This is a genomic window from Flavobacterium frigidum (assembly GCF_048286735.1).
Classification (GTDB): domain Bacteria; phylum Bacteroidota; class Bacteroidia; order Flavobacteriales; family Flavobacteriaceae; genus Flavobacterium.
This window is the reverse complement of sequence record NZ_JBLVPU010000003.1, coordinates 115344-173014: the sequence shown is the minus strand read 5'-3', so window position 1 is coordinate 173014 and position 57671 is coordinate 115344. Positions and strand designations below refer to the sequence as shown.

46 protein-coding genes (2 of these 46 cut by a window edge) are annotated in these 57671 nt (G+C 33.2%); 12 read left to right on the top strand and 34 right to left on the bottom strand.

Going from position 1 to position 57671, the window contains the following annotated elements; all coding sequences use genetic code 11:
* The 6 genes from ACNQGO_RS03320 to ACNQGO_RS03295 all read right to left on the bottom strand — a co-directional run.
* A protein-coding gene (locus tag ACNQGO_RS03320; protein ID WP_417984157.1) for a hypothetical protein crosses the window boundary here: on the bottom strand, positions 1-150 show its beginning. 225 nt of this gene lie to the left of the window's left edge; 150 of the gene's 375 nt are visible here — the first part of the coding sequence; the start codon lies at positions 148-150; its stop codon lies off the left edge, out of view.
* A 222-nt stretch (positions 151-372) separates the two neighbouring features.
* Positions 373-1233, bottom strand: a complete 861-nt coding sequence (ypfJ, locus tag ACNQGO_RS03315) for a KPN_02809 family neutral zinc metallopeptidase (protein WP_417984155.1) — start codon at positions 1231-1233, stop codon at positions 373-375.
* A gap of 204 nt (positions 1234-1437) precedes the next feature.
* On the bottom strand, positions 1438-4842 hold the full coding sequence (locus ACNQGO_RS03310) for a PAS domain S-box protein (protein ID WP_417984153.1): 3405 nt from the start codon (positions 4840-4842) through the stop codon (positions 1438-1440).
* 741 nt (positions 4843-5583) lie between these two features.
* The gene (locus ACNQGO_RS03305) at positions 5584-6360 is read right to left on the bottom strand and encodes a hypothetical protein (RefSeq protein ID WP_417984151.1); all 777 of its coding nucleotides are present in this window, start codon (positions 6358-6360) and stop codon (positions 5584-5586) included.
* 32 nt (positions 6361-6392) lie between these two features.
* Positions 6393-7130, bottom strand: coding sequence for a nitroreductase family protein (locus tag ACNQGO_RS03300; protein WP_417984149.1), 738 nt, complete (start codon positions 7128-7130; stop codon positions 6393-6395).
* On the bottom strand, positions 7121-8449 hold the full coding sequence (locus tag ACNQGO_RS03295; protein ID WP_417984147.1) for an aldehyde dehydrogenase: 1329 nt from the start codon (positions 8447-8449) through the stop codon (positions 7121-7123). The genes ACNQGO_RS03300 and ACNQGO_RS03295 overlap by 10 nt, the downstream gene beginning before the upstream one ends.
* 440 nt (positions 8450-8889) lie before the next feature.
* Here ACNQGO_RS03295 and ACNQGO_RS03290 point away from each other — a divergent pair, with 440 nt between their 5' ends.
* Positions 8890-9306 (top strand): YybH family protein, encoded by a 417-nt coding sequence (locus ACNQGO_RS03290; protein WP_417984145.1) that lies wholly within the window; start codon positions 8890-8892, stop codon positions 9304-9306.
* Between the two features lie 51 nt (positions 9307-9357).
* On the opposite strand, the gene ACNQGO_RS03285 is transcribed toward ACNQGO_RS03290, so the two are convergent.
* Positions 9358-10047, bottom strand: coding sequence for an RluA family pseudouridine synthase (locus ACNQGO_RS03285; protein WP_417984143.1), 690 nt, complete (start codon positions 10045-10047; stop codon positions 9358-9360).
* Positions 10048-10235: 188 nt separating this feature from the next.
* Positions 10236-11054 carry a 3-methyl-2-oxobutanoate hydroxymethyltransferase gene (gene panB, locus ACNQGO_RS03275; RefSeq protein ID WP_417946132.1) on the bottom strand — a complete coding sequence of 273 codons (819 nt, stop codon included), beginning with the start codon at positions 11052-11054 and terminating at the stop codon, positions 10236-10238.
* 102 nt (positions 11055-11156) lie between these two features.
* On the opposite strand from panB, the gene ACNQGO_RS03270 reads away from it, so the two are divergent.
* Positions 11157-11588 carry a Cif family virulence factor gene (locus ACNQGO_RS03270; protein WP_417984141.1) on the top strand — a complete coding sequence of 144 codons (432 nt, stop codon included), beginning with the start codon at positions 11157-11159 and terminating at the stop codon, positions 11586-11588.
* Positions 11589-11799: 211 nt separating this feature from the next.
* The gene (locus ACNQGO_RS03265) at positions 11800-12882 is read left to right on the top strand and encodes a porin (protein WP_417984139.1); all 1083 of its coding nucleotides are present in this window, start codon (positions 11800-11802) and stop codon (positions 12880-12882) included.
* Between the two features lie 124 nt (positions 12883-13006).
* Here ACNQGO_RS03265 and ACNQGO_RS03260 read toward each other — a convergent pair whose 3' ends face one another.
* Positions 13007-13177 carry a hypothetical protein gene (locus ACNQGO_RS03260; RefSeq protein WP_417946137.1) on the bottom strand — a complete coding sequence of 57 codons (171 nt, stop codon included), beginning with the start codon at positions 13175-13177 and terminating at the stop codon, positions 13007-13009.
* Positions 13178-13279: 102 nt separating this feature from the next.
* The gene (locus ACNQGO_RS03255; protein ID WP_417978450.1) at positions 13280-14707 is read right to left on the bottom strand and encodes an L-serine ammonia-lyase; all 1428 of its coding nucleotides are present in this window, start codon (positions 14705-14707) and stop codon (positions 13280-13282) included.
* A 238-nt stretch (positions 14708-14945) separates the two neighbouring features.
* On the opposite strand from ACNQGO_RS03255, the gene ACNQGO_RS03250 reads away from it, so the two are divergent.
* From ACNQGO_RS03250 to ACNQGO_RS03240, 3 genes are all read left to right on the top strand, one after another.
* The gene (locus ACNQGO_RS03250) at positions 14946-15554 is read left to right on the top strand and encodes a M14 family zinc carboxypeptidase (RefSeq protein ID WP_417984137.1); all 609 of its coding nucleotides are present in this window, start codon (positions 14946-14948) and stop codon (positions 15552-15554) included.
* Positions 15506-16216, top strand: coding sequence for a M14 family metallopeptidase (locus tag ACNQGO_RS03245; protein ID WP_417984135.1), 711 nt, complete (start codon positions 15506-15508; stop codon positions 16214-16216). Before ACNQGO_RS03250 ends, ACNQGO_RS03245 begins: the two co-directional genes overlap by 49 nt.
* A gap of 114 nt (positions 16217-16330) precedes the next feature.
* The gene (locus ACNQGO_RS03240; RefSeq protein ID WP_417984134.1) at positions 16331-17479 is read left to right on the top strand and encodes a motility-associated ABC transporter substrate-binding family protein; all 1149 of its coding nucleotides are present in this window, start codon (positions 16331-16333) and stop codon (positions 17477-17479) included.
* A gap of 252 nt (positions 17480-17731) precedes the next feature.
* Here ACNQGO_RS03240 and tamL read toward each other — a convergent pair whose 3' ends face one another.
* The 3 genes from tamL to ACNQGO_RS03225 all read right to left on the bottom strand — a co-directional run bounded on the left by tamL (position 17732) and on the right by ACNQGO_RS03225 (position 25712).
* Complete coding sequence (gene tamL, locus ACNQGO_RS03235; RefSeq protein ID WP_417984133.1) at positions 17732-20026, bottom strand: translocation and assembly module lipoprotein TamL; 2295 nt, start codon at positions 20024-20026, stop codon at positions 17732-17734.
* Between the two features lie 13 nt (positions 20027-20039).
* On the bottom strand, positions 20040-24998 hold the full coding sequence (locus tag ACNQGO_RS03230; protein ID WP_417984132.1) for a translocation/assembly module TamB domain-containing protein: 4959 nt from the start codon (positions 24996-24998) through the stop codon (positions 20040-20042).
* Between the two features lie 276 nt (positions 24999-25274).
* Entirely contained in the window at positions 25275-25712 is a 438-nt protein-coding gene (locus ACNQGO_RS03225) for an acyl-CoA thioesterase (RefSeq protein ID WP_417978460.1), read from the bottom strand.
* 255 nt (positions 25713-25967) lie between these two features.
* Here ACNQGO_RS03225 and ACNQGO_RS03220 point away from each other — a divergent pair, with 255 nt between their 5' ends.
* The 3 genes from ACNQGO_RS03220 to ACNQGO_RS03210 all read left to right on the top strand — a co-directional run bounded on the left by ACNQGO_RS03220 (position 25968) and on the right by ACNQGO_RS03210 (position 31801).
* Positions 25968-26348, top strand: coding sequence for a hypothetical protein (locus tag ACNQGO_RS03220; protein WP_417984131.1), 381 nt, complete (start codon positions 25968-25970; stop codon positions 26346-26348).
* Positions 26349-26643: 295 nt separating this feature from the next.
* Complete coding sequence (locus ACNQGO_RS03215; protein WP_417984130.1) at positions 26644-29112, top strand: zinc-dependent metalloprotease; 2469 nt, start codon at positions 26644-26646, stop codon at positions 29110-29112.
* A 364-nt stretch (positions 29113-29476) separates the two neighbouring features.
* A complete protein-coding gene (locus ACNQGO_RS03210) occupies positions 29477-31801 on the top strand; it encodes a GAF domain-containing sensor histidine kinase (protein ID WP_417947423.1) in 2325 nt (774 codons plus the stop codon).
* 41 nt (positions 31802-31842) lie between these two features.
* On the opposite strand, the gene ACNQGO_RS03205 is transcribed toward ACNQGO_RS03210, so the two are convergent.
* From ACNQGO_RS03205 to ACNQGO_RS03195, 3 genes are all read right to left on the bottom strand, one after another.
* Positions 31843-33261: an adenosine deaminase gene (locus ACNQGO_RS03205; protein ID WP_417984129.1), complete on the bottom strand. Its 1419-nt coding sequence runs from the start codon at positions 33259-33261 to the stop codon at positions 31843-31845.
* A 290-nt stretch (positions 33262-33551) separates the two neighbouring features.
* Positions 33552-34799 carry an NAD(P)/FAD-dependent oxidoreductase gene (locus tag ACNQGO_RS03200; protein ID WP_417984183.1) on the bottom strand — a complete coding sequence of 416 codons (1248 nt, stop codon included), beginning with the start codon at positions 34797-34799 and terminating at the stop codon, positions 33552-33554.
* A gap of 308 nt (positions 34800-35107) precedes the next feature.
* The gene (locus tag ACNQGO_RS03195) at positions 35108-35626 is read right to left on the bottom strand and encodes a GNAT family N-acetyltransferase (protein ID WP_417984128.1); all 519 of its coding nucleotides are present in this window, start codon (positions 35624-35626) and stop codon (positions 35108-35110) included.
* 171 nt (positions 35627-35797) lie between these two features.
* Here ACNQGO_RS03195 and yaaA point away from each other — a divergent pair, with 171 nt between their 5' ends.
* A complete protein-coding gene (gene yaaA / locus ACNQGO_RS03190; RefSeq protein ID WP_417947933.1) occupies positions 35798-36556 on the top strand; it encodes a peroxide stress protein YaaA in 759 nt (252 codons plus the stop codon).
* 65 nt (positions 36557-36621) lie between these two features.
* Here the strand turns inward: yaaA and ACNQGO_RS03185 are convergent, their stop codons facing one another.
* The 4 genes from ACNQGO_RS03185 to ACNQGO_RS03170 all read right to left on the bottom strand — a co-directional run bounded on the left by ACNQGO_RS03185 (position 36622) and on the right by ACNQGO_RS03170 (position 41326).
* Positions 36622-38205: an MDR family MFS transporter gene (locus ACNQGO_RS03185; RefSeq protein ID WP_417984127.1), complete on the bottom strand. Its 1584-nt coding sequence runs from the start codon at positions 38203-38205 to the stop codon at positions 36622-36624.
* 82 nt (positions 38206-38287) lie between these two features.
* Complete coding sequence (locus tag ACNQGO_RS03180; RefSeq protein ID WP_417984126.1) at positions 38288-39367, bottom strand: HlyD family secretion protein; 1080 nt, start codon at positions 39365-39367, stop codon at positions 38288-38290.
* An 11-nt stretch (positions 39368-39378) separates the two neighbouring features.
* Positions 39379-40710, bottom strand: coding sequence for a TolC family protein (locus tag ACNQGO_RS03175; RefSeq protein ID WP_417984125.1), 1332 nt, complete (start codon positions 40708-40710; stop codon positions 39379-39381).
* Positions 40700-41326, bottom strand: coding sequence for a TetR/AcrR family transcriptional regulator (locus tag ACNQGO_RS03170; protein WP_309758311.1), 627 nt, complete (start codon positions 41324-41326; stop codon positions 40700-40702). The genes ACNQGO_RS03175 and ACNQGO_RS03170 overlap by 11 nt, the downstream gene beginning before the upstream one ends.
* Positions 41327-41538: 212 nt before the next feature.
* Between ACNQGO_RS03170 and ACNQGO_RS03165 the strand changes: the two genes are divergently transcribed.
* A complete protein-coding gene (locus tag ACNQGO_RS03165; RefSeq protein WP_417984124.1) occupies positions 41539-42096 on the top strand; it encodes a DUF4494 domain-containing protein in 558 nt (185 codons plus the stop codon).
* 92 nt (positions 42097-42188) lie between these two features.
* Here the strand turns inward: ACNQGO_RS03165 and ACNQGO_RS03160 are convergent, their stop codons facing one another.
* From ACNQGO_RS03160 to ACNQGO_RS03095, 14 genes are all read right to left on the bottom strand, one after another.
* On the bottom strand, positions 42189-42704 hold the full coding sequence (locus tag ACNQGO_RS03160; RefSeq protein WP_417948212.1) for a GNAT family N-acetyltransferase: 516 nt from the start codon (positions 42702-42704) through the stop codon (positions 42189-42191).
* Positions 42705-42712: 8 nt separating this feature from the next.
* Positions 42713-45145 carry a PAS domain-containing hybrid sensor histidine kinase/response regulator gene (locus tag ACNQGO_RS03155; protein ID WP_417984123.1) on the bottom strand — a complete coding sequence of 811 codons (2433 nt, stop codon included), beginning with the start codon at positions 45143-45145 and terminating at the stop codon, positions 42713-42715.
* A gap of 1010 nt (positions 45146-46155) precedes the next feature.
* Positions 46156-46917, bottom strand: a complete 762-nt coding sequence (gene trpA / locus ACNQGO_RS03150; protein ID WP_417978486.1) for a tryptophan synthase subunit alpha — start codon at positions 46915-46917, stop codon at positions 46156-46158.
* Positions 46918-47038: 121 nt separating this feature from the next.
* Positions 47039-47356, bottom strand: coding sequence for a gamma-glutamylcyclotransferase family protein (locus ACNQGO_RS03145; RefSeq protein ID WP_417948038.1), 318 nt, complete (start codon positions 47354-47356; stop codon positions 47039-47041).
* Between the two features lie 129 nt (positions 47357-47485).
* Positions 47486-48667: a tryptophan synthase subunit beta gene (gene trpB / locus ACNQGO_RS03140; RefSeq protein WP_417971560.1), complete on the bottom strand. Its 1182-nt coding sequence runs from the start codon at positions 48665-48667 to the stop codon at positions 47486-47488.
* Between the two features lie 21 nt (positions 48668-48688).
* Positions 48689-49312 (bottom strand): phosphoribosylanthranilate isomerase, encoded by a 624-nt coding sequence (locus ACNQGO_RS03135; RefSeq protein ID WP_417984122.1) that lies wholly within the window; start codon positions 49310-49312, stop codon positions 48689-48691.
* Between the two features lie 2 nt (positions 49313-49314).
* Positions 49315-50094 (bottom strand): indole-3-glycerol phosphate synthase TrpC, encoded by a 780-nt coding sequence (gene trpC / locus ACNQGO_RS03130; protein WP_417984121.1) that lies wholly within the window; start codon positions 50092-50094, stop codon positions 49315-49317.
* An 86-nt stretch (positions 50095-50180) separates the two neighbouring features.
* Complete coding sequence (gene trpD, locus ACNQGO_RS03125) at positions 50181-51173, bottom strand: anthranilate phosphoribosyltransferase (RefSeq protein WP_417971554.1); 993 nt, start codon at positions 51171-51173, stop codon at positions 50181-50183.
* A gap of 72 nt (positions 51174-51245) precedes the next feature.
* Positions 51246-51812, bottom strand: a complete 567-nt coding sequence (locus ACNQGO_RS03120; protein ID WP_417971552.1) for an anthranilate synthase component II — start codon at positions 51810-51812, stop codon at positions 51246-51248.
* A gap of 156 nt (positions 51813-51968) precedes the next feature.
* Positions 51969-53369, bottom strand: coding sequence for an anthranilate synthase component I family protein (locus tag ACNQGO_RS03115; RefSeq protein WP_417971550.1), 1401 nt, complete (start codon positions 53367-53369; stop codon positions 51969-51971).
* 305 nt (positions 53370-53674) lie between these two features.
* The gene (locus ACNQGO_RS03110) at positions 53675-54943 is read right to left on the bottom strand and encodes a hypothetical protein (RefSeq protein ID WP_417971548.1); all 1269 of its coding nucleotides are present in this window, start codon (positions 54941-54943) and stop codon (positions 53675-53677) included.
* 320 nt (positions 54944-55263) lie between these two features.
* Positions 55264-55833, bottom strand: coding sequence for a YceI family protein (locus ACNQGO_RS03105; RefSeq protein WP_417971546.1), 570 nt, complete (start codon positions 55831-55833; stop codon positions 55264-55266).
* A 29-nt stretch (positions 55834-55862) separates the two neighbouring features.
* Positions 55863-56495: an NAD(P)H-dependent oxidoreductase gene (locus tag ACNQGO_RS03100; protein WP_417971544.1), complete on the bottom strand. Its 633-nt coding sequence runs from the start codon at positions 56493-56495 to the stop codon at positions 55863-55865.
* A gap of 13 nt (positions 56496-56508) precedes the next feature.
* Complete coding sequence (locus tag ACNQGO_RS03095; protein WP_417984120.1) at positions 56509-56964, bottom strand: MarR family winged helix-turn-helix transcriptional regulator; 456 nt, start codon at positions 56962-56964, stop codon at positions 56509-56511.
* Between the two features lie 406 nt (positions 56965-57370).
* Between ACNQGO_RS03095 and ACNQGO_RS03090 the strand changes: the two genes are divergently transcribed.
* On the top strand, positions 57371-57671 hold the start of the coding sequence (locus ACNQGO_RS03090; protein ID WP_417984119.1) for a PAS domain S-box protein. It continues 4949 nt past the right edge of the window; 301 of the gene's 5250 nt are visible here — the first part of the coding sequence; its start codon is at positions 57371-57373; the stop codon falls past the right edge of the window.

The following is a 57671-nucleotide window of genomic DNA, read 5'->3' as shown; positions in this document are numbered from 1 at the left end:
TTTTGTTTTTTTTCTATATGGATTACTTTTTTTTTCGTCCACTGTTAAGTCACATTCTATTATTTGAATTTCAAATGGCATAGTATTAAATTCCATTAAATAAGCAATAGAGTGGTCCATCCATATTCCTATTTGATTCGTGTTTTCCATTTTTTATTTGATTATTTTATATAAACGTACTTATAAAAAAGTGGGCTACTAATCATTTTAGACAGATGGAATTTTAATTAAGTTAAATGTTAAAACTGTATCGATGAATGGAATTTTAGTTGGATATATTTTAGGATTAAAACAATAAAAATTTAAATAAGTAAATTTTAAAATAAAAAATCGGGAGACTATCTCGATTTTAAATTCTAATTGACTTTTAATTTATCTTATTTCTGCAAAAGTATCGCCTTGATTGATGTCTCCGGATTTATAGCCTTTCATAAACCATGCTTTACGTTGCGCCGAAGTTCCGTGTGTAAAGGATTCTGGAACAATATGTCCTTGAATTTTGGCCTGAATTGCATCATCACCAACTGCATGTGCTGCACTTAAAGCTTCATCAATATCGCCTTCCTCCAAGAAATTGTTCATTTTTTGGTTGTAATGCGTCCAAACTCCTGCATAAAAATCAGCTTGCAGTTCTAAAGCCACTGATAATTTATTGGCTTCGGCTGTGCTTTTCCCTTCTTGCATTTGTCTCATTTTAGCGGAAGTGCCAAGCAACGTTTGTACATGGTGTCCTATCTCATGTGCAATTACATACGCTGTTGCAAAATCGCCTCCTTGAGCTCCGAATCTTGTTTTTAGCTCTTCAAAAAATTTTAAGTCCATGTACACTTTTTGATCAGCAGGACAATAAAAAGGTCCTGAAGCAGATGTGGCATTTCCACAGGCAGTTTCGACAGCTCCAGTAAATAATACCAGTTTTGGATTTTTAAACTGCATGTTGTTTTCTTGGAATATTTTTGCCCAAATATCTTCATTATCAGCTAAAAGGGTTTTGATAAATTTGCCTTCTTCAATTTCGGCTGCAGTTAAGTCTCTTTGTTCAGTAGGAGCACTTTGTCCTTGGTTGAATTGTTCTAATATTGGAGTTAGCATTTGTGCATTTTCTCCACCAAAAGTATTCAATAATAGAATTACAATTCCGATGATTCCACCGCCTACTATTGTTTTTCCTCCAGAGGACATTCCTCTTCGGTCTTCCATATTGTCACTTTGTCTTCTACCGCTCCATTTCATGTTTAATAAATTTAAGATTAATAATTAGCTATTCGACCGAAAGGTATAAAATTTTAATAGCAAGAAATTTTGTATTGATTATTAGTATTTATATAATTTACAGTTTGTGTTTTTATTTATTTTTAATAGTTATTATTCTTGATCTAAATAGTAATACTAAGGTAAAATAGGTTTAATAAACTGCTTTCTATTTTTTTTGCAATATTAATGTGTCCACTTTGTAATAATATCTTCAATAATTCCTTTAATTATGGGCTTCGGGATGTAATCATTCATTCCGGCCGCAATGCATTTTGCTTTTTCTTCTTTTTCAGTACCAGCCGTTATTGCTATGATGGGCACATTTTGACCTGATGGTAAAGTTCTAATAATTTGAGTAGCTTCGTATCCGTTCATGATGGGCATTTGTATGTCCATGAAAATTAAATCTGGTTGAATAGTATCGAATTGATCTACAGCCTCTTCTCCATTAGAAACCTCAAAAATTGTGGGATGAATTTCTAAATTTCTTAGGATCGTTTTCAGCAATAACATATTCACTTTGTTATCTTCAACAATCATAATTTTTAATTTTTTATTGTTCAGGCTTTTTTCAACAACCTTGTTTTTGCTGGCATCAAAATCGGTTTCAAATACGCTATTTTTTTTTGTAGGCTCATTGCTTGTTTGTACCTCTAGATCAAAATAGAAAGTACTACCCACATCAATTTGACTTTCGAGTTGTAAGCGACTATTCATTAACCCTAATAATTGATTAGAAATGGTTAAACCTAAGCCAGTACCACCAAATTTTCTAGTGGTCGAACTGTCTTCTTGCGTAAAAGCCTTAAATATTTTCTTTTTATTTTTTTCTAAAATTCCGATTCCAGTATCTGTTACTGCAAAACGAATTACTGCATGGGTATCGTCTGTTTTATTCAAAACAGTAACTTTTAAAAGTATAGATCCTTTTTCAGTAAATTTTACTGCATTTGCCAATAGGTTGATCAATATTTGTTTCAAGCGCATACTGTCTACCCAAAAATATGCCGGTACATCAGGCGATAAATTGAGGTTTAGATTTAATTTTTTTTGATTGGATTCATACAGTATCAAATCAATAATTTGATTTAACATTTCACCAATATTATATTGCTCAATAAACAAATCTAATTTACCTGATTCTATTTTGGAGAAATCTAGGATATCATTGATAATATCCAATAAAGAGAGTGCTGATTGATTTACGGTTTTAATATATTTTTCTTGCGTAGCTCCTAAATTTGTTTTCATTAATAAATCAGTAAATCCGATAATTCCATTTAGCGGTGTTCGAATTTCGTGACTCATATTTGCTAAAAATTCAGATTTTGCTTTATTGGCCGCCTCTGCTAATTCTTTTTGTTGCAATACTGTTTCATTCTTTTTTCGTTCCGTAATATCTATGAAAATACCTTCGATAAAGGCAATTTTTCCATCTTTATAAATAGCATCTCCAAACTCCTCTACCCAAACAATATGCTTTTTTTTATGCACAATTCTGTAGGTTAAGTGAATGGCTTTTTTATTTTCAATTGCATTTTTTTGTCCTTCAATAGTACTTATTTTGTCGTCTGGATGGATCAAGTCAATGAATGACAACTCATTATTCAGAAAACTAGATTTAGGATATCCGGTTAGTTTTTCTATTTCATCATTAATATAAATCTTAGTATTGTATTCATCGTAGTGAGACAAATAAACTGTACCTGGAATGTTGTTGGCAAGTAAGCGGAATTTTTCTTCACTTTCGTTAATCGCTGTTTCGTTTGCAATACGTTCAATTGAGGATGCAATATTTCTAGCCAAAGTTTTCAAAATATTAACTTCGTCATCAGACCATATTCTTTCGTTTTGAGTGTCATCAAATCCTAAAAAGCCATGAAATTTATTTCTGACAAAAATTGGAAAGAGAATTACAGACACGACATCTACATCTATTAATTTTTTTCTTAGAGAATCGTTTTCAATCTTCGTTATGATTGCTCTGTATATTTTATTATCAAGAAGCGGTGTTATTAGCTCTTCGAAATATTCATGGGGCAGATTTTGAAGTTTTACATTGTTTTCAGTCAATTTTATATTATGTATGATCCACCGGTATTTTTGACTTATGAATCCATTTGTTTTATCATTTTCATAGTAATATGCTCTATGAGAATTAGTCGCTTTTCCCATAATAACAAGTACGTCAGAGAAAATAGCGTTGATGTCATTACTATTTAAAAATTTCTCTGTGCACAAGGTCATCGCTGATAAAAGATCACTCTTGTATTCAAGCTTTTTCTCCGTTTCATATCTACTATGTGAGATTATTGTCAATGAGATTATATCAGAAATTGTTCTAGTAAAATTAATATCATCATTATCCCAATTTATTTTGTTTTTAGTAGTTTCAAAACAAATTAGTCCCGTTAGTTTTCCATTTACTGAAATTGGCAAATCAAGCAGTGATTGAATATTATATTTTACAAAATAGTCGTCTTTAAACTCTGAAAGCTCCTGAGCAATAGTAACGTTTGAAGCACAAATTAACTTGTTATTTTTAATGGCTTCAAAATAAATAGGGTATTTATTTTTTTCTAAAATTTTGCCTTTAGTAAAGCTATTAGTTTCTAAAATATATAAATTTTCACAAGTAAAAGTGTCTTGGGAGTATCTCCAGTAACTTACGCGATTGCATTTTGTAGCTTTAGCAGCAGATTCAATTATTAGTTTGATACTAAAATCTAGATTATTATACTCACTAAAGTTGGTTGATGCTAAATTTTTGATGGTTTGATTATACAACTCTATTTTTTTGTGTCGGATTTCATTTTCAAGTTCAACATCTTTAATTTTTGTTATATCTCTGGCAATTCCTGAATATCCTATAATTTGTCCTTTTTCATTTCGATTTACAATTACTTTTTGTGAAACCCAAAGTTCTTTTCCGTCTTTCCTGAGGAGGGGAAATTCAATTGTTGGAAAATTTTGTCCGTGTTCAGATAAGTTTCGATAAAAAACTTTGATGCTATCTCGGAAATCTTCGCGTATGAATTCTAAATAATGTTTGTTTATTAATTCTCGTTTCTTAAATCCTAACGATTTTAATGTAAAATCATTTACAAATTTGAAATTACCAATTTCATTTACTTCAAAAATAATATCAATTGCATTTTGAATTAAATTTTTATATTGGTTTTGTAAGTGAATTTCATGAGTTACATCCTGACCAATTCCGATAATTAAGTCTTCAGAAAATTTTTTATCGTTCCACTGTATGAGTTTATAGGTGCCATTTTTACATTTAATTTTTCTAATAAACATTCTATCCGCTAGGAACTTTGTATGATATTCTTCTCCATAAAATTCGGTATCTTCGGTTAATTTCCAGTACCCCAAACCCATAACTTGGTCAACAGTGTAGCCTAAAATAGTTTCTACATTCTCACTGCAAAAAACAACTTCCCCTTTTCGATTGGTAGCCAAAACAAGTGAATTACCTTTATTGATAATTTGATTGTTGAATCTAAATTGATCGCTACTGCTAAGCAAAAGTATGTCTTGAATATAATTTATAAGTACAATTATTATAGAATTAGTAAACAATACGAGTACAGTTTTAAAAGGTAAAAATTTAAAAATCGTAACAATTACAAAATACAGGAACAGTAGAGCGATGAAACTGCAATAAAGTTTTTTTGACTTAAGGACACGATATGAAAAAAATAATGCAACTACAAATGCTACAATGGGCATAAGATCTGTAGGTGATACAATTACATTTCTTGAAATAGATGCAAAATAAAGAAAAAAACAGGCTGTAAAAATTTGTTGTATATGGGCAAAAATCCATTTACTCTTTGTACTTAAGAAGTATAAAAACAGTAATATAAATCCAATGCTTAGGTTTATAATCAGTATGCTTTTTGGTCGTATTTTTAAAAATTCAAAGGTAATTTCAATTATGGGCAATATTATACCTAGGAACAAGAGGTAAATTTGATATTCCTTTTTTAAGGTTATCGCTTTGGCTGTTTGCTCCAAGACATTTGTTTTTAATCCTGTTTTTATTTGACTAATTTTAAAAATTAGAAAAAGAATTAAAAGAGGAATAAAAATATAAAAAAGTACATTAACTCCCAATAGATTAATCGCCCAAAATAAAACTAAATTTGAGTTGCATAGAGAAAATAAGCTAAAGCATAAAGCCATAGGTTTTTTTTAAATAGGTTGAATGAAGAGATTTGGAACGTTTCTATTTGTATTAACCAAAATAAGCATTTATTTTTAATTAAAAAGCCAAAATTTAATTTTTATAAATTTTGGCTTTTTCGTCTACAATGAAATTTAGATGGTAATTTCATCCTCAGGATCAAATCCTATAATCTCGCTGTAAATTGCAAAATATAGGGAATAGATAAAAGGCAATGTAAAAAAGATACCAATGCAGCATCCTATAAAACCTACCATTGTTGCTATTGAACCTACCACAAGTAGCCTTAGTAACACTAAAGGTTGTTTAGAAACAATTAAAATACTCGCCTGAATGGCTTCAAGAGCTTTTAAATTTCCAAAAATAATTAGCGGAATCATCATAATGGTAAATAATCCTATAGTAACTGAAACGACCACATCCAGAATTGGTATTTGGATGTAATTAAGTGTGCGACTTATTACGGTATTCGTCAGAGTAATTAAAAATGTTGCAACAAAAAGTTCTGTGAAATAAGGGGCTTTGTAATATTCAAACATAGTTGATACATGAAATTCCTCGTCTCTTTCGGCACAATAGGCCATTTTGATTAATCCACCAGAAAACGGACTCAATAAGCACCTGATTAAAAGGGAAAATGCCGAAAAAATTAATATAGTATTTACATCCATATTTTCGGGTTTAAAACGATCTGGCTTTAAATTTTCTAAAATAGTTTCAGTACCAAAAATAGAAAAAAGTACAGCAATCCCTATGAGGCTAAACAATACTGCAAAAACAAAAAATACGAGGCCGCCATAGAGTGCGATTTTTTTATAGTTTTCGAAAGCAAGGTTAAAAACATTTCCAAAATCTATGGTGTACCCATTTTTTTTGATGTCTTCAATTCGGTTTTGTGCAGTTTTGTTCATTTGGTTTTTGTTATTAATTGGTTTATAAATAGTTATCTCTTAAAATAGACTTCGTCAAAAGGAATTCTAAATCGTTCTCCGTAAATGCCTTGTGCATCTCGTATTCCGCAACTCAAAATCATATTTATTTCTGTATTTGCAGGCAAATGTAATATTTTTTTAATTCTAAGTGAATCAAATCCTTCCATTGGGCAAGTATCATAATTAATAGCAGCCATACTAATCATAAAATTTTGTGCAGCCAGTCCAGCGCTTTTATGTGCGACTATGCGCATATCGCTTTGTCTCGCCTGTCTGTAGATGGGTTTTATAAGGCCGATAATTTGAAATGCTAGAAATTTTATCATTCCGACAATACCCAAAAAATCGAAATATAGTGTAGGAATTATTTTTTGGTAATAATTCAAGGCAAATTTTTCTCTTTTAGAATAGTCAGCAGTTGGTTTGTGGCCGTACAGTGTTTTTAAATAATCAATATTCGATTGAGCTCTTTGTCGCCATAAATCTTTTCGCACTACAACTATAACCATTTGTTGTGCAGTTTTGGCAGCATTTTGATCAAAACTAGCGGTGGCTATTTCTTGAATTAGGGCTGGTCTAACAATATGATAAAATTCCCAAAGTTGCATGTTGCTGCTCGTTGGCGCAAGAGAAGCAAGTACAATGCATTCTTTTACTTTTTGTTCATCAATCGGTTCCGATTTAAAAACGCGAACAGACCGACGGTATTTAATAGCTTCGCTAATGGACTTTTCATTATTTACAACCATTTTAGTACTTTTTGAATGGTTGTCAATTTATCTTTGTATGGAGCATAACGCAACGGCAAATCCAGCCAAGTTCCTCTTTTTACAATTGCTTTTTTATGTGAAAAAATATCAAAACTCAATTTTCCATGATAAGCGCCCATACCCGAATTGCCAACGCCTCCAAAAGGAAGTCGATTATTGACTAAATGAATAACCGTATCATTTATACAACCACCGCCAAAGGAATATTTTTGCAAGACTTCATCAATAAAAGACTTATTTTGGGAAAATAAATATAATGATAGCGGTTTCTCAAAACTGGAAACTATTTTTTCAATATCCACTTTCGTTTTAAACGAAATAATAGGGAGAATTGGTCCAAAAATTTCTTCTTTCATAACCAAACTATCCATTTTGGGTTCATTCAGTAAAGTAGGGGCAATGTAAAAAGTTTCTTGATTGGATTTCCCTCCATAAAGTATTTCTTGATTCTCCAATAAATTGATCTGACGCTGCCAGTTTTTTAAATTGACAATTCGAGCAAAATCGGCAGATTCCTCTGGATTTGTACCAAGTGCTTTCTCAATTTCTTCAATTGTATGTTTTATGAATTTATCTTTGATGGTATGGTGAACCAATATGTAATCTGGAGCAACACAGGTTTGTCCCGCATTAATAATTTTTCCCCAAACTATTCGACGTGCACTTAATGCTATATCTGCTGTTTCATCAATAATACAGGGGCTTTTCCCTCCTAATTCAAGTGTAACGGGTGTTAGGTATTCGGCTGCTGCTTTGGCCACTATTTTACCAACTGCCACACTTCCTGTAAAAAAGATATAATCCCAACGTTGATTTAACAATGCTGCAGCGACAGTCGCATCACCCGTTTTGACTGTAACGTCATCAGTTGAGAAGGTTTCACTTACTATTTTCGATATGATTAAAGAGGTATTTGGAGTTAGTTCAGATGGTTTCAAGGTTACTCTGTTTCCAGCAGCAACAGCGGCAACAAGCGGACATAAAGCCAATTGAAACGGATAATTCCACGGAGCAATAATTAAAACATGGCCGTAAGGTTCACTATAGATATAATCCGAAGAAGGAAAATTTAGAAGTGAAGCTGAAACTTTTTTTGGCTTTGCCCAAGAATCAATATTCTTAATAGTTTCTTTTAAATCAGAGATAACATAATTAGTCTCTGTTAAAACGGCTTCAAAAGCAGGTTTTTTAAAATCATTATACAAAGCTTTGATGATCTCCTCTTCATATTTTGTAATGACATGCAATAATTTTTTAAGCGATTCTTTGCGGTATTTTATATCGGTATAGAGATTCATAAGCTGATTTTAATTTAAAATTACATAATTATTAACTGATAGCAACTTTCTTTGGGTACTAAAATAAAAAAACAGGATTTTATTCATTTTTTTAGCTGTGCGTTGGTTATCTTTTTTTTTCTTTGATACTTATAGGACGTTCTAGATTACATCATAAGGTGTTGGTGCCAAGATTTTCATATTTCGTTTGAGAGCAATATGAATCAAAACTATTTTTTATAGTTAATGTGAATTCATGCAGTGTATAGGTTTAAATAGTTAATGCTGTATTTAATATGAAGTTAAATTATACAAACATTAAATAGCAGTTCAAGTATTTTTATGTTACACTGTTTCATAAAATTAAATGGGAATGAACATGATATTTTGAATATATTTGGTTCCTGAAAAGGGATAAAGGTTGTCCAAATAAAGTTAAATTCAATGCAAATCTTAAAAAAATGAAGAAAATCATATTATCAATACTGTTCTTATTTTGTAGTTATTTATCAATTGCGCAAAAGAAAGAAATTAAAGCAGCCTTAGAAAAGCAACGTTTAGATTGGAATAATGGCGATATGATTGGATATATGCAAGGGTATATAAAATCCGATTCTTTGGTATTTGTTGGAAAAACAGGACCATTTTACGGCTGGCAAAAAAACTTAGAGATTTATCAGCAAGTCTATCCTGACAAAGCCGCCATGGGTACTTTAACTTTTGATATTAAACAAATTAAAATGATAGATAACAAACATGCCTTTGTTTTAGGTGCTTGGAATTTGCAAATGGAAAAAGGGGAACAAAAAGGATTTTTTACTTTACTAGTAGAAAAATTTAAAGAAGGTTGGAAAATCGTTGTTGACCATTCTAGTTAGATTTTGCTGTAGTGAGACACAATGACAACAGTTGTTGAGGAATTGAGTTTTCTAGATTGCATTCCAAATTACGTCATCTGGAGTTGGGGCTAAAATTTCTAAATTTTCTTTGGTAACAGGATGTACAAAAACTAATTTACAGGCATGTAAATGAATGCCTCCATCGGGATTGCTTCGGTCAAAACCGTATTTTAAATCGCCTTTTATAGGAGAACCAATAGCCGAAAGTTGTGCTCTAATTTGATGGTGTCTTCCAGTATGCAGATTGATTTCAAGCGCAAAATAATTATTGAGCTCTTTGATGATTTTATAATCTAAACTGGCTATTTTACTTTCAGGAACTTCTTTTAGATGGGCTTTTGAAGTATTGTTTTTTTCGTTTCTTTTTAAATAATGAACCAATTTATCTTCTGATGCAACCGGTTTGTTTTTGACAATACACCAATACGTTTTTTGAGTTTCCCTGTTACTGAATAATTCATTCATTCGTGTCAACGCTTTGCTGGTTCGCGCAAAAACGACTATTCCAGTTGTAGGGCGGTCCAAGCGATGCACTACACCCAGAAAAACTTCGCCAGGTTTGCTATACTTATCTTTGATGTATTCTTTCACCACATCAGATAAGGGTTTGTCACCCGTTTTATCACCTTGCACAATATCGCCTACACGCTTGTTGACCACAATAAGATGGTTGTCTTCGTGAAGAATTTGAAGGTTATTTTTATTCGAAACTATTTTCATTTGGATTTTAGATTTTTAGACTTCTTAGATATTTAGATAAGTTAGACTTTCTTCGTTTGGAAAAGACAAAGTAACTTTATAAATTTCAGAACAAAAAAATCTACTTTTTTTCCAAATCTCTAAATCCTTAAATCGATGCATTTCTACTTTTTCTAGTCTAACAATCCAATAATCTAAGAAGTCTAATTTTAATATTGTTCGCTGGAATTTGGGAAATCACTTGATTTTACATCGGCAACATATTGTCCAATGGCTTTTGTCATTCCGTCATATAAATCCATATACCTTCTCAAAAATCGTGGACTAAATTCATTATTCATTCCTAACATATCGTGAATTACCAAAACCTGACCATCTACACCACCACCAGCTCCAATACCAATTACTGGAATTGCAATACTTTGCGCCACTTTTTCAGCTAAATGCGCAGGAATTTTTTCTAATACTAATGCAAAACAACCCAAACGTTCTAATAATTTGGCATCTTCAATAAGTTTATCCGCTTCTTCATCCTCTTTGGCTCGAACAGTGTAGGTTCCAAATTTATAGATCGATTGTGGGGTTAAACCCAAATGTCCCATCACTGGAATTCCGGCGTTTAATATTTTTTTAATGGACTCTTTAATTTCTTTTCCACCCTCTAGTTTTACGGCATGACCTCCGCTTTCCTTCATGATTCTAATAGAGGAACGCAGGGCTTCTTTTGGATCAGATTGATAGCTTCCAAAAGGCAAATCTACAACAACCAATGCCCTTTCGATTGCTCTTACCACTGAGGATGCGTGATAAATCATCTGGTCTAGAGTTATGGGTAGGGTAGTCTCGTGACCAGCCATTACATTTGATGCCGAGTCGCCTACTAAAATCACATCAATTCCTGCCGTATCGACTATCTTTGCCATCGTAAAGTCATAGGCGGTAAGCATAGATATTTTCTCGCCATTGGCTTTCATTTCTATCAATGATTTTGTAGTAATCCTTTTGTAATCTTTTTTAGCGACTGACATATTTGTTGTTTTGAGATTGTAAAGGTACTAAAATGTATATTTTTAACTCAAAAATGTATAGTAATGTTTCTTTGGTGGTCAAATTAATTAAATAAAATAGTTATGCGTAAAGTTTTAATAATGCTTGCCTTGTTTCTATCGGTAAGTTTGCAGGCTCAAAATCAAGAAATTAAAAAAGTAGTAGAGACTTTTTTTGAGGCTTTTCATGCCAAAGATACAATCCAATTAAAAGGACTTTGTGACGAAACTTTGATTTTACAATCCATAAGTGAGAATGCTAAAGGAATTAAATTATCCAATGAAAGCGCGCAAGCGTTTTTTAAATCGATCGGTTCTATTTCTAAAGAAGTGAAGTTTCAGGAAAAAATTCTAAGTTATGCTATTCAGATAGATGGGAGTATGGCCCATGCCTGGACACCTTATGAGTTTTATGTGAACGGAAAATTAAGTCACAAAGGCGTGAATGCTTTTACGCTTTTTAGAAAAAATAACAATTGGAAAATCATTCATTTGATTGATACACGAAGGAATTAATCACCAATTGTTGATTATGGGTAAGTATAAATACTCGACTTGTATTTTAAAATTATATCGTTATTCTCTTTTTTCTTTTTCTTAGTAATGCATCAATTATTTATACTGTTCACTGGAGTATGATTTTTTTATAAAAAAAAATCAATTTAACGGATTTCAATGATTTAACTTTAAGTAATACCGTGTATATTTCAAATATCAAATAATAAAAATGAAAATAATAATAATTACCGCTTTAATTTTTTTCGGATTAGTAACAGTGAATGCACAGGAAATCGAAAAAGAACCAAATTCATTCACTTTTTCTGGATATTTAGAAATGTATTACAGCTATGATTTTGGTAAACCTAGCAATCATGAAAGACCGGGATTTATTTACAGTCATAACAAACACAACGAAGTCAATTTAAATTTAGGATTGATAAAAGTGAATTATGAAAAGAATAATGTTCGAGGGAATTTTGCTTTAATGGTGGGGACATATCCTCAGTATAATTTGGGCTCGGAACAGCCTTTATTGCAAAATATATACGAAGCCAACATAGGTGTAAAGATTTCTAAAAAGCATAATTTATGGATTGATATGGGGATTATGCCATCACATATTGGTTTCGAAAGTACTATTGGAAAAGATTGTATGGCATTGACTAGGAGTATTTTAGCGGATAATTCACCTTATTATGAAGCAGGATTGAAAATTAGCTATACTTCAAAAAATGAAAAATGGTATTTGGCTGCGATGTATTTAAACGGCTGGCAACGAATCCAGAAAATTGAAGGTAATCAAACACCCGCTTTTGCAACGCAGGTAACTTTTAAACCATCGTCTTTAATTACCTTAAATTGGAGTACTTATTTAGGGAATGAGAAACCTGATATTGATAGAAAATGGCGCTATTTTAATAACTTTTATGCACTGCTCAATGTTTCTGAAAAAGTAACTATCCATGCCGGTTTTGATATTGGAGCGCAACAAAACGCATATAAAAGTGATAAAAATGATGTTTGGTTTTCACCGGTAGTAATTGCTCAAATTAAGCCTACAGCTAAAATACAGTTGGCTGCCAGAGCTGAATATTATAGTGATGAAAAAGGAGTTATTATTGCATCAACAACTCCAAACGGATTTAAAACGTATGGTTTTTCCGCAAATTTTGATTATTTACCAACTGATAATCTAATCTTCAGAATAGAAGCTAGATCCTTAAGCAGTAAAGAAGACATCTTTGTGAAAAATAATTTACCTAACAATCAAAATGTATTTTTAACTACATCATTAGCTATTTCATTTTAATATTTTTTCAAACAAAAAAATTATGTGGAATGATGAATTGAATTAGAATTCGATTTAAATTTTTCAAAATTATTTTCATTTTCAATCAATCGTATACATAGGAAGTAATTTAAAAAAGAACAAATTAATAGATGTCGTCATTCAAATCTGTTTCTACTTCTTCTGCTTTTTTGAAATCAGAATTTAAAAAATGGGTGTACTTTTTTTTGGCTTTTTGATTTTCTTTGATTAAAAAAATAATAAATACAACTACAAAGAAAGCCAAAACACTGACAATAATCCAATTGATTTCCATGGCTTTTGATTTAAAATTTAAAATCAAATTTAATGTAAATACTTGAATTTCAATGGATAATACATTTAAATTTTTGAAATTTGAATTTTGGTGTTTTTTTGGTTAGCAATCTGCCATATTTACGGCAATTGCCAATCCACCCTCGGATGTTTCTTTGTACTTGTTGTTCATGTCCTTTGCGGTTTGCCACATCGTGTCTACCACTTTATCCAAAGGTACTTTAGCATTTTTCGGATCGGTTTGTAGCGCAAGTTCAGCTGCATTGATGGCTTTTATTGCGCCCATTGTGTTTCTTTCAATACAAGGAATCTGAACTAAACCACCAATAGGATCACAAGTCAATCCTAAGTGATGTTCCATCGCGATTTCGGCAGCCATTAAAACTTGTTCGGGAGTTCCGCCCATCAATTCGCACAAAGCCGCCGCTGCCATGGCAGATGATACACCTATTTCGGCTTGACAGCCACCCATTGCTGCAGATATGGTTGAACCTTTTTTGAAAATACTACCTATCTCACCAGCAACCATAAGGAACTGTTTGATTTCTTTTTCACCAGCATTGTGGTTTTCAATGACTAAATAATACATTAAAACGGCAGGAATAACTCCTGCGCTACCATTAGTTGGTGCTGTAACCACGCGACCTAAAGCTGCATTGACTTCATTTACAGCTAAGGCAAAACAACTTACCCATTGTAAGATTTGGCGAAACTTCACCTCGGTTTTACGAATTTCTTCGAGCCAGCTTTGAGGCGAATCATAATTGGCTAAACCGATGAGGTTTTGGTGCATATCAAAAGCTCTGCGGCGTACGTTTAAACCTCCGGGAAGAATCCCTTCTGAATGGCAACCAATGTACATACATTCGAGCATTGTTTTCCAAATGCGTATCAATTCATGATCGATAACTGCTTCGGTGCGCATCGATTTTTCATTTTCATAAACGATTTCTGAAATGGATTTATATTCTATTTTACAGATCGTCAATAGTTCGGCTGCTTTCTCAATCGGATAAGGAAAAGCACATTTTATTTCTATTTTCTTCTTGGCGTTAATGCGTTCTTCTTTGACTACAAATCCGCCACCAATTGAATAAAAGGTAGAAACGAACTCACTATCATCTGTCATATACGCCGTAAAAGTCATTCCATTGGCATGAAAAGGAAGGAAGTTTTTATTGAAAACGATGTCTTGGAGGAAATAAAAAGGAACTAGTTTTTCGTTACCTAAATTGATTTCGTTTTTTGTTTCAATTGATTTGATTATCGCATCAATATTTTCCACTGGAATGTATTCTGGATCCTGTCCGCTTAACCCTAGCATTACTGCCAAATCAGTGGCATGTCCTTTTCCGGTTAAGGAAAGGGAACCGTACAAGTCTATTTTTACGCGCTCGACTTTAGGAAATAAATTTTCGCTTCGCAATTCGCCAAGAAACCGCTCTGCAGCTCTCCAAGGCCCTAATGTGTGCGAGCTTGAAGGCCCAACACCAATTTTTAGCATGTCAAAAACTGAGATACATTCTTCCATCTGTAGTGTGAATTTTGTTGTTTGCAAATATAATAGAATGTAGCAAGGATACTAATCCAAAACTTACTATTATTGTTTATTTAATAACGAAAGGTGCTCTATTTTTAGTATTCTTCAACAAAAAATGAATTAATAAAAACTTGAGGTTTAAGATAATCAATATGTAACTAATCCGAAATTTAGCTTGTGGAATAGTTCGTAAATGGCTATTTTTGAAACATAACTAACCCAAAATAATATGAAAAAGACTGTTTTTTCTTTTTATCTAATGTTAACTTTTGTATTAATTGCCCATTCGCAAGTGCAAAGTCCATCCCAGTTTTTACCCAATTACGGAAAACAAATTACCTATTACCATCAAGCTGAAAATTATTTCAAACATCTTACGGAAAAGTCCAATTTAATCAAACATCAGAAGTATGGTGTAACGCCAGAGCAACGGGATTTGAGTGTGTATTTTATTTCTAGTCCGGAGAATTTGGCCAATTTAGAACAAATACGAAATAACAATTTAGCAGCCATTGGTTTGTCCCAAAATAAATCGCAAATGATTGGCGATAAACTAATTGTATGGTTGAGTTTTAATGTACATGGAAACGAATTTGCAGGAACTGAAAGCGCTATGACGGTAGCATACGAATTAGTAAATCCTTCGAATGCTGAGACTAAAAAGTGGTTAGAAAATACAATTGTGATCCTAGACCCGTGCATCAATCCCGATGGATATCCAGATACGGAAATTGGTTACGATAAATTTCAGGCAAGAAAACGCATCCAGAATTGTCAGATAGAGAACACATGGAAGAGTGGCCGGGCGGCAGGTACAACCACTATATTTTCGATTTAAATAGAGACTGGGCTTGGCAAACGCAAGCGGAGTCACAGCAGCGAATTGCTTTGTATAACCAATGGATGCCACAAGTTCATACAGATGTACATGAAATGGGGTACGATTCTCCGTATTTCTTTCCACCATCAGCAGAGCCTTTGCACGAATACATTGAAAAGTATCAAAAAGATTTTCATTACACTCTTGGTAAAAATATTTCTAAAAAATTTGATGCTCAAAACTGGATGTACAACACAGGAGAGCGATTTGATTTGTTTTATCCCAGTTATGGCGATACCTATCCTACTTACAACGGAGCCGTAGGAATGACATTGGAACAAGGCGGAATAGGAGCGGGAAGAGAGGTTGTGATGAGTAACGGCATCAATTTAACGATCAAAGATCGACTGACACATCATGCAACGGCAGTATTAACTGTCGTAGAATCGGCAGCAGCCCAAGCAGATGTTTTGCTGAAAGGATTCAGAGGTTTTATGAATAATTCCCGAAAAACAGTGAAGGGAAATTATAAAATGTATGTAATGAAAAACAATCCGAAGTTAGTTCAAATGGCGGATTTGTTGAAAAAGAATAATGTGGAATTCAGTTATGCTGATGCCAGTCAAAAAACTTCGGGATTTAGTTATTATACCAAAGCAGAGAAAGATTTCACGATTTAACCTAATGATTTAATTGTAAAAGTAGACCAACAAAAAGCTGTTTTTGCGCAAGTACTTTTTGAACCGAATCAAAAGTTAAATGACAGCTTATCCTATGATATTACCGCTTGGGCGTTGCCCTTAGCGTATGGAGTTGAAGGCTATGCGTTGAAAAAAAGTATTGCTTTCAAAACAAAAGCGGCTATAGCAATACAAGAAAAAACGATACCTCAAAATGTATATGCGTTTCATATTCCTTGGAATAATAGAGTATCAGCTCAGGTTTTGTCCTTGTTGCACCAAAATAATATCAAAGTACGATCTGCCATGAAAAAAGCAGTTTTCGGTGATCAAACCGTGGAACCAGGTGTTTTGCTAATCACAAAAACTGATAATCCCAAAGTATCTGATTTTGAAAAAACGATAACTGAATTGGTAAAAATAAAAACAGATTTTAATTACATTTTAACTGGTTTTTCATCTAATTCAAAAGATGTAGGAGGCGAGAATTTTAATTTACTAAAAGCGCCTAAAATTGTATTATTATCAGGAAAAGGAGTCGGGTCTACTGAATTTGGTGCTGTTTGGTACTACTTAGAAGAAACATTGGGGTATCCCGTAAGTGTAGTTGATGCTGATAATTTGAAAAGAATTAAATTATACGATTACAATACCTTGATTTTACCTGATGGCTATTATGATTTCTCCGAAGAGCAACAAAAACAAATTGGAGCGTGGGTAAATAACGGCGGAAAATTGATTGCAATGAATAGTGCACTTAGCTTATTTGAAGGTAAAGAAGGATATGCTCTGAGTCCTTTTGCTTCGGAGGAAGAAAAATTGAGTTCTGAAAAAGAAGCTGAAGAAGAGGCGTTAAAAGAGCGCTTTTTAGATTTCCAAGAAACAGAACCAAGGTACATATCGAAATCAATTCCTGGTGCCATCATCGAGAATTTGTTGAATAAAACACATCCAATGTCTTTTGGTTTGGGAGATAAATATTTTAGTCTAAAAACAGATGACAGGCATTATTCATTATTGAAAAAGGCAATAAATGTTGTTTATGTACCAAAAGAGTATAAAAGTTATGGATTTGTCGGTAATGAAATTAAAAAGAAACTAAACAATACGGTGAGTTTTGCTGTAGATAAAAAGGAAAATGGAGCAGTTATTTACATGGTAGATAATCCGTTATTTAGAGGTTTCTGGGAAAACGGAATTTTATTATTTAGCAATGCCTTATTCTTGGTAAACTTAAACTGGATAATTTATTATGGGAATTAATAGTTAAATTGTGCCGTTAGGTACTAAATATTGGTAAAAAAAACACAACATTTGAAGCGAATTTAGCGTGCCGTAGGTACGCAACAAAAACATAAATGTAGCGTACCTTCGGCACGCTAACGAATTTCAAACCCAATTACTACCAATATTTAGTGCCTAACGGCACAAAAAAAGATTTTACGCCTTGATTAGTTATTATACAAAAAGAGCACGGTATTTTCGTGCTCTTTTTTTTATCCAGATTGTATTGTTTTAAAATGGATAGCCAATAGCCAAATTGAAAATTAAATTTTCTTTGCGCCATGAACCATTTCCAAAACTGATTTGGTCTAAAACCCAACGATTGCCATTAGGCAAATATGGTTTTCGAATAGGGAAGGCAAGATCTGTTCTCAGTATCAGAAATGAGAAATCAAAACGCAATCCAGCACCAGCTCCTACGGCTATTTCACTCAGAAATTTTTTCGAAAATGTAGCTCCCGGTTTATCTGGATTCTCATTCAATAGCCATATGTTCCCAGCATCTATAAATAGCGCTCCTTTCACTAATCCGTAAATTTTAGCTCGGTATTCGGTATTGAATTCCAATTTTAAATCACCAGATTGATCGGGTAAAAACGTATTGGTATTTGTTGAAGCACCGTCAAAACTTCCCGGTCCGATAGAACGTGCTCTAAAAGCGCGTAAACTATTGGTTCCACCAATGAAGAATTGTTTGATAAAGGGCATTTCACGAGAGTTTCCATATGCAAATCCAGCACCTGCAATAATTCGACTAGCTATTTGAGAATCGGGACCTAATTTATAATAATGCCTGAAATCATTCTCTATTTTGATAAATTGACTAAACGGTACATCGAATAATTTAATAGTATCACCTTTTCGAATATTTGCACCCGAAACTAAACCTGCAACATTTCCTGCTAAGTCGATTGTTCCTTTGTAATAAAAGGTGTTTTTCTTTCTTTTTTGTAGCGTGTTGGTGTAAGTATAGGAGTAGGTTGGTCCAAAAATCAATTGTTTTTCAATTACTTTTCCAAGGGATTCATTTGCGGCAATTTGCTCCTGATATAGGGGAGTTACATTTCTTGGACTGGCGTATGTTATCTCAGTAACATTCAAAACATGTTCCTTTCGTTCATTTTCTTTCCATAAATATCCAAAGGAACCTTTAAAAGTTTGAAGGGAATATAATTTAGTCCTGTTTTGAAACTCATAGCCTATAGTTGCTTTTGTTTTGGGTACAAAACCACTGGGCGAATTGAGTTTAAAAGGGGCAACTAATCGTGGCCAAACTAAATCAGCTTGGGTTCCAATTCGGTATACATTAAATCCATTGTTTTGTCCAGATACTTGTACTTCAATTCCTCCAAAAGCTGAAATGGTAAGTAATTCTGCTCCTCTAAACGTATTTCGGTTGCTCCAATTTAAATTGAGTTCGGTTCCGGTGTAATTAGCAGAATTCGTTTTGGCCAACAGTTCTAATCGGATTGATTTTTTAGGTAAAGGAGTTAAAAAATAGTACGCATCGAGATAATTGCCTGTGGTGTCAGAAACCTTAAATTGGTTTTTTACAAATTTAAAAGTACCCAGATTTACTAACCGATTCAAGGATAAATTATGATTGCTACGATTGTATAAATCATTTTTTTTGAAATATAATGCTCGATCAAAAATGCGCGATTTAAATAAATTCTCCTTATCTATTATGGATAAATCATTGTATTTTTTAATAGAATCCATATTGGTTTTCACACTGTCAGAACCTATGGAATAGTTGGGATAAACGATGATTTTATTGATTTTGTATGGTGTCTCAGCCAGTTTTGGAGCTTCGTCTTTTACCTTTACAATAAGATCCACCTGATGATCAGCCACAGTTGTATCTACTTGTACTTTAAGATAATCAGGATTAAAATAAAAGAATCCTTTTTCTTTTAGTCTGGCGTCAATACGAATTCTTTCTTCTTTAATAACTGCAAGACTGTAACCTTCTTCTTCTTTGAGCAGACTTCTTCTTCTGGTATTGCGAACAGCAGTTGAAATTATGGAGGAATCTGTAGGGAACTTTACTTCTTTAATTTTATATTGTTTCCCTGGTTTTACGATATATTCTGCGGTTGCTTTTTTACCATTTCGAGTTGAATCTGCGGATGTTCTTGTGTTGAAATAGCCACTGTTTTCTGCAACGTTTTGTAAAACACTTTTGTTGTATTCTAAATCTACTTGACTGTATAAAACGGGAGCTTCGCCTACCTTGGTTCTCAACCAGTAGCGCCATCCTTTTTCTTTCTTTGGCGTCCCAGCCAAATTATAGATATATAATTTAGGTCGTAATCCTAAAATCGAGGAATTTGGCTTTGGTCTAAGAACTTCTTTTAATGCTGTTTTTAACGCTTTTTTTTCTTTTTTAGACACGTCTTTTCCTTCAACGGTAACTTTTGCGCCAATATACAATAGTTCTCCCTCGGGCAGAAATCTGGTATTGCTGCAGGAGGAAATAATTAACCCTAAAAAAAGAAAATATAATAAATGGTTTTTGTTCATCGAATTTCTTTTTTTAATTCTTTTTCTGTTTTTGTTTTGTTTTTTTCGCTTCATTTTTGCGAAACAACTCACTGAATTTATTGTAATCCAAGGTGATTATAAAAGCAATTCCAGTTTCTACAACTTCTCCTTGCAAGGCTACTTGGTATTTATTAACGCGGTAGGCTCGCATTTTATATCTTCCATCTTTAGAAAGTTGGTAGTCAATAGAAACATCACCAGCAATATTATTAGCGTTTTGATTCACTTGCTGTGGACCTTCTATCCCAAAACTACTTCCCAAAGTGACTTTTAATCGATCATTCAATAATTTCTTTGAAATTCCTATGCTTAAATCAGTTTTGTTTTCGCGTTGACCAGTGGTGTAATCATCTGAGGTATTCAAATCAAAATTCAATTCTACGCCTTCAATTAAATCACCCGCTAAGTTATTCAATTGCTGCGATAAAATTTTACTGGCGCTTTCTCTTGCAATCGAGGACACGCTAGCAATACCAGTTTCACTAGCAAAAGGATTTTCTCCTATAAATCGATTCAATAACAGTAAGGAAAAAACTTGCTTGTTTAACTCGTCTGGTTGTTGACGCAATTGTGTCAATTTGGCTTGCGTAGCATTGATGATTTCTGTAGAAACACTATTATTGCCCTCAGGTAAAATAATGTCAAATGAAATGTTTGGCTTCATCAAATCACCAGTCATTTTTAATTCGGTTTCAAAAGGAATTTTTTGTTTGTACGTATTTCTTATTTCAGCGGTAACATCACCTAATTGATCATTTATTAAATCAAGGGGAGCGGCTTCTGTTTTGTAGACTGCAGTAATATTGATATCCGCCGTGGTAGGTTCTCCAGTCCAGAGAATATAACTGCCTTTTTTGATGTCGAATTTTCTTTTGATTGCATTAAAATTCATTTCATAACTACCCTCAGATAATTCATATCTTCCGGTCAATGTCGTTTTTCCTGATGGATCAATACCGCCGTTTAATTGCGCTTCTCCTTTTAATTTTAGGAAATCCCCATTTGCTTTATCAATAACCAGTGATAGTTCGGCATCTTTATCGATTTCAATATTTACTGATGCATTGATACCTTTGATGTCCATTTCACTCTTTAACTCGTCTAAAGTGATAGTGCTTGCTAATTTAGGATTGTCTTGATCGATAAATTCTACAATTCCCTCTCTATCCGCAATTGAAGGGTCAGACTGCGGTATAACAATAGTAAATTTTGTGTCTTTATTAATTTTGATATTTCCTTCTACAATAGGATTGTCTAAATTCCCAGATAGTTTCAAATGATTGTCCAAATACAATTCGCCGTAATAGGAAGCATTGTCTTTTTCTTTCGAATTAATTGCTTTAAAATTATCAGCATCGATGGCTAAGTCAAAGCCAAAATTACTGAAATTAGCACTATCAATTTTTCCGTTTATGGCGAGATCATTGTTTTTTTCATCCTTGATTATAAAATTATCAAAAAGAATAGCATCGTTTGTAAATAAAATTTTATCATTCAAAGAATTGAATGTTGCATTGAGCTGCTTCACTTTGAAACCAATTTCATTGAACTTTAATTCTCCAATTACTTTAGGCTGATTTGTATTGCCCGTAATTTTAAAATTCCCAGTCAAGAATCCTGTGCTTTCCGTAATATTATCGAGTGTAAAACCTTGAATGCTTTTTAAATTCAATTTATCAATATCTAGATTCATATCAAAACTGCTGTCTTTAGTTTTGTAATTCCCTTCTAGATTAACTTGATTTCCCTGACCAGTAATGGCAATTACAGCGTCATATTGATTTGCAATTGCATTATTTAATTTGATACTAATGTTTCCGACAGTGTCTTTTTTGAAAGTAAAATTTTCAATGTTTAAGTCCGAAGTAAAAAGAGGTGTAGTGCTTATATTTTTGACCAACGCATTTCCATTGATTTTACCGCTCATCTGTAAATCCCCTTTTTCTACAAAACTGGTAATGGTTTTTATATCAAAATCTGTAAAATCAATTGCTAGCGGAGCGTTTCTTTGCTGCGATTGTGATTGTAGACTAATTTGACTACCTTCTTTACTCAATTTGAAGTCATCAGCATAAATACCGTTTTTACCAAAGCGAATTAAATTATCTTGTGTTATTTTCCAAGATTCATAGTTCAGCAGTAAATTATTTGGATTAAGATTGATATCGTTGTTTCCGTTGGTAGCTTTTAATGTTCCTGCAATTAAGTATCTTTCTTTATCCTTTGCATCTTTTAATTGCACCGTATAATCCACAATATTTTTTTGTACTTTACCGGTAATGCTTGTGTGAGGCAATTGTATTTGTTTGTTTTGAATGTCATCAACTACAAAGCTGTACACTAATGCATTGTCTTTTGTGTCAACTTTAAGGACAGCATTTGTGATGGTGTTTTCTCCATAAATTAATTTTGGAATTGTACCATTCAAAACAATAGAGTCGTTAACAGAATTATATCTTCCTTGAATATTTATTGGTTCCAGACTTTTCAATTCAGGAATAAGTTTAAGTAGAATTGGACTGTCCTTTACACCAATTTTAAAAACAAATTCTTGTTTCTCAACTGCTGTTTTTCTAAAATTTGACGCGCTAGTATAATATGTAGCAATAGAATTTGACAAAGCAGTCGCTATTTTTGACAACTTGTATTTTCCATCAGCCTCAACATCCAAAAACGGTGATTTCAATACCAATGTGTTCTTTTCAGAGCTCGATGTTGCCACCGCGCTAATAGAATCAATTACAAATTCTTCTTTAGCATTTACGATGGTAATGTTGTGTGCATAAACCGTTCCGTTAAGGTAATCTAGATTTGCCGATTGGATATCAGCATCTACAACACCTCTCAATTTTAATGGGCCAGCATGCAGATTCAGTTTTTCTAAATCAGCAATATCCACATTCAGTTTTAGTTTTCCAGTAGGATATTTGTCCTTGAAACTTCCGCTACTTACCAAATCAAATGTTAGATTGGGATCTTTTGCAACTGCAGTTGCATTAAAGTTTCCGTTGCGTATGGCTCCTTTTACAGCAAGATTTCTGTAGGTGTATTTGTTGTAATACGCTTTTAAAATAGTTCCGTTTAATGATGCTGTGGCCGTTTTTGGATTAAATCCTGTTCCTTTTATGTTGGCTTTTAAAGTTACTTTTCCAATCGAGTCATTTTTTATAAATTTCCCTAAATCAAAGTTGTTGAGTTCCGTTCGGGCATCATATTTTTCGTAATTTTTTCTACTTTGGTCGAATGTAGCTTTGATTTTTGCATTTCCAAAACTACTTGCGATATTCATATTAGTGTTGAAATTAGCAATGGTTCCTTTAAAAAAACCTTTGGCATTAAATTTTGAAGGCAACCGAATTGAATTTGGAATGGTACCTTTTGGCAAAAAGTCAACAAAATCTTTCGAACCAGATTGTAAGTTTTTAACATCTAAGTCAAAATAGGCTTTATTTACATCTGGTAAACCAATGATTCTCCCGCTTGCTGCTACCGTAGTTGTTGCTATTCCACTAATTTCGATATTTGGAAACTCAATATTTTTTAATTTTCCTTTTACAGTTCCATTAATCAACAATATTGCATTGGGATTACTCATAAAGGGATTCACAGTATTCAGGGTAGGAGCAAAAAGTAAAATATCTTTAATTCCCAGTTTGCTTTTTTTCAAATTAGCAATAAGTCCTAATTCTCCTGGGTTTTTGGCTAGTGACTCAATAGAAGGATATCCAATTCTAATTTCATCTTTTAGTTCCGTTTGAGGAGTTTTTAAGTATAATTTTTTAACAAAAGCATTTTTTTTGCCGTAGAAAAATTCCGCATTAAAGGACTGAATGTTCAAGCCGCTTTTGTCTTTAACGGTTAATGAATTGGCAATTCCGGAAATATTTTCGGCATTGTAATTTAATTCCTCAACTTGTAAATTTACATTGGTTAGATTTAGGTGGTTGTAGTCAATTCCTTTTTGAACTGCTGCAACATTATTGTTATCATAACGGAAATTTACCCGTTTGAATTCCGTTTTCTTTATTTTGACATCCCAGTTGTTAGATTCTGCATTTATTTCTTCTTTTTTAGATCTGATTTTATCTAATTGATCAAAAGCCAAAGCACATTCTACACCTGTTACTTCTAGAAGATCAACGATAGCAAATTGATTGTTGAGGTCAATTTTATCAATTTTGGCGAGTAGTTTTTTTAAATAAAAATGAGTCGATAATTTGGTTTCGTCACTTTCATAATCAAAATCAATTTTTGCCAAATCAATTTCACCCAATTTTAATTTTAAGATGGATTCTGGATCATTTTTTATCGCTGCCACTTTTGTCGCATTGGAAATTTGAACTAAACCTTGCTTTAATTTCAATTTTAATCCGTTGATTTTAGCTTTAGGAATTTCAAAGCTCATTTCGTTTAAATCGAATGTTTTAATTTTCGTTTCAAAATGCTTTAAATTGGCATAAAGATTATTTTTTGTAACAGCATCCGTATACTTAAACTGGATGCGGTCGAGCTTAATTTCTTCTACAGAAAACTGCAGCGGTGGCGAATCACTCTTTTGTTTTTCTGGCGCAGCAAATGCTTTTATGATGTAATCAAAATTAAAAATAGCTTTAGTATCTCTATTTAAATTTGCTGAGATTCCGACTAATTCTAAGGAATTGATTTCTATTTTATTGTTGATTAACTGCAAAAGACTGATATCCGCAGCTAGTTTTTCTCCAGCAAAAAGAGTGTCTTTTTTTTGGTCTTCAAAGTATACCCCAGTAAGAACTACTTTTTTTGGAAAGGCAATAGCAAGGCTATCGACTTTTATTTTCGTTTTTATTTTACCTTCTAGGTAAGTTACTGCTTTATCTTTAGCATAATTTTGAACAGATGGTATTTGAATAACTACGAAGAGTACTACGAACAACAGAACAATAAATCCTATTATCCAAAGGAAAATTTTCAAACTTTTCTTTAAATATCTTTTCAAATGAGGTGTGTTTTTTTTTAAAGAACCAACTTAAAAAGGAATGGTACTCTAATCTAGAAATGGAATTACGCACAAAGATCAAAAATTGAAATTGTAATAAATTATAAAATTCAAAAAAAATATTGTAAAATTACTAGATAAAAATGATCAGTAATGTGTCTTAATTAGTTTCTAAAGATTTATAATAGGTACACTTTTCTTTAATTTTTCGCTTATCTTGTTTTAGGATATGGAGTGTTTTATTTTACCCGCTTAGATGCTTTCAAAGCCTTCACTTTTAGGAAAAACACTAAGCGCTTCCATAGCAATTTCAGGAGTTGGTGCTGCTAGTTTTCTTAGTTTTAAATCCATCCAAGCGCCATCTACAGTGATAGTTGCACAAAGTTGGTTTTTATCATTTCTGAATTCATGAACAATCGACCACCGCGAAGCATCGGCATTTACTTTAGAACTTTTGGTGTGCATGAAAATGGTATCACCCAATTTTATTTCTTTTCTAAACACACATTCTTCCCTAAACAAAATGGGACCAAAGCCTTGCGTTTGCATTACGCTCATCGTTAAACCAAGACTCTCTAGAATTTCTATACGATGCTGCGCACCAAAATCATAATAAGCACTGTGTCGAACATGAAAATTAGGGTCTAAATCAGACCAACGAAAGGATAATTCTTTGCTAAATGAAGTCATTTGTATTTTTTTTATTGTTTCCGTATCACTTTCACTTTTATATAAACAAGAAAGTTTTAGGTTTTTGAAAATCGAAAATACAAATAAAAACCGAGATGCAATAAGGAAATAAGCCTATTTTATGGCATTCTTTAGTACAATTCATTTGAAAAAGGTGTAGAGTCTCTTTTTTATTTTACTTTAAAAAAGATTGTGGCTTATCTTTTGCAATGCGTAAGTGGTATCCAATTTCGGATATTGAAAACAGTACAATATATGAAAAAATTAATTTTTGTGTTCTTGCTTACGGGCTCTATTTATGCTCAAGAACAGGTGTTTAACGTACAACGGTATTGTGTAGATGAGAAGCCTTTTAAGCAGGGTGAGTGCAATATTTCTGGTAATGAATACTCTTTTGTATTCCTTGATATACAAAAACGAGAGGTAGTTCTCTTTCTTACTTCTACTAAAATGAAGTATAAAATTATTAATTCAAGTGTTTTTTTTTCAGACAAAAATTACACAAGTTACACTTTAGAAAATGAGCAAGAGCGAGTAGAAATGAGAATAAACAAGCAGCAAACCCGAATCGAGTTTTTGCATCCAAATACCCACATCTACCTTACAGTAGGCACTTCGACTAAGGCGGTTCAATAATAAATGTACCTTTCATAGGATCTCATGAAACAAAAAAAATTGAAGGCAACAACTATTTGGTTCTGAGTAAAACAACAGGAAATGTAGCGTGGTGCAGTAGTTTGTATTTATTAGAGTTTTGTTATTTGGTAGAATCAAAAATGAAGGTATGCAGTAAAACAGTATTGTTTCTTTTGGTATGAAATTTTTAATTGGTTTTTATTTTGTTAATTAAAAGTTAAACCATTGAATACTATTTAATTTACAGCGACTAAAATTTATTTTTGGTATTGATTAACCACTAAAAAACCTGTAAATGAAGAAATTTTTCATTTTAACAGCACTTGCTACTGCAATGCTAATACCTACTACTCAATTTGCGCAATCGAAAAAGAAAAAAGATAAAAATGCTGTTGTAGCGCGACCTCTTGAAAAGAAACCAGAGACAACTATCAAGGAGTATAGCAAAGTAATTACAAAAGATGCTATAACCGATGAGGGTTTGTTTTCGGTGCACAAAGTAGACAAAAAGTATTTTTTCGAAATTCCGAATAAGTACTTGGATAAAGACATGCTTTTAGTGAGTCGGTTGTCAAAATTGCCTTCAAATTTAGGTGGTGGGTATGTTAATGCTGGTTCAGAGACAAATGAACAACTTATTGTTTGGCAGCGTTTTCAGGATAAAATCTTGATTAAGATAAAGTCCTTTAGCGCAGTTGCTAATGACAGTTTGCCGATCAGTATTTCGGTTAAATCCAATAATTATGAGCCTACCTTATTTGCATTTGATATCGTTGCATTTAGTAAAGATTCTGCAAATACGGTAATTGATGTTACTAAGTTTTATGGAACTGATGTAAAAGCGATTAGCGGTTTATCAGCTGAAATGAGAGAAACATATAAAGTAAAAGGCATGGATGATTCTCGTAGTTTTATCAATACGATGAAAAGTTTTCCGATGAACATTGAAGTAATTCAAGATTTCACGTACAATGCCTCTAAACCACCGGTTCAAGAAGACTCAGAAACAATAAGCATTCAAATGAATCAGTCGATGATTTTATTGCCTGAAAAATTAATGCAACCTCGATTGGCCGATCCGCGTGTGGGATGGTTTACGATGGATCAAATTGATTATGGGAGTAATGAATTGAAATCTGACAGTAAAACCTTTATCCGTCGTTGGCGATTAGAGCCTAAAGATCCGATCGCTTATGCAAAAGGGGAACTGGTAGAACCAATAAAACCTATTGTTTATTACTTGGATCCTGCCACACCCGAAAAATTGCGTAAGTACATCAAACAAGGGATTGAAGATTGGCAAAAGCCTTTTGAAACAGCAGGTTTTAAAAATGCTATTATTGCCAAAGACGCACCAACGAAAGAACAAGATCCTGATTTTAGTCCAGAGGACATTCGATATTCGGTAATTCGTTATGTGGCGAGCACGACTCGTAATGCCGTTGGACCAAGCGTTTCTGATCCTAGAACTGGAGAAATTATCGAGAGCGATGTAATTTGGTACCACAACCATTTGCGTTCGTATAGAAATCGCTATTTGTTAGAAACCGGTGCTGCAAATCCTTCAGCAAGAACATTAAATACGAGTGATGCTGAAATGGGTGAGATGATGCGTATGGTTATTGCTCATGAAGTAGGACACGCACTAGGTTTTCCTCATAATATGGGTGCTAGTTGTGCCTATGATACTGAAAATTATAGAAATGGTGAGTTTACACAGAAAAACGGAATTGCAGCCAGTTTGATGGATTACGCTCGTTTCAACTACATTGCTCAACCCGGAGATAAAAACGTTCGTTTTATCCGCCAAATGGGACCTTACGATCATTATGCTACGAATTGGGGATATAGAGTGATTCCAAATGCGATTTCTCCAGAGGCAGAGGTACCTACCCTAGACCAGTGGATTATGGAAAAATCGGGAAATATTATCTATAAATACGGGCAACAAAGCAGTAGTTTTGACCCTACTTCACAAACAGAAGATATTGGAAATAATTCAATGAAGGCTGGTACTTACGGACTTAAAAATTTGCACTATGTAGCGGCACATTTATCAGAATGGACTAGTGATGTGACTAATAATTACGAAGATCTAGAGGAATTGTATAAAGAGATGCTAGACGTTTGGGGTAGGTATGTAGGGCATGTAGTAACTAATGTAGGAGGTGTTTACGAGGCTGCTAAAAAGCCAAACCAAAAAGGAAGTATTTACGATATTGTACCAAAAGTAAAGCAGCAAGAAGCAATGCAATGGTTGCAAGCTAATGCTTTTGCTTCGCCAACGTGGTTGGTAAATGTGAGCACTTTAAAAAATATTGATTATGCAGGATACACAGAACGTTTCCGAAATTTGCAAGCCAGACATTTGATTGCACTATTGAGTTTTGAGCGTTTGGGACGATTAATAGATTCAGAAATTATGGGTACTGCTAATTATAAAGCATTGGATTTGCTGAGTGATATGCGCAAAGGAATTTGGAAAGAAGCTAGTTTAGGTTCGAATGTGACTATTTACAGAAGAAATTTACAACGTGCCTATATTGAAAGAATGAGTTATCTGATGAAAGAAGAAATAAAATCAGGACGTCCGTCTGACTATTATAATGTAGCACAATCAGATGTAAGAGGATTGGTTCGAGGAGAATTAACTACTTTGAAATTCGCATTATCTATTGCTAAAACTAAAGTAGTACATCCGGAAACAAAATACCACTATGAAGATGCTATCAAAAGAATTGATCTAATTTTAAATCCAAGATAATGTAAGTCTGATTTGTCTTTAGCTTAAACTTTGCCTCCAATTGAATCATACAATTGGAGGTATTTTTTTTAGAGATTAATTTTAAATAAAATCTTGAAGGGTACATTTATTAAATAGGATGTACTATTATAAATATTGAGTTGATAACGTAATCGCCTGTAAATTAAATCACATTTTTTTTTAAAAAAGGTATTGATTTTATTTAAAGGTTATTTTTAGGTAAAAAAGCATTCTTGTTTAGAAAAAGGCAGTATCAAATATTTTTGTATTTGATAACAGGAGATAACAGCGAATAAATATGTGTAAAGGACTGTTGATGCAATTTTTTATTTGTAAATTTCGATGTTATCCAAAATATTTTCAAATGAAAGTTTACCCAACGCCTGAAAATGAAATTGAACGCCTTAGAGTTCTAAAGGAATATGGAATTCTTGATACTTTTTCAGAAAAGGAATACGAATCAATAACTCAGTTAGCCTCCTATATTTGTGGTGTTCCTATAGCATTAGTAAGTTTAATTGATCAAAATAGACAGTGGTTTAAAGCTAGTGTAGGTCTTGATGCAAGTGAGACATCTCGAAAAGATTCTTTTTGTCAATACACGATCATGAACAATCATGTTTTTGAGGTTGAAAATGCCACTGAACATGAATTATTTCATGATAATCCACTGGTAGTGGGAAACCCAAATATAAGGTTTTATGCAGGAGCTCCATTGCTAAACAAAAATGGATTTGTCATGGGATCTCTCTGCGTTATTGATACAAAACCCAATAAATTAAACGAAGAGCAAAAAAATGCTTTACAACTTTTAGCAAATCAAGTGGTAGCATTACTTGATGCTAGAAAGAAAAATTTAGAATACTTAAACTCACAAAAAGAGTTGCAAAATTTCGTAGATCTTTCTAAAGATTTAGTGTGCATAGCAAATTTAGATGGACTTTTTTACAAAGTAAATCCAGCTTTTAAATCGGTTTTAGGGTATGAAAAACAAGAAATAGAGGGAATGCCTTTTATCGATTTTGTTCATCCAGAAGATGTTCAAAAAACGATTATGGAGGTTGAAAAACTAGCGGACTTAAAGCAGACCATAAATTTTGAGAATAGATTTAGAACTATAGACGGATCTTATATAAATTTGAGTTGGAACACATCACCAGATCCAGAAACAGGTAATTTATATGCAATAGCTAGAAATATTCAGAAAGAAAAACTTGCAGAACAGCATTTAAAAGATGTAAATTATTTACTAGATCAGTCACAGCAAATTGCAAAAATTGGCAGTTGGAATTATAGTTTTATTTCAAAAAAGTTAATTTGGTCTGAGGAGCATTATCGAATTTTTGAAATGAAAAAGATGCCAACTGATGAGTTGGTTGAAAATTATCGAACATTAATCCATAAGGATGATTTAATAGTTTTGGATAATGTTGTTGAAGAGGTGTCAAAAACAGGTAAAAAGTTCAAAATAAATTATAGAATAATTTTCCCAGACGAAAGGATAAAATACATTCTGGCTATGGGAGAACCAGTAATGGATAATAAAGGTTCTATTATTGCACTAAATGGTGTTGTACAAGACGTTACAGATATTACGGTAGCCGAGCAAAATCTTACCGAAAAATCTAAAGAAGTTAAAGACATTAGAGCTGCACTTGATGAAGCAGCTATTGTATCCATAGCTAATAAAGAAAGAAAACTAATGTATGTTAATGATAATTTTTGTTCCTTGTCAAAATTTGATAGAGAAGAATTATTAGGAAAAGAACAACCACATATGGATTCTTTTTTTGAAACTGATTTTGGAAAACAAATTTTAGAAAAAATTTACAGCGGCACTACTTGGAAAGGTGAAGTACAACATAAAGCCAAAGACGGGACCTATTATTGGGAAAATAAAACTATTGTACCATTTTTAAATAATAAAGGTATTCCGTATCAATATATTTCAATAGGGACGGATATCACATATCGAAAAAATGTTGAAGAAAATCTTATAGCCGCACTTAATAGTTTAGAAAAGAAAAATAGAGAACTTGATGAGTATGCTCATGTTGTATCTCATGATTTAAAATCACCTTTGAGAGCTATTTACAACCTCTCTGAATGGATTGTTGAGGATATGCCTGAAATGCCGCAAAAAGTAAAAGGAAATTTTGATTTACTGCGTCGTAGAGTAACAAGAATGGAAAATTTAATCAATGGTGTTCTGGAATATTCAAGGATAGGTCGTCTTGAAATTGAAAAAGAAATCGTTGATGTAAAAGAACTTTTAGAACAATTAGTAGACTCAATAGTTCCTGATAATTTTAAGATTTCAATAGGAACTAATTTCCCAGTTGTATTAGCCGAAAGAATTTTATTGCAGCAAGTATTTACCAACTTGATTAGTAATGCTGTTAAATACAATGATAAAGCAATAGGTGAAATTAAATGTACGTATAACTCTTTGACTGATTTTCATGAATTTACTATCAAAGATAATGGACCCGGAATTGCGGAGGCTTACCAACAAAAAGTGTTTCAAGTTTTTCAAACTATTGAAGCTCGTGATGTAAAAGAAAGTACAGGAATTGGGTTGTCAATAGTAAAAAAAATAGTCGAGGAAAAAGGTGGTGTGGTATACATCAAGAGTGAAGAAGGAGTAGGATGTAGTTTTATTTTAACGATTCCCAAATGCCAGAATTAGAAATAAAAATAACAGTACGTTGTTTAAAAAAAAAGTAAATTTTACATTTTTGAAAATTGATTTTCAAATACTATAAACCGTTTATCTAAATCTTTAAGCAATTGCTTTTTTACAGTATCTTCTTTAATAAAACTGTAATTAATACTGTTGTATACAAATTGCTTGATATCTGAGTAGGAAACGTCTTTATATCTTTTGGCTAATAAAACATATTGTTCAGTCATATTGGTACGCAATATCCCTGCATCATCCGTACTGATAACTATAGGAACACCAAATTCTTTGTACAAGGAAAATGGGTGACGGCCTTCTTTTACTTTTAAAATAAATTCGTTACTCACTAAATTAATTTCGATAGGAATGGAGTTCTTTTCCATGTAACGCAGTAGATTATAGGAATCTTTCTCGTATGCTAGGTCTACTCCGTGCCCAATACGATTGGCTCCTGCGGTATAAACAGCGGCGCCAATATGCCACGTTAAATCTTCGGGTAATACCAATCCAAGAGTTAATTCTCCAGCGTGCATCGCGTACTTCACATTTGGATAGCGCTCATGACAATACTTGAACATCAGCATGTGCAACCAATAATCATTCATCGCCGTTTCACCATCCTCGGGAGAAACAATGTTAACGCCCGCCACTAGCGGACTATTATTTGCCGATATAAAAGCAATTACCAAATTCTTGAACAAATCTACCGGCTCCATAAAACGCAATACAAAATTTTGGTAGCGCATGGTAAATTGCTTGTCATCAATTTTTAAATCATTGTGCATTTTGGCTACAAAATTGGTATTGAAGTCTTTAGCATAAGACTCCGCATTTTTCTTTAGTAACGAATTGAAAACAGAATCCAATGATGTAGTGATTGCTTTTTCGTTTTTTACCAAAGCTAATTTTCGCAACTTTATATTGAATGATGTCAAATCATCTGTAATCATCGTTGTTGGAATTGTAGATAATTGAGTTTCAATGTAACTTACATTTTCTGAAATGGCTCTATTTTTTAGTTCCAATAATCCTTGTCCAAAATTTCCTTTGATCGCCGGTTCAAATTTCATAAAAGATTCAAAAAACAATTTATCTGATGGATAATCCACATAATTATAGTCCTTTACAGACCATTTTTGCATTATTTTTTGTTTAAATATATTCAGAGTACCATTTGCTTCGAGCGAAGAAAATAAAGACCAATTCCCTGAATTTTCTTTGACTTTGCGTACATCCATTGTCTCAGTGTTGAGGTAAAAGTCTTCTTTTATAGCATGTTGCAATAAAGGCTCTGCGTAAATAGATCCAGAAAAATGGTGGTGTAAATCCCCTCCTTTTGGCATTTGGGAGAAAAAAGCAGTTAACTGCGCTTCATTATTTCTAATTTTTTCAAAATAGGCATCAGTAGGTTGTGAATAAACAGTGTTTAAGACAAATGCAACTAATAGGGTATATACTAATTTCATATTTTTTATTATAGCTAAAGTAATAGGTGTGCCATTTTCAAAAAGTATAATTGATAGATATCAAGAAGCTCTTTATGAAAAAATATTCTTATTTTTTATGGTGGTAATAGTTTACAAAAATAAGTAATTTCATTGTCTGTTTTGGCTACTCATAAAAAAGTTTATTTGGATTACTTTATTGCATCTCAAAAACTAATTTTTATAAAAGGTGTTGTTGATTTTTTAGTACTTTATTTTGTTTTTTTTATTGATCAAATTATGAAAATAGTTTTTGTTTGATAGGCTTTAATTTATTTAAATTTCATCATTGCTTGGGCGGCTAATCTTCCTGTTTTTAGGGCAGCATTGATAGAACCATTTAGCAAGTTGTCTCCACAAATAAATAGCGTATCTGATATTTTTATTTCGGAAGTATCAATCGTATTTCGTACACTTTCTTGCGTTGGCAAAGCGTATTCAATTCGATAGGCTTTCAGCATTTTCCATAAATTTACTTTTTCGCCATACCATTGTTTCAATTCTTCTTTCATATTTTCAGCCAAAGTAGCGTCATCAACAGTTGGAATTCCATTGAAAGAAACCGATATAAGCACTTTACCTTTTGGAGCATACGCTTCAGAAACATTAGATAGAACCGTTAAATTATTGACCCATTTCTTTTGGGTAGAAGCATTTAATAAAACCACCGCTTTTTTAGTAGGTGCTTCATTGGTTTCAAAATAGATATTGGTGACCTGATGTGAAGTCATTTTTTGCTTTGGCAAAAACTGGCTAGTAAGAGTATTTGCGGTCGTTGCCAAAAGGATTTGGTTGGCCTCAAAAACGCTTCCATCCGCAGTTTTCACCTTGTTTCCATCAATAGCTGTTACTTTCGTCTGACATTGAATACTCCCTTGCGGAAGCATAGCGACTAATTGTTTTGGAATTTCCTCCATGCCTAATGCTGGAACAGCAACATCGCCATCAGAAAACATTTTCATCACAAAATCAAACATACGTCGGGATGTTAGTAAATCATTTTCCAAGAATATCCCAGATAGAAATGGCCGGTAAAAGCGCGCAATCATTTTTGCACTAAAACCATATTCGGTTAATTGCTTTTGTGTCGTTTGTTCTGGTTGTTCGAAAATTTCGTCGATGCTTAAATTTTGCAACCTGTTTTTCAACCAAAGGGTATTAATTTTATCTTTTAAAGTACCTACAGGAGCAAAAAGCGTTGCAAATGCCGCCGATGGTCTTCGGAAAGGATCTGCAATTTCAAAAATACCACCATCATACAGCACAGTGGCTCCTGGAAGCATTTTTTTTAAGTTTAAATCAGTGTAATTAAGTAGTGTTTGAGTTTCTGGATAGGCGGTCAATAGCACTTGAAATCCTCTATCCAAAAGATATCCTTCATGTAAATCGGTTTTTATGCGTCCGCCTGGACGATCAGTTGCTTCTAGCAGTAGCACTTTTCGGCCTTGACGGTGCAAGTGAACGGCAGCAGATAATCCAGCTAATCCAGCTCCAACAATAATAACATCTTGTTTCATGATTTTTATACTATTTGCAACAAAAATAAACCAAATTGAGTTTTCATGAGGTTTAATTAAGGAACAATTTTGAGGTAAAACTTTTGTGTCTGAAAGTAGAGTTCAAAACTATCTGCTTTCAATACATCTACTTTATCTTTAAAAAAAAAACACTCACCACAGATTTACAAATTTTAAAAGAGTACCATTAGAAAAATTTGCGAATCTGCGGTAAACAATACAATCTAACTTTACAGATCAATTATGTCTAATGGAATCTATGTACTTTCATCGATTGAGGTTCAGTTATTATAGTAGAAGTTTAGATTTTTTTACAAGATAAGTTGCATCATTAAATCGGTTTGTTTGTCAGTTCCCATTATAAAGTCATGTTTGTCAAAAACTACAAATCCATTTTTGGTGTAAAATCGAAGTGCTCTATGATTTTCTTCCCACACTCCAAGCCAAATTGAAGTAACGCAACTAGTTTGACCAATATTTTTAGCTTTGTCAAGCAGCAATTTACCTACGTTTTTGCCATGAAAAGTTTGCAAAACATAAATTCGATGGATTTCTAACGAATTCACTTCCATGATTTCGGTTTGTGCCTCTCCAAAATTTACTTTTAAATAACCAACAGGAATTGTATCTGAAAAACCCATATAAAACTGAGATTTTATAGTGTTTAATTCCGTTATTAATTGTTCAGTATTGAAGCTTTTATCGATGTAATTAGCAATATTTTCGGCAGTATTGGTAACGGCAAAAGTTTCTGTAAAGGTTTGAATACTTAATTTTTGGAGCATTTCTAAATCCGCTACTGTCGCTTTTCTAATTTCAATTGGATTCATTTTGATATAAGGTTTTGGTACGTTTGAATCAAAAATACATAATTTAACTAGGTTTCGGATGGTATTCCTTTATAACACTATTTAAATAATCAATTTAAAGATTTTTGGTTTCTTGAATTCAATTAGTACTTTTGAAACAATTAATAAAAAGCGCTCTACAGCGCAATCTGTATGAAAATAGTACTATCACCAGCCAAGTCGTTGAATTTTGAAAAAGAGTTACCTACTGCTTTGCACACGGAACCCTTATTTTTAAAAGAATCAAGAGAGGTTCACAAAGTTTTGAAGGAGAAAAAACCTGCTGATTTATCAGATTTGATGAGTATTTCAGATAAGTTGGCCGATTTGAATTGGAAGCGTAATCAAGTTTGGAAAACACCTTTTACGACCTCTAATGCGCGTCCAGCAGTTTATACTTTTGATGGAGATGTTTATATCGGTTTAGATGCATATTCTTTACCTCAAAAAAAAATACAAGTTTTGCAAGATAGCTTGCGTATCCTTTCGGGTTTGTATGGCTTGTTAAAACCATTAGATTTAATACAAGCGTACCGATTGGAAATGGGAACAAAATTACCCATTGGCGAAAGCAGAAATTTATATGAATTTTGGAAACCTACAATTACTAAAGCTTTAAATAAAGAGTTGCAAGAAGGGGAGTTATTTGTCAATTTAGCCAGTACAGAATATTTTTCTGCAGTTGATATCAAAGCTCTTAAAGTTCCAGTAATTACTCCGGAATTCAAAGATTATAAAAATGGAAAATTAAAAATAATTAGTTTTTTTGCCAAAAAGGCGAGAGGAATGATGGTGCGTTACATTATTGATACAAATGCGCAAACTTTAGAAGATTTAAAAGGATTCAACTATGATGGGTATCAATTTGACGCTACATTATCCAAAGCGAATAATTTGGTTTTTACTCGTTAACGTTTTTAGATAAATACACAAAACGCCGTTATCATTTTGATAACGGCGTTTTTTGCATTCAATCTTTAATGCATTGCATCTGCAGGATTGATTTTGTTTTTTCCTTTTTTGATCAAAAGGATGAAAGGAATGCAAAATAAGAATAATGCTCCAAGATATAAAAAAATGTCTATGTAAGACAATACAGAGCTTTGTACCATTACTTTATATTCGATTGCTTTATAGGCTTTGGCCAAAGCTTCGTTTTCCGTATAGCCTTTGGACATAAATCCCAATTTGAGTTGCTGTACTGTTTTTTGGACTTCGAAAGAAGCGGAATTAAGATGAGAAACTAGATTTACACGATGTTCCTGATTGAATCGAGCGATAAAAGTTGTGATGATTGCAATACCAAAAGAACCTCCTAATTGGCGCATCATCCCTGTAAAAGCTGCCCCTTCACCTATACTTTTACCTTTTAAAGTTGATAATGATAGTGTAGAAATGGGTACAAATAATAGCCCGAGTCCGACTCCTCTTAAGATCAATGGCCAATACAAATGCTCTTCACCAGAATCTGGCGTAATAACCAATTGCATCCAATACGTAAAAAAGAAAAAGGTTAAAAAACCAGCTGCAACCAGATAGGCTTGCGGTACGCCACGTTGAATCATTTTGCCTATAAATGGCATCATAATTCCGGTAGTGATCGAACTTGGGATCAATAATAAACCAGCGTCAAGTGCGCTCCAGCCTAAGACAGATTGCGTATAGATGGGGATGATAAAAGTGGAACCATACAACCCGAAACCAAGAATAAAACACATTATGGTGCCTATTCTTAAATTGGTATCTTTTAGTACTTTCAAGTTTACAATAGGATGCTCATAAGTAAGTTCTCTCCAAATAAAGAGTACTAAACCCAAAACAGTTATTACACTTAAGATGATGATGGTAAGGTTATTGAACCAGTCATCTTGTTGTCCGTGTTCTAAAATATATTGTAATGAACCAATAAAGGCAGTTAGTAAAAAGATACCCCACCAATCGACTTGGCTAGCCTTGAGTTTATCTCCATACTTTGGACTTTTTACAAAAGAAAGTGTTAGTAATGTGGCAATAATCCCAATTGGGATGTTGATATAAAAAATATACGGCCATGAAAAATGATCGACAATATAACCTCCTAATGGCGGTCCAAGAGTAGGGCCTACAATCACTCCCATACCATAAATAGCCTGAGCCATTCCTCTTTTAGCAACGGGATAACTTTCTGTAATTATGGTTTGTGCGGTCACGAGTAACGCACCACCACCAAGACCTTGAATGAATCTAAAGGCTACTAGTTCCCATATATTATTAGCGTTACCGCACATAAAGGAAGCAACGGTAAAAATAATAATAGAAACCGCAAAGTAATTTCGTCGCCCGAACTGTTGTGACAACCAGCTCGTCATAGGAATCACAATCACATTTGCAATGGCATAAGCCGTTATAACCCAAGCAACATCAGTTAATGATGCTCCAAGGCTACCTCGCATATTGTTTAATGCCACATTTACAATTGTAACATCTACAATTTCAAGCAAAGCACAAAGCACGGCGGTAATGGTAATTATGACTCTTCTAAAGCCATATTCTACTAAATCATCTTCTCCTGTTTGTACCATTTTATACTTAATTGTAAACTATCATTTTTTTAAAAAAAGGCATTACTTTTTTGGCCATTTTAGAACCTTGTAAAAAGGTTTTTTATTTCAAATGTACATCTACATCTACATTCATACCTGGGCGAAGTAATTTTATTTTTTCGGGATCGTTAGTAGTGTTTAAACTTATTTTAACCGGTAATCTTTGGATTGTTTTCACAAAATTTCCAGTGGCATTATCAGGCGGAAGTAATGAAAATCGTGATCCTGTAGCCGGAGAAAATGAGGTGATTGAACCTTGAAAGTTGTAACCAGGATAGGCATCTACTTTCACAGTTACTTTTTGACCAATAACCATTTTGTTCAATTGAGTTTCTTTGAAATTAGCAATAACCCAAGCTTCTTTATTATTGATGATATAAAATAAAGACTGTCCCGGTTGTACTAATTGTCCTGGCTGAATATCAATTTTTGAAACTTGACCATCAATCACAGCAGTTACAGCGGTGTAAGTAAGATTTAATTTTGCGGCATCCAGTTGTGCTTTTGCTCTTTTAATATTGGCAGCCGCAACTTCGGTTTGCTTACCTGAAACTTTTGATTTGGCAATAATAACTGATTTTTGAAACGCGCTTGCTCTTTGTTGCTGCTCTAAAACACGTACTTGACTTTCTGCTTCAAGTTTAGCAGCCAGTGCTTGTTCGTACTGTTGTTTGGTGATAGAATGGCTTTTATACAAATTGTTGTATCTGTTGTAATCACTGGTTATACGATCCAATCTAATTTTTGCAGATTCAATATTGCCACCTGCTGATTGCACATTGGCATCAGAAACAGAAATACTCGCTAAAGCACTACCAATATCAGCTTTAGAAACTTCAAAATTTCCCTCAGCTCCCACCATTGCAGCACTAGCTTCCTCAATTTTTAGTTGGTAATCTCTTTTGTCAATTGTAAAAAGAGTATCTCCTTTTTTTACAAAATCATTGTCTTTAATGTACACTTTATCTACATATCCCGATACTCTAGGAATAATAGGATTCATGTTTTTTTCAATTTGCGCATCATCCGTTTCTTCATGAGCTAGGGAATGCATGTATTTATATGTCCCGTATGATGCACCTAAAACTACCAAAGCTACTAGGATAATTATAAATTTTTTATTTGTTTTTTTCTTTTCCATGGTAGGTATGATTATTTTTTTGAAATAGTAAAGGTTTGAGATAATTGTCCAGTTACCGATAGTAACTCGTAGTATTTTTGAATGGTATTGGCTCTTGCTAATGCTTTATTGATTTTAGAACTCAATTGTTCTACATCAGCCTCAAGAAGATCATTGGTGTCTGATAGGCCATTATCATATTTATCTTTTATTATTCTGTAGTTTTCTGATGATTGTTCTACCGCTTGCTCATAAACTACATTTTGTTTCAATGCTAAATCGTAATCTTCAATTGCTTTTTGAACCTGACTTTTTATGTAATCCGTTAATATAGCCTCAGCGTTTTGAGCTTCAATAAACTTATTTTCCGCTAGTTTTACTAACGTTCCATTTTTTAATATAGCACTTAAATCATACGAAATACCCACACCTATATTCATTGCATTTTGCACGGTAATTACGTTACTCAAATCTAATGCAGTATAGCCACCAATAATTGCAATGGCAGGATAATATGCCCCTTTCGCTATTTTAATATTGGCCTCACTTGCTTTTTCTTGTAAACGTATCGCGAGTAAATCTTTTCGATTTTCTAATGCTGGTAAGTCATTTGTTGGGATATTAGTCATTTGAAAATCAGCAAAATCACTTTCCCGAATTTCCAATTTAGTTTCTGGATTCAATTTCAAAAGTGTAACCAAATAAAAGTTGATGATTTTTAAGTTGTTGTTTGTTTCATCTAATGATAATTGGATTTTAGAAGCTTGTAATTGTGACTTTAAAAGGTCGTTTCTAGGAATAATTCCGTTTTTTTCTAACTCTATAAAATCTGTTACGCGTTGTTGTGCACTTTTTTGATTTTCTTTTAACAATTCAATTGTTTTTTGAGCTTTGTACAAGCCTGCGTAATAATCAATAACCCGCAATGCTATATCTTCCTTAGTTTGAGTTGCTGTTGCCATTTCAGCCTCATATAAGTTCTCATAAACTTTGATACTATTTTGTATTTTGAAACCAGAAAACACAGGAACACTGGCATTCAATTGTCCAATCATTAATTGATTGACGATAGGTTGCGGTTCTTGTGAGCCCGAATTATTTTGATTGATTTTAAAATCAACAGCAGCATTAGTCAATCTTTGGTATTGACCTGAAAGCTTCAAATCAGGATATTGATTATTTTTTTTGGATTGCAGTTCGTATTGTTTCGTTTTAACTTTGGTATTGGCCAAGGTAACCTCATTACTTTTGGTCCAGGCCAAATTAATGGCTTCGTTCAATGTTAAACTTGTTTTTTCTTGGGCTGTTACCGATGAAATTCCAATATAGAAAATTCCAAAGAGCATAAATGGACTAACTTTCATAAATTAGAAGTGCTTTTATAGTTTGTTGAATATGCTTTGTCAAATTTGTTTTGATGTAATTATTGTATAAATCTTCGGTTTTTAAGTTTAATAAATTTTCAAAGAAGGGTTTGTTCATGTGAAAATGAAAAAAAGTGCCCAAAATAGTAGGTGTTATCAGTGGTATAATAACATCTTTCCTAAAAATACCTTTTTTCTGACCTTCTTCAATAATAGTTTCCAACGATTTTAAATTTCCTTTTCTTAATTCTGAAAAAGCTTGAAGATTTTGTTCTCTTTTTTTAGAAGTGAATTCAAAGTGTAAAATTCTGTAAATACCACGGTTGCTATTGATTCTATTGATGTACAGTTCAATAAGCTTGTTGATTTTTTCGATTGGTTCTAAGTCTTCTTGAAGTAAATTTTCCAATTGATTTTTAAGATCCGAAGTTCTATAAACAATTAAGGATTCCAATAATCGTTCTTTCGATCCAAAGTAATATGATACCATAGCCACATTGATCTGAGCTACTTTAGCTATTGTTCTGATGGAGGTGCCTTCAAAACCTTTTTCTGCAAAAAGGGTCTCTGCAACTTCGAGGATTTGAATTTGTTTATCGTTAAAATTACTTTTCAATGGAACTTAATTTTTTCAAAAACAAAACTAAACAAGTGTTTAATTTAAACAACTGTTTAGTTTTTTTTTAACATAATTTTAACGTTATAATTAGAGCTAGATTGAAGTGTAGAACAAAACTAAACAGCAGTTAAAATTGTGAATATCTATTTTAGGAATGATGCTTTTTTTAACCTCTAAAATATATCTTTGAAATCCTTAAAAAAATAGAAATGAGCACAACTTGGTACGAATGTAAAGCAAAATATAGAAAAACAGATGAAACTGGCGCACAAAAGATTACGACAGAACCGTACTTGGTAGACGCGTTATCCTACACAGAAGCCGAAAGCAGGATCAATGAAGAAATGTCGGCGTATATTAGTGAAGAATTTAAAATCACGAATATAAAAGTGGCTAATTATGCAGAGATTCATCCTTTTGAAAATGCAGATCGTTGGTTTAGATCCAAAGTTTCTTTATTGGCCTATGACGAAGAAAGCGGTAAAGAGCGAAAGACCAACATGTACTTATTGATACAAGCAAATGATGTAAGGGAAGCCTATGACAATACCATCAGTGTAATGAAAGGAACAATGGGTGATTATACCATACCAGCGGTTTCTGAATCTCCTATTATGGATGTTTTTCCTTATTTTAGTGGTGAAGAAGGGGAACTGGAACAGTTAGAAAAATTTAATGCACTAAAAGCATCAAAACCAGAGGTAGCTGCAGAAATAGTAGATTACATGGAATTTGAAGCGACTCCTGAAGAAGAAGCTGTATTTTAAGTTTTTTTTAAAAAGAACCTACCGCAAATTCGCAAATTACGGACCAGTTACTAACTGTTTTTATTTGCGAATGTGCGGTTTTTCAATTTCAATCAGTCTTGTTTGTGTAATACTTTCTCGTATGCTTTTCTAGGGCTTCCTCTAAAATAAACTTCGCCACAATACACATAACCTGAATTTTCAAATATTTTGATCATGGCGATGTTGTCAAAATTAGTGTCTGCTTTTACACTATAAATGGTATTGTTTATCGCAAAATTCTCTATGTGTTTCATAATCATTTTAGCGTAACCTTGGCCTAGATGATTAGTAGCAATAGCTACACGATGTACCACCACAAAATCAGTATTAGTGATCCATTTACCCTCAATAGCTTTGTAAGCAGGCTCATCATTAATTAGAATTGCACAATAACCAATGATAGTTTCCCCTAAAATTAAAATAAATCCCTGGCCTTTTTCAATATCTTTTTGCAGTATTTCTGGATTGGGATACCCATCCTGCCATTGGGTACTTCCATCTTGTTTTCGGCGGGCAATAGCATCTTTCAAAATGGCCCAAATGGGGATGATTTCAGAAAGTTCAGCTTTTCTGAAGTGATAATTCATATCTGTCATTACAGTTTATTATCTTTAATATTTAGCACATCCAAAATTTTAGTATACAATAGCTTTTCGTCAAGTGGTTTTGAAATGTAGTCATTCATGCCAATGGATTTACATTTTTCAACATCAACGGTAGTAACATCTGCAGTAAGTGCGATAATCGGGATTTGTAAATTCATTGTATTGCGGATGTATTTTGTAGCTTCAAATCCGTTCATAATGGGCATCTGCAAATCCATTAGAATAATATCATAGGTATTTGTTTCTAGTTTTTCAATGGCTATTTGTCCATTGTCCGCAATTTCCCATTCAAAATTATAATCATCAAGTATGGTTCGTAACAATAATTGATTTAGTTTAACATCTTCTACGACCAATACTTTAATTTTTTTAATTTTAGCTGTGTCGTGATTTATTTTTTCTGATTCAAAATTACTCATAGCATCAACAGTGTTTTTTTGAAAATTTAATATACAACTAAACGTAGTTCCTTCATCAACTTTACTATCTACAGTAATTGTGCCTCCTTGTTTTTCTACAAGTTGCTTTACAATTGCTAGTCCAAGTCCAGTACCTCCATATAGATTAGAGGAAATAACGTGTGCTTGTTCAAAATTCTCAAAAATTGTTTCAATTTTATTAGCAGGAATTCCAATTCCTGTATCAGAAACTTTAAACTCAATTGTAATTTTCTGTTTGGTTGCACTTTTTACATTCACATTAATAGTAATGTTGCCTTCAGAGGTAAATTTAATTGCGTTACTCAGTAAATTAATTAGAATTTGATGTAATCGAACCGAATCACCTAAAATAATTTCGGGAATTCTGTCATCGTATTCCGTGATTAATTGTAAGCTGCTTTCTTGAACTTTTGTTTCAAATAAACGAATAACACTAGATAGTAATTCGGATACTTTGAATGGCTCATTAACAAAAATCATTTTGCCTGCATCAACTTTGGCTAAATCAAGAATGTCATTAATGAGAACAATAAGTGTATCGCCGCTGGATTGTATTGCTTTTAAACACTCTGTTTGTTTTTCGGATAAATCTGTTTTTAATAAAACGTTGGTAAAGCCAATTATCGCATTCATAGGAGTCCGGATTTCATGGCTCATATTGGATAAAAACTGTTGTTTTGCTATTACGGCATGTTCAGCAGTTGCCGTTGCATTTTTAGCTTTAATGATTGCTTGAGATAATTCTTCATCGATCTTCTTTTGTTTTGAAATATCAATACTAACGCCTGTAAGTGTATGGGCCTGGCCAAACTCATCATAGTGATAGTGACCAGTAGATTTGATCCAAACAATTTCTCCATCATTAGCACGTGCTATACGATAATCTACTTCATAAACGTTATGGTTAATCTTTGATTCTTCTATTTTTTGAAAAGCTAATTCTATATCTTCTGGGACGATCACGCTGTGCCAGTCCGAATAGGTTAAGTTTTCTTTCTGGTCATCGTAGCCCCACATTTTTTTATGCATCGTGGACCATTCTAATGTTAATGATGCGATGTCTAGAGACCAAATACCAACTCGGGCTGAGTCAGTTGCTAATTTAAAATGTTTAGCTAATTTTTTTTGTTCCTCTTCATTTTCTTCAATCTGTTTTTTAGCTAGAACGTATTGCGTAATTTCGGTAGCCAAGATTGTGATGCCGGTAATAGAATCATCAACATCTCTATAAGGTTGGTATACTAAGTTGAAATAACATTCTTCCTGTTTTTCATTGCGATGCAGTATACATTTAATTTCATTGGTTACAAAATGTTCTCCTGTTTCATATACATTAAGCAATAAACTAGGGAATACTTGATCTTTTATTTCAGGCAAAATTTCAAGTAAGGATTTACCAATGACATCATTTCCTTTTCCCCAAATAGCAATTATAGCTTGGTTAGCAGATGTTACGATCATTTGCGGACCTTTTAAAATGGCGATGGCAATTAAGGATTGTGCAAGGATATTACTAAATCGTTTTTCGCTAACTTCAATTTGTTTTCGTGCATGTACTGCTTCAGTTATTTCAGTACCTATGGATATAATTCCGTAAATAGTATTATTTATATCTCGTAAAGGTTGATTTAGTATATTGAAATAAGCAGTGTCTAGTTTACCTTTTCTCATGAGTAAAACCATATATTCAGTTACTGTAAAGGGTTCACCAGTACTGTAAATTTTATTGAATATTTGTAATAACCCACCTTCTGTTTCTGGAGATAATTCACAAAGTGGTTTGCCAATTACTTTGTCATGTGTTTTATCCCAAATTTCTAGCGCTTTATTGTTGATAGATTCTACTATAAAATTAGGTCCTTTAAAAATGGTGATGGGAACGGGTGCCTGTGAAATCAGGTTTTGAAAATTTATCAAACTGCCGTCCTTAGAAAGAGGATTAGTAATTTGAGATTCACTCATAGCTTTGTTGTATGTGTCCATTTTTATAGTATTAATGGGTTCGTATTCGCTACATTTTTTAGACAACTATTCGAATTAAATATTTAATTGAGTCAAATATAAATAATTCTGAGTATTAATTGTTAAAATATGTGATTTAAAATGCATAAATCGAAACAATATTTTTTTTTAGAACACTACATTTAGACGTTGATTGTGTATTTATTATCAAAAAATTAATGGTTAAAGCAATAAAAAATCAGCAGCAAAAAAAACATCGCCCTGATATTTGTCTTTTAGGTTTATAATAATAGATCCAATTTTAAATCATTGCTACCTATATATTTTTTGTTTGATTATTTTTAATTTACTTTGAAATAAGGATAAATGATATTGTAGATCATCACAACAAGGCATAGAATAGTATTTTCTAAATGCACGTTTTTTTTAAATGAGTTATAGTGCTTGTAGAATTAAAAAAAAAGCAATCTTCTTTTGTGTCAAGTTGCTTCATATTTACTAAATCGCTCACCATATGAAAAGTTATAGTATCATTACTGTTGAGTTGGATCAAATTTTGTAATGATCGCAAAGAATGTAAGACTTTATTTTTAATCAATACAACAGTAACTTCTACATTTGCAATGCTATTTCGGACGATTTTTTAGAAAAATATGTAGTAGTCCTTGAGGTGATTCATATCTTTTAATTTAAATTCAATCACGCTAAATAGTAGTTATGGTTTTGATAACGATCTTCAAAAATATTTTTCAATTTCTCTGTAGGTGCGGTATCACTTGATGCATTTATACCATTGTTCCTATTTCGAGGAGCTGATGCGATTCGTTTCTATTTTTGATATTAACCTTTGGTTGTAGTTGTTGTGTGATTTTGAGACCCATCGGGCTAGCGAACTAAGTACCTATTAACTCTAGTTTTATAGACCTTAGATATTTTAATCAACAGTAATTGAGACTATATTTCAGGTTGTTACAAAAAAACGGTGTTTAAATCTCGATTAAACACCGTTTTCCTGCTAGTATAAAAAAAGTTTATCGAATCGCTTCAACGAAAGCGTCAATTTTTCCGGTTCCATTTTTTGTTAAATCCTGAATAAAAGCACTACCAATAATAGCACCTTTGGCAAATTGTGTGGCTTGCTCAAAAGTTTCTTTGTTGTTGATTCCAAATCCTATTACTTGTGGATTTTTTAGATTCATGTCCGCAATACGTTTGAAATAATCTTCTTGTGCGCTTCCAAAACCGGTTTGTGATCCTGTAACACTCGCTGAACTCACCATATAAATAAAACCATCGGAAACACTATCAATAAAATGAATGCGTTCAACAGACGTTTGTGGTGTGATTAAGAAAATGTTTTTCAAGCCATATTTTTCAAAAATTGTTTTGTATTCATCTGCGTACACATCAACGGGAAGATCAGGAATTATTAATCCATCAATACCAATGGCAGCGCACTCTTTGCAGAAATTTTCAATACCAAATTGCAACATTGGGTTGAAATATCCCATGATGATGAGCGGAATAGAAACTGTTTTTCGGATGTCTTTTAATTGATCAAAAAGAACTTGTGTAGTCATACCGTTATGCAACGCTTGTGTAGAACTCTCTTGAATGGTAGGTCCGTCAGCCAAAGGATCACTAAACGGCAATCCAATTTCTATCATGTCTACTCCATTTTTTTCAAGGTCTTCAATGATTTGTACTGTATCATTTAGACTAGGATATCCTGCTGAAAAATAGATGGAAAGTATTTTTTTAGTTTCTTGTAATTTTTGATTTATTCTGTTCATTGTACTATTTTTTATGTATTCTAGCAAGGCTTTCAAAACCTTGTGGGTTTTAGTTTTAAGGTAATAAATTTAATTTCAATACTTTATAAGCTGTTTTAAGAGCAGTTATTTTGCAAGGCACTTAACTTTCAATATAGATCCAAGCTTTTGTTCCGGACTGCAATGTTATTTGAATTCTTTTGTAGGCATTCGATTCAAATTGATCTGCTTTCATCAAATCTTCGCTAGAGACAGTAAACGCAATTCCATGAATCGCATCCGAAGGATTTTCACTAGGCATGGCTACAAAATAATCTTCCATTCCAAATTCTTCTTCTATTTGTAAATCTTTTAATTTGTATCCTGCAAGCTGGTCTTCAATTCCGCTTAATAGTTTATTAAAAACCTGCATCTGAATTTCTTTTGACTGCAATGTTCCGTAGGAGAATAGCTGTTCCATAAAAAGTATTTGTATCGTTATTGGTATGCGTTAGGGATGGAAGCGGCATCCTTTTTCATGGCTTTTACTGCCATGAAAAAGATACAGCGCACAGCCCGACCCGCGGGGAACGCCCTAATTATGCTTTTGTTATAATTTGAAATAATCAATATACGTATTCAAATCTTTGTCGCCACGACCAGAAAGGTTGATGACCACAATATCCTCTGGTTTGAACTTCATTTCATCTAGTACGGCAAAAGCATGCGCGCTTTCTATGGCCGGAATTAAGCCTTCCATTTTAGATAATTTAATTCCCCAATCCATTGCTTGTTCATCGGTTATAGAAATAAATTGTGCTCTACCTGTGGCAAATAAATTTGCGTGCATAGGTCCAACTCCCGGATAATCTAAACCGGCAGAAATCGAATATGGCTCGGTTATTTGGCCATCAGTGGTTTGCATTAACAACGTTTTGCTTCCGTGAATGACACCTACTTTTCCTAGCGCTGATGTTGCAGCACTTTCACCTGAATCTACTCCTAAACCAGCTGCTTCAACCGCAATAATATTTACGTCCTCATGGTCTAGAAAATGATAATAGGTACCTGCGGCATTGCTTCCGCCTCCTACGCAAGCCACTACGTAATCTGGGTTTTCGCGTCCTTCTTTTTCTAATAATTGCTCTTTAATTTCTTTTGAAATTACACTTTGAAAACGCGCCACCATATCAGGATACGGATGTGGTCCTACAACAGATCCAATGATATAATAGGTGTCTACTGGATTATTGATCCAATCGCGAATGGCTTCATTAGTAGCATCTTTCAGGGTTTTTGAACCCGATTTAGCGGGACGAACTTCGGCTCCTAACATTTTCATACGTGCTACATTTGGAGCCTGTCGCTTGATGTCGACTTCCCCCATGTATACAATACATTCTAACCCCATTAAGGCACACACTGTTGCGGTTGCAACACCATGTTGTCCAGCTCCAGTCTCAGCAATGATGCGGGTTTTGCCTAAACGTTTCGCTAATAAAATTTGGCCTATCGTATTGTTGACTTTATGCGCGCCTGTGTGACACAAATCTTCCCTCTTGAGGTAGATTTTAGTATTGTATTCCTCAGACAAGCGTTTTGCAAAATACAGCGGCGTAGGGCGACCTACATATTCCTTCAGCAAATCATCAAATTCTGCTTGAAAAGAAGGTTCAGCAGTAATTTTTAAATAATTTTGACGCAATTCTTCTACATTTGGATATAACATTTCAGGTATGAAAGCACCTCCAAAATCTCCGTAATAACCTTTCTCGTTGACGTTGTAACTCATTTTGTTTAAAGTTTAAAAAGTTTAAAGTTTCAAGTTATGTTGAAACTTTTTTAATGTTGTTTTGTCTTTTAATCCTGGTTCTATTTCAAATTTACTGTTTACATCAATGGCATAAAGCGGTAAATTGGTTTTTGCTATTTCTCTAACTGCTTCGATTTCTTCTATTCCAATTCCTCCACTCAAGAAAAATGGTTTGCTGGAGGGATATTTTTCTAATACTTTCCAGTCGAATGTGGTTCCGTTTCCGCCAGGTAATTTCCCTTTGGTATCAAAAAGGAAATAGTCGCAAACCGCTTCAAAGGGTTGTAAAACTTCAAAATCAAAATCAGTACCAACCGAAAAAACTTTTATAATCTCGATTTCATTTCCTATTGCAAGCCTTAAATCAGAACAAAATGCTACTGATTCGTGACCGTGTAATTGAATGGCTTGTAAATTGTATTTCTGGGCTTTCGCCAAAATTACGCTGCTGCTTTCGTTAACAAAAACTCCGACTTTCTTGATCGACTGCGGTAGTTCTGGAATAATACCGTCAAAATAGCGAGTTGAATTTTCCCAGAATATAAATCCCAAATAATCGGGTAGGAGCGAACCTACTTCGATAATATTGTCGGGATATTTCATGCCACATATTTTGAGTTTCATCGTTACAGTTTTAATATAAATTCCGTGGCTGCTTTACCAGCATTATCCGTTTTCATAAAATTTTCACCTATCAAAAATCCTTTATATCCGTATGGTCTTAGTTCGTTGATGGCTTCTATGGATGAAATCCCACTTTCAGAAACTTTTACAAAATCATTTGGGATGTGATCTGCCAATTGCTTACTGAAATCTAAACTCACCTCAAATGTTTTTAAATTTCTATTATTGACTCCAATCATGTCTAAAGTAGGCATTATCGATTTTTCTAGTTCTTCAAGGTTGTGTACCTCTAGTAAGACTTCAAGGCCTAAATTTTTAGCAAATTCAGATAATGATTTGATTTCTTCTCTAGTTAAAACCGCTGCAATTAGCAAAATTAAATCAGCTCCATACGCTTTGGCTTCTAGGATTTGGTATTCATCCACAATAAATTCTTTTCGCAATAGCGGAATGTTTACTGTAGCTCTAGCCAAAAGTAAGTCGTCTAGTGAACCACCAAAGTACTTCCCGTCTGTCAATACCGAAATTCCGCAAGCACCAGCATTTTCGTAGCCTTTAGTCACTTCTTCGACGGTAAAACTGTAATTGATTTCGGCTTTAGAAGGCGAACGACGTTTGTGTTCGGCAATAATCCCTGACGTGCTGTTTATTAAATTATTACGTAAGGAAATCGTCTTTTTTTCAAAAAAAACCGATGATTCCAGTTGCGCAACCGGTATGATTGATTTCTTGAGAATGACTTCTCGTTTTTTGTCAATTATGATTTTATCTAAAATGTTCATTCTTAATTTTTTGTTTAAAGTTTACTTTGTTTAAAGTTTCAAGTTGTGGGAAATCAACAACTTTAAACCTTAAACTTTAAACTTTTTTATTTACTCAATTCTTTCAATTTGTTCAAAGATAAAAGTCCTTTTCCGGATAATAAACTTTCTTTCGCTATTTGAAATCCTTCTAAAGGAGTACATTTTGTTACGGTCGCAATGGCCATTGCAGCATTGGCACAAACTACATTGTTTTGCGCTTCAGTTCCTTTTCCAGAAATAATATTGATAAACATGTCAGCCGAATCTTCAATTGTTGTTCCGCCTTTGATTTCGCTTTGCTTTAAAAGTGAAACACCAAAGTCTTCTGGAAGCAGCATACCTTCCATGGTGCTGGTAATTGTCTTTGTAGGACTGGTCAAGGAAATCTCATCGTACCCGTCAAGCGAATGTAAAATGGTGAAATTCACATCGGTATTTTGATATAAATAAGCATACATTCTAGCTAATTCAAGGTTGAAAACACCAACTAATTGATTTTTTGGAAAGGCAGGATTCACCATGGGACCCAACATATTAAAAAATGTTTTCACTGCTAATTCTTTTCGAATTGGGCCTACATTTTTCATAGCTGGGTGAAAAAGGGGTGCATGTAGAACACAAATTCCCGCCTTGTCAATACATTTTTCTAAGAAATCAGGATCATTACTGAATTTGATTCCCATTTTTTCCATAACATTACTAGATCCTGAAATAGAGGAAACACCGTAATTTCCGTGCTTTGCTACCGTTATTCCTGCGCCTGCTGCTACAAATGAAGCCAAAGTAGAAATGTTAAAAGTGTCTTTTCCATCACCACCTGTACCGCATAAATCAATTGCATTATATGCGGATAAATCAATGCGAATACACAATTCAAGTAAGGCTTCTCGAAATCCTGCCAGCTCATCGATACTAATGCTACGCATCATGTATACGGTGAGAAACGAAGCAATTTGACTCGTGTTGTACCCTCCGTTCGATATGTTAACCAATACGTTTTTTGCTTCTTCTTGCGAAAGTATTTCGTGATTGATGAGTCTGTTTAATATATTTTTCATTTTTATATATGTCTTAAAGTTGAAAGTCTAAAGTCTTAAAGTCTTTCGACATTATAACATTGGACTTTATGACTAATTTTTCACCCAATTTTCTAATATTTTTTTTCCATTTGGTGTTAATACACTTTCAGGATGAAATTGTACGCCGCGCACATCGTATGTTTTATGACGTAAGGACATTACTTGTCCGTTTTCATCAAATGAAGTCGCTTCTAATACATCAGGCAAGTTGGTGTCAACAACCCAAGAGTGATAACGTCCGACTTCAAATTCACTACCTAGTCCTTCAAATAAATGCTCATCGGTTACCGCTGTTTTTACCAATGAGGAAACCCCATGATAGACTTTATCAAGATTATAAAGTGTTCCTCCATAGACTTCGCCAATGGCTTGTTGTCCTAAACAAACACCAAAAATACTTTTAGTAGGACCATATTTTTTTATGACTTCTTTTAGCAAGCCCGCTTCTTCTGGAATTCCAGGACCTGGAGAAAGTAGTATTTTATCAAAATGGGCTATTTCATCAATTTCGAATTCGTCGTTCCTGTAAACGGTAACTTCACAATTCAAATCCTCTAGGTAATGCACCAAATTATACGTGAAACTATCGTAATTATCTATGACTAGTATTTTTTTCATTTTCCTCCCCCAACCCCTCCAAAGGAGGGGAGTACCTATTGGGGTAAATAGGTTTTTTAATTGTTATTTTTATTTACAACTTCATAAGTTGCTAATTTTTATAGATTTGGCTCCCTTCCCTTCGGGGAGTCCCGAAGCTTCGGGAGGGGATAAGATTTATATCGTCTCTGCTAAATCCAACGCTGCATTCAACGCCCTTAGTTTGTTATACACTTCTTGCATTTCATTTTCTTCATCAGAACCAGCGACTATTCCGGCTCCAGCTTGACAATGCAATTGGTGGTTTTTGCTCAGGAAAGTTCGGATCATTATAGCATGGTTAAAGTTACCTTCAAAATCCATGAAACCAATTGCTCCACCATAAAAATTACGATTGGTTTTTTCGTATTCCTCAATCAATTGCATGGCTCTGTGTTTTGGTGCGCCACTCAAAGTTCCTGCTGGAAATGTATCAGCAACAACTTGCATGGTTGTAGCTTTTTCATGTAAATAGCCCGTTACTTTTGAAACCAAGTGAATCACATGCGAAAAGAATTGTACTTCTCTGTATTTTTCTACTTGTACATCATGTCCGTTGCGGCTTAAATCATTTCGTGCTAAGTCAACCAGCATAACATGTTCACTATTTTCTTTCTGGTCTTCGGATAATTGTTTCGCAAGATCAGCATCTTTTTCATCGTCACCCGTTCGCTTGAAAGTTCCTGCTATGGGGTGAATTTCAGCCTTACGATCTTTGACAATTATTTGCGCTTCTGGCGAAGAGCCAAATATTTTGAAATCACCGTAATCAAAAAAGAATAAATAAGGCGATGGATTTATACTGCGCAACGCACGGTACACATTAAATTCATCTCCTTTAAAGCTTTGGGTAAACCTTCGTGATAAAACCAATTGAAATACATCACCACGAAAACAATGTTTTTTGGCTAAAGCCACATTATGTTTGAATTCTTCATCACTTAAATTAGAAAATCCTTCTCCTTCTTTCGAAAATTTATAAGAAGCTATATTTCTAGATTGTAATAATTGCTCGATTTCTGAAATGTTGTTTTTACCATCTAAGCTGTGGCAAAAAATATACGCTTCGTTTTTGAAATGATTGATGGCAATGATATTTTGGTATACAGCATAATACACATCCGGAATGGTGTTGCTGTTTTCTTTTTTAGCTATAGTTACTTTCTCAAAATAGCGAACGGCATCATAGGAGATGTAACCAAACAAGCCATTGTTGATGAATTTGAATTTGTTTTTCTCCGATTTAAATTGTTCTGAAAATTCTTGAATCAAAGCTGGAATATCAGTTGTCCCGTCAATGATAATTTTTTCATTGGTTCCATCAGGAAATGTTTTATAAACTATTTCATTTTCAATTTTGATAGAAGCTATAGGATTGCAACAGATGTATGAGAAACTGTTGTCATTGCCATGATAATCACTGCTTTCGAGCAACAGACTATTTGGGAATTTATCCCGAATCTTGAAATACACACTCACTGGAGTGATCGTATCAGCTAGGATTTGTTTGTAATGGGTATGTAATGTAAATGATTTCAATTGCTATTTTTTTAATGTTGGTTTTACGAATAAGTACATGCAAAAAAAAAGGCTTGTCGTGATGACAAGCCTTTTATATTTATAGTTTAAATGATACTATAGGAGCTTAGTTCACGACGACTGACGTAAATTGTTCCACCACCAAGTGTTGTTTAAAATTGTGTTCATTGTTTATTTAGTTATTGCAAATATATAAATGAAAATTCAATTATTATACATTTTAAAATAAAATTAAATAAATTTTACACTTTAATTTGTTATAAATGCAAAAGTTGTGATTTTGCGAGCATTAAATTCAATATTAATTACTTACTGGCTAAACTAGTGTAAGATCTTAAACGATAATCGGGTGCTTTTTTTAACGATGGTTGATTGAAAAAGTCTAATGCTGGAATAGTAATGTATTCTAAACCATAAGATGCATTGTTGTACCAATTTGCAATTTCAAGATTGTTTTCGGGTACTTCACTAATTATTTTTGCGGTGCAATTATTAGCTATTACGCCTCTAAAACTAACTCGATTGAGATTTTCACTGATGTATCCTATTTTTGAATCTAAAATAGCAACTGCAGAAAAGCCATGTATCACACTATTGTTAAGTGTTAAAAAACATTTGTCTTTAATGTAAATAGCCTCTTTTACAAGTCCTTGATTGTTTTCTTGCGTATTGAGAAGGGTAATGTTATTGGCGGTGATCGAAGTTGCTTTTTTAGTAACATCGCAGTTTTCTATTTTATCATAATTGTCTATTTCAAAGCATCTAGAACCTGCAACATCAGATGAAAATGGATCTCTAATGGCAATACTATTAGAAATTTTAGCTTGTGCTCCTTGGGTAAAATCAAAATCATCATCAGTTGATCTGTAGGATATAATGTTGCTTAAAGTTGTTTTACCACCATAACATTCAAATGAATCGTCGTTAGAAAAACTAATTTGTATATTTTCAAGTGTGGTTTTATTCCCCACACCAGCAAGCGACAAACCATTAAGTTCTTTTTGTTCTTTAAGTTTTCTACCAGAATATTCAATACGGACAAATTTTAAAATTCCTGAATTATCCTCTTCATTTGCACCACCATAATAGCTAACTTCTGGATTAAAATTAAAGTCTAAAAAAGCGATACCGCCAATTTTATTAATAGGAGCATCGCCAAGAATTACAATTCCACCCCAATCGCCAGGTTTTCTTGATAAAGCGACGCTATTTGAAGTAAAAATAATAGGTGCTGTTTCATTGCCTTCGGCCATAATTTTAGAGCCTTTAGTAATTACGAGGGTTCCACAGGTTTGTTTATCACCTCTTATTACGGTTCCGGCCTCAATTGTTAGTGTAGCTTTATTAGTAACATATACCACACCTATCATTACATAGGTATTTGTGCGTTTCAAAACCATGTCACTACTTATTATTCCTGTAAGTATGGTTGTTGCCTCATTGTACTCTGTAGTTGCAGGCTTAAAATTTGTCCAGTTGTTAGTCCAGTTGTCTTGTCCTATAATTCCTTTGAGTTGTTGCGCATGTATATACACACAAGAGAGTACTAAAAGTAAAGTCAGTTTTAATTTCATGATATGCATTTTTGTAGGTTGAGTTCTTATTGTTGATTTTGAAATTTCTTTTTATCAAAAGTACATGTGAACTGTTAAGTTACTTTCTACCTAATATTATGAGTTTATTACGAATACCCTACTGATGTTATGTTTGTGCCATTATAGTTTAATGATTGTGCTAAATCGATTATTTTAGTATACAAAGTGAAATAGTAGTTGCATTATATTCCTATTTTTAGATCTAATTAATACAAAGTAATCGTCCTTTTTCTGTGGATTAATATAGAAAAAGCCTATCAATTTCTTGATAGGCTTATGAGTTGTATTTTAAATTACAATTAGAATTTCAAGGCCACAGCTAAAGTAAAATCATCATTGATTGCTTTATCACCTAGGCTGTCAAAGAAACTTCCTGATCCGTATTTGATATCAAATTTAGTTCTATCAATTACTACATTTGTAGATGCCGTGTTTGCAGTTGTAGCCAAATCAAAAGTTACAGGTTTAGTGATGCCTTTGATAGTTAAGTCTCCAGTTACGGTGTATACATTTGGTGTTTTAGTCACTATTTTTTTGAAAACTAAACTTGCTGTAGCAAATTTATCTGTTCCAAAAAAGTCATCTGCTTTCAAGTGACCTTCCAATTTTTCTTTTCCTTGACCTGCTTTTAAGTCAGTAACGGTCATCGATGTCATATCTACTTCGAATGTACCACCTACTAATTTTTTTCCTTTGAATACTAAGGCACCATCTTTAAGATTAATTGTACCTTCATGAGATCCTGTTACTTTTTTCCCAACCCAGTTGATGGTACTTTTCGAAACGTCTACTTTTTTAGTTTGCGCGCTTACGGAAACGGTAGATAAAACTACGACTAATGCTAGAGCAATTGATTTTAAATTTTTCATGTGTTTTTGTGTTTGAATTTGATTACTAATTATAAGGTTATGAATAAGTCTTCGTTTGATTTTCTAACTTTTTTGTAGTACTGCGTTGCATCATCTTCATGTCTATAACCAAGTGTGGCAATCAATGTGGCGTTTAAGCCTAATGCTTCAAGTCCTAGAATTTCATTTACTTCGGCCGGTACAAAACCTTCCATTGGTGTTACATCTATTTTTAGTTCTGCAGCAGCGTTGAGTAAGTTTCCTAAAGCTAAATAGGTTTGTTTCGCCGTCCAGTTATTACGAGTATCCTCAGGAAGTGCTGTGATATTTGCTTTCATGAAGTCTGCATAGCCTTGAAGGCTTTCAGCTGGAATTGCTCTTGTTTCGCTTGCGTTTTTGATGTAATCATCAATTCCTGTTGTACCAAAATTAATTTCATTTGCAAAAACGATTAAGTGTGATGCCTCAACAATTTGGGATTGTCCCCAAGCTGATGGCTGTATTTTTGCTCTTAACTCAGGATTTTCAACAAGGATTACTTTGTACGGTTGCAAGCCATAGGAGGAGGAACTTAAGCGGATTGCCTCTTTCAAAATATCTAAATCTTCAGCTGTTATTTTTTTTGTAGCATCGAATTTTTTCGTAGCATATCTCCAGTTTTGATTTTCTAAAAATGCGTTCATGTGTATTTGATTTTTATTGATTTCTAAATTTTTCTAATAATTGGTTCAATTGAATGATTTCGTCGGTATGTAAATTTTTTGAAAAAAACTGTTCGTGAGCAATCACCTTAGGATCTAATACCGCTAAAACATCTAGTCCTTTTTGTGTGATTAACACTTCAATCTTCCGCCTGTTTTCTAGGCAAACTTTTCGAGTGACATATTCTTTAAGTAATAATTTATCGACTAATCGTGTCGTATTACTGGTTTTGGCTAACATTCGTTCTTGTATGACGCACATGTTTGCGGGATTGCCTTTTTGTCCTCTTAATATTCTCAATACATTGTACTGTTCTCCAGAAATTTCGTAAGGTTTAAGGACATCATTAAAATTCTCTGTAATGACACTTTGGGTGTACATAATGTTTAAGATAACTTTTTTGGAGTTATCCATTGGTACAGTTGATTTTAAGATTTCTTCAATTTTCATAATTAGGTATTACGTCATTTGTCGATACAAATGTAACACATTTTATACTTGTATATACAAATGTGTATTATTTTTTTGTTAAATAAATTCTGTTAAAACATAAACAATTGTTATTTTATGTTTTAACAGTTTAAATTCATATTTTAACTATTGAATTACTATTTGCAAAAACTAAGCCGATTATAGTGTTGGTATTCTTGTGAATCATTAGAAATCAATAACTATCTATTTGTATTCTCGTTTTTAACATTTTTCAATTGGTATTGTTTCACATAAATTGACGAGCATACAATAGCATTTTCCCAAGAAAAAGAAGCAATTATTTTTAGAATTGTATTTTAGTGTTGTCCTAATATTGTTGTATATTATAATTTATTATATTTATGTTTTTATTATATATTTTAGCATGAATGAAGCCCAGCCGACGTACAATGATTTACTTCAAACTATTCAAAACCAAGAATTAGAAATAAATCGATTAAAGAACAAAACAGATTTGCCTAATACCTTTGAATCTTTGTTAAAAGGATCTCAGGATTGCATGTTTGTTTGTGGATTTGATGGCTACTTAAAAAAAATTAATTCTTCTTTTATAAGAATTTTAGAGTACTCTGAAGCCGAAATTTTATCCAAACCTATTTTTTCGTTTATTCATCCAGAGGATCATGAAATAACTGCAAATGAGTTTCACTTGTTGTCTCAAAATA

Bases quoted from the DNA above. Each gene is read 5' to 3' on its own strand.
- trpD (WP_417971554.1), bottom strand. From the start codon at position 51,173: ATGAAAAATATATTAAACAGACTCATCAATCACGAAATACTTTCGCAA.
- ACNQGO_RS03210 (WP_417947423.1), top strand. From the start codon at position 29,477: ATGAAAGTTTACCCAACGCCTGAAAATGAAATTGAACGCCTTAGAGTT.
- ACNQGO_RS03180 (WP_417984126.1), bottom strand. From the start codon at position 39,367: ATGGAAAAGAAAAAAACAAATAAAAAATTTATAATTATCCTAGTAGCT.
- ACNQGO_RS03120 (WP_417971552.1), bottom strand. From the start codon at position 51,812: ATGAAAAAAATACTAGTCATAGATAATTACGATAGTTTCACGTATAAT.
- ACNQGO_RS03260 (WP_417946137.1), bottom strand. From the start codon at position 13,177: ATGGAAATCAATTGGATTATTGTCAGTGTTTTGGCTTTCTTTGTAGTT.
- ACNQGO_RS03160 (WP_417948212.1), bottom strand. From the start codon at position 42,704: ATGAATTATCACTTCAGAAAAGCTGAACTTTCTGAAATCATCCCCATT.
- ACNQGO_RS03290 (WP_417984145.1), top strand. From the start codon at position 8,890: ATGAAGAAAATCATATTATCAATACTGTTCTTATTTTGTAGTTATTTA.
- ACNQGO_RS03155 (WP_417984123.1), bottom strand. From the start codon at position 45,145: ATGGACACATACAACAAAGCTATGAGTGAATCTCAAATTACTAATCCT.
- ACNQGO_RS03165 (WP_417984124.1), top strand. From the start codon at position 41,539: ATGAGCACAACTTGGTACGAATGTAAAGCAAAATATAGAAAAACAGAT.
- tamL (WP_417984133.1), bottom strand. From the start codon at position 20,026: ATGAACAAAAACCATTTATTATATTTTCTTTTTTTAGGGTTAATTATT.
- ACNQGO_RS03305 (WP_417984151.1), bottom strand. From the start codon at position 6,360: ATGAACAAAACTGCACAAAACCGAATTGAAGACATCAAAAAAAATGGG.
- ACNQGO_RS03270 (WP_417984141.1), top strand. From the start codon at position 11,157: ATGCGTAAAGTTTTAATAATGCTTGCCTTGTTTCTATCGGTAAGTTTG.
- ACNQGO_RS03145 (WP_417948038.1), bottom strand. From the start codon at position 47,356: ATGGAACAGCTATTCTCCTACGGAACATTGCAGTCAAAAGAAATTCAG.
- trpB (WP_417971560.1), bottom strand. From the start codon at position 48,667: ATGAGTTACAACGTCAACGAGAAAGGTTATTACGGAGATTTTGGAGGT.
- panB (WP_417946132.1), bottom strand. From the start codon at position 11,054: ATGTCAGTCGCTAAAAAAGATTACAAAAGGATTACTACAAAATCATTG.
- ACNQGO_RS03245 (WP_417984135.1), top strand. From the start codon at position 15,506: ATGGAAGAGTGGCCGGGCGGCAGGTACAACCACTATATTTTCGATTTA.
- ACNQGO_RS03255 (WP_417978450.1), bottom strand. From the start codon at position 14,707: ATGGAAGAATGTATCTCAGTTTTTGACATGCTAAAAATTGGTGTTGGG.
- ACNQGO_RS03110 (WP_417971548.1), bottom strand. From the start codon at position 54,943: ATGAAATTAAAACTGACTTTACTTTTAGTACTCTCTTGTGTGTATATA.
- ACNQGO_RS03100 (WP_417971544.1), bottom strand. From the start codon at position 56,495: ATGAACGCATTTTTAGAAAATCAAAACTGGAGATATGCTACGAAAAAA.
- ACNQGO_RS03195 (WP_417984128.1), bottom strand. From the start codon at position 35,626: ATGAATCCAATTGAAATTAGAAAAGCGACAGTAGCGGATTTAGAAATG.
- ACNQGO_RS03095 (WP_417984120.1), bottom strand. From the start codon at position 56,964: ATGAAAATTGAAGAAATCTTAAAATCAACTGTACCAATGGATAACTCC.
- yaaA (WP_417947933.1), top strand. From the start codon at position 35,798: ATGAAAATAGTACTATCACCAGCCAAGTCGTTGAATTTTGAAAAAGAG.
- ACNQGO_RS03185 (WP_417984127.1), bottom strand. From the start codon at position 38,205: ATGGTACAAACAGGAGAAGATGATTTAGTAGAATATGGCTTTAGAAGA.
- ypfJ (WP_417984155.1), bottom strand. From the start codon at position 1,233: ATGAAATGGAGCGGTAGAAGACAAAGTGACAATATGGAAGACCGAAGA.
- ACNQGO_RS03135 (WP_417984122.1), bottom strand. From the start codon at position 49,312: ATGAAACTCAAAATATGTGGCATGAAATATCCCGACAATATTATCGAA.
- ACNQGO_RS03175 (WP_417984125.1), bottom strand. From the start codon at position 40,710: ATGAAAGTTAGTCCATTTATGCTCTTTGGAATTTTCTATATTGGAATT.
- ACNQGO_RS03205 (WP_417984129.1), bottom strand. From the start codon at position 33,261: ATGAAATTAGTATATACCCTATTAGTTGCATTTGTCTTAAACACTGTT.
- ACNQGO_RS03215 (WP_417984130.1), top strand. From the start codon at position 26,644: ATGAAGAAATTTTTCATTTTAACAGCACTTGCTACTGCAATGCTAATA.
- ACNQGO_RS03250 (WP_417984137.1), top strand. From the start codon at position 14,946: ATGAAAAAGACTGTTTTTTCTTTTTATCTAATGTTAACTTTTGTATTA.
- trpA (WP_417978486.1), bottom strand. From the start codon at position 46,917: ATGAACAGAATAAATCAAAAATTACAAGAAACTAAAAAAATACTTTCC.
- ACNQGO_RS03265 (WP_417984139.1), top strand. From the start codon at position 11,800: ATGAAAATAATAATAATTACCGCTTTAATTTTTTTCGGATTAGTAACA.
- trpC (WP_417984121.1), bottom strand. From the start codon at position 50,094: ATGAACATTTTAGATAAAATCATAATTGACAAAAAACGAGAAGTCATT.
- ACNQGO_RS03105 (WP_417971546.1), bottom strand. From the start codon at position 55,833: ATGAAAAATTTAAAATCAATTGCTCTAGCATTAGTCGTAGTTTTATCT.
- ACNQGO_RS03295 (WP_417984147.1), bottom strand. From the start codon at position 8,449: ATGAATCTCTATACCGATATAAAATACCGCAAAGAATCGCTTAAAAAA.
- ACNQGO_RS03225 (WP_417978460.1), bottom strand. From the start codon at position 25,712: ATGACTTCATTTAGCAAAGAATTATCCTTTCGTTGGTCTGATTTAGAC.
- ACNQGO_RS03220 (WP_417984131.1), top strand. From the start codon at position 25,968: ATGAAAAAATTAATTTTTGTGTTCTTGCTTACGGGCTCTATTTATGCT.
- ACNQGO_RS03285 (WP_417984143.1), bottom strand. From the start codon at position 10,047: ATGAAAATAGTTTCGAATAAAAATAACCTTCAAATTCTTCACGAAGAC.
- ACNQGO_RS03300 (WP_417984149.1), bottom strand. From the start codon at position 7,130: ATGGTTGTAAATAATGAAAAGTCCATTAGCGAAGCTATTAAATACCGT.